Genomic DNA, 56,363 nt, shown 5'->3' on the forward strand with positions numbered 1-56,363 from the left:
TTGCCTACAATGCGTTTTTCGTGCCGACAAAGGCGCGGTGGGGCTACATTATGGAAAACGCCAAACAAAGCAATATTGGCAGCCTTTTAGATAATGCAATGCAAACCATAGAGCAAGAAAACCCAAGCCTTAAAGGCGTTTTGCCCAAAGTCTATGCCAAAGAAAATCTAGATTCTATTTGTTTAGGTGGGTTGATTGATTTACTCTCTAATCTCTCTTTGCAAGGAGATTCCACCCAAAGTAGCGATATTTTAGGGCATATTTTTGAATATTTCTTAGGTGAGTTTGCCTAAGTGAGGGCAAAAAGGGCGGGCAGTTTTACACACCAAAAAGCGTTGTAGAGCTTCTTATTGCGATGCTAGAGCCTTACAAAGGACGCGTATTTGACCCTTGTTGTGGCAGTGGGGGAATGTTTGTGCAAAGCGAACTTTTCGTGCAAAGCCATCAAGGCAGCATTGATGATATTTCTATTTATGGACAAGAGAGCAACCAAACGACTTGGCGACTAGCGAAGATGAATCTTGCCATAAGACAAATTGACTCCTCACAAGTTAAATGGAATAGCGAGGGTAGCTTCTTAAATGACGCGCATAAGGACTTAAAAGCGGATTTTGTCATCGCCAACCCGCCTTTTAACGATTCGGATTATAGTGGCGAACTCTTAAAGCTTGATGGACGTTGGAAGTTTGGCACTCCCCCTACTACAAACGCAAACTATGCGTGGATTCAACACTTCCTCTATCATCTTGCCCCTAAAGGCGTGGCGGGATTTGTCCTTGCCAAAGGCAGCCTCACAAGCAACACCGGCGGTGAGGGCGAGATACGCAAAAACTTGATAGAATCTAATCTCATTGATTGTATTGTCAATCTCCCCGCTAAGCTTTTCTTAAACACGCAAATCCCCGCTTGTCTGTGGTTTATGCGCCGCTCCAAAACAAATAAAGAAATCCTTTTTATAGACGCAAGAAATTGTGGCGAGTTGATTAATCGCAAAAATCGTATTCTCACGCAAGAGGATATTCAAAGGATAAGCCAAACTTACCACGCGTGGCAAAAAGCACAGAATCCACAAGGCACAGATTTTGCAGATTCTAAAGAATCCACCCCGCCTTATGCCGACATCAAGGGCTTTTGCAAATCCGCTTCCCTACAAGAAGTCGCCGCACTCGGCTACACTTTGACACCGGGCAGATTTGTAGGCTTAGAAGAAAGTGAGGAAGATTTTGACTTTGAGACAGAATTTACACGCTTAAAAGAGGAGTTGCAATCCCAAATGCAAGAGGAAGAGGCGTTAAATAAAAGGATTCTAGCCAACCTTGCGTTGATAGAAAAATGAAAGAGTAGAAGATTATAGAGTGATAAGAATCGCAAAAAGCATAAAAATACAAAATTCAGAGTAACCTCTCATCAGCTAAGCCAACAAGCACCCACGATTCATCGCGGTAAGCTCTCTGAATTGCAAGGATTATAGTATAATTATCCTAAACACAAGTTTAACAAAGGGGATAAATGGGACATTTTAACCTAGAGATTGAGAATTTAAACAAAATAAAAGGCTTATTTACGCAATATCCCCATTTACTGACATCTGATTTTGACAAACGCATTACGCAAAGCATAAGAGTTTTACATTTTCGCTATTTATGGGGAGCGTGCAGGGAAGCACAGATTGTTTTACCTAAATTTCATACAGATAATCTTTTTGATTTTATTATGAGTTTCTACAACAAAAGGCGCAAAACTCATCAAGCCCATTTTTTACTTTTGCATTGTTTTGAAAATGCCTTGCGTAGCACATTAGCAGTTGAAATCGCAAACTTATATAACCAAGATAAAGATGATTGGTTTTTAAAACCCCAAAGTCAAAACGCCAAAGAAAATAAGCTTTTAAGGCAAATCGCAAACATTACAGATAAAAGACATTTACAAATCTCTAGCTTTAAAAACACCTTTGAAGTTTTTGATATTTTTTCTCTAGGGGATTTGCAACAAATTTTAGACAATCATTGGAGCGAACTTGCCCCATTGTTTAAAAATCCAAAGGAATATAAAAACCAAATGCTCCCAACCTATGGCACAAAAGAATCCTTGCTGACTAAAATTAACAAAATCCGCAATGCGAGAAATGAGATTTTTCATAATAAACCCACAAAAATAAAATTCCAAAAAGATTTGGAAATCTTGCTTTTACATTTGGGTTATAATCTCAAAGATGCTATCGCTGTGGGAGAGATTCAAAGTGTAATCAAACTCCAATATCAATACGAGACTCCAAAGGCAAGCAATGAATAAAACCACTTGGAAAAGGGTAAAGTTGGGGGATTTAATATTAACACGCAAGCCGTGATGATTTATGTAAAAGTTTCATCGTAATCTGCTATAATGCCTAGAAAATAAATAAAGGAAGCAAAGGAAAAATAATGAATATCGCCTTATCCAAAGAAGCACAAAACTTGCTTCATCTCGCACAAGAGAATACGAAACAGCCAATAGAAGCGATTATCACAAAGGCATTGGCAAATTATTTAGAGGATTTGGAGGATTATAAAAGTGCGCAAGAAGCAGAGGCGACTACTTAGCGGCACTCTTTGATTGGCATTGAGGATTTAGCAAAAAAGGCAAAACTTAATGCAAGTGAAATAAAATAAAGATTATAAAATTTGCTATAATTAAAAAACTTCAAGCCAAAGGATACACAATGACACTTATCATTGAAAATGTCAAAGAAGAGTTTTTGCCAGCTTTTAAGGGGTTGGCTAAGGGAATTAAGGCAAAGATAAGAACACAAAAATCAAGAGCAGAAGCTATTGCCCAAATGGAAAAAGAGAGTGAGGAAATGGATAAACTCTACAAACAAGGCAAATTAAAAACCTATTCAAATGCTAAAAAAATGCACAAAGATATTTTGAATGAAATATAAAATCGCTTATTCAAAACAATATAAAAACGCAGTAAAAAAACTTAACAAAGAAGATTTAAGCCTTGTTGAAAATCTCTTAAACCGCCTTGCAAATGATGAAACTTTAGAGCCAAAATACAAAGACCACAAATTAAAAGGTAGTTTAAAAGGCTTAAGGGAATGTCATATTAAACCAAATTTAGTTTTGATATATGACAAAATAGAAGATTTACTCATTCTAAAGGCAATTAATGTTGGCTCTCATAGTGAAGTGTTTTAAGTCAATCTCTCAAAGTATAAGCAAAGCATAGAATCTCACAAAGGCAAGCAATGAATAAAACCACTTGGAAAAGGGTAAAGTTGGGGGAGGTAGCGGAGATAAATCCGCTAGAATCTATCAAGAAAAATACACTTGCCAAAAAAGTTTCTATGGACAATTTAGAACCATTTAATAAAAAAATTTATTCTTTTAGTATGGAATCTTTTAAAGGTGGAAGCAAATTTAAAAATGGTGATACACTATTAGCAAGGATTACACCTTGTTTAGAAAATGGCAAAACTGCTTTTGTTGATTTTTTAGAAAACAATGAAATTGCTTTTGGCTCTACCGAATTTATTATTTTAAGAGAAAAAGAAAATATAAGCGACAAGCACTTTTTGTATTATTTGGCAAGAAGTGAAAATTTTAGAGAAACTGCTATCAAATCAATGACAGGAAGTTCGGGCAGAGAAAGAGTGCAAATAGAGGTTATAAGGGATTATGAATTTTCTTTACCGCCACTTGAGACACAGCATAAAATCGCGGAGATTCTAAGTAGTTTGGACGATAAGATAGACTTACTCCACCGCCAAAACAAAACTTTAGAATCCTTAACCCTAACTCTCTTCCGCCATACCTTTATAGACAATCCTAAACGCAATGAGTGGGAAATGGGAAAATTGGGGGATTATGTAATACCAAAAAAGGGTAAGAATATTACACAAAAGAATGCAATCAGTGGCGTTTATCCTGTAATTGCAGGAGGGCTTGAACCTGCATATTATCATAATCAAAGCAACACAGAATCTCCTGTGATTACAATCAGTGCCTCTGGGGCGAATGCTGGATTTATCAATATTCATTATTGCCCTGTTTGGTCATCAGATTCATCTTATATTGATAGCACAATTACACCCTATGTATATTTTTCTTATTTGTTTTTAAAGCATAATCAAAATATCCTCTATGACAAACAAGAGGGAAGTGCCCAACCACACATTTATCCAAGTCATATAATGGAATTAGAAATGCCACATTATCCTAAAGACTTGATAGAAACTCTTGAATCTCAAACCAAATCTATGTTCGACAAAATATCGCATAATATGAGAGAGATTTTGAATCTGCAATCAATGCGGGATATGCTCTTAGCAAAAATCTTAAATGAAGATTCACAATTGAGGAGGAAAGAACAATGATTACGCTAGAAAGAGTGGAAATACACAAATACAAAAGCATTGAGAATACTCAAGCCTTTGAGGTTGATAAGGGGATAACTATCCTTGTAGGAATGAACGAATCGGGCAAAACGAATGTTTTAGAAGCTTTGGCAAAAGTCAATTACTTCAATAATGATGAAAAGTTTAAATTTAATATAACGCACGATTACCCAAGAAAAGAATTGAAATCTCTACAAAAAAATAATGCTGAGGATATAACACCTAAAGCAATTACCTGTTATTATAGAATTTCAGAGAAATTAAAAGAAAAAATTAATGATGATTTGGGCAGTAAGATTTTTAAAGTAACAAATTTTTCTTATACAAAAAATTATACAAATGCAGGTTCTTTTGGCGGTTTAGAAGTTAGTAGTAAAGATTTTTTAAGCAATTATTTTAAAGATTTAAAAGATATAGAGCAAACTCTCAAAGATAAATTAATGGGAATTGATAATATTGAAGCCATAGATAATATTATCAAAGAATTACAACAAGAAAAAGAAAAACACAATGAGCTAATAGAAAAATTAGAAACTTTAAAAGAATTTTATCATAATGAATGTGATTGGCGTAATCCTATTAGTGAGTATATTATGAGAGTGTGGATAAAACCAAATTTACCAAAATTTCTTTACTATGATGAGTATTATAGTTTGCCCTCAAGAGTAAGTATTCAAAAATTGCAACAAGAAAGATTGGAAGCTGAAGAATTAAAAACAGCACAAGCTTTATTTGAATTAGCGAATATTGATATTGAAACCTTGATAAAATCTAATGATTTTGAAGACTTTCAGGCAGAACTCGAAGCGACAGAATCTGCAATCACTGATGAACTATTTAAATTTTGGGATACAAACAAGAATTTGCAAATTGAATTTAAAATAGATAAAGTGTCCGATTCGGCTAACAGGCAAATTCTTGAACATATATTAGATATAAGGGTTAAAAATACTGATAAAAGAGTTTCTTTACCGCTAAACAAGAGAAGCAAAGGGTTTAATTGGTTTTTCTCATTCTTGGTTTGGTTTAAAAAAATACAAGAGGATAAAAATGCACAATACATTCTACTTTTAGATGAACCGGGACTAAACTTGCACGCAATGGCTCAAGAAAATTTATTGAATTTTTTGGAAGAGCTTTCTAAGCAATACCAAATTATCTACACGACACATTCTCCCTTTATGATAGATTCAAGCCATTTAGAGAGAGTGCGCACAATTTTTGAGACTAAAGAAGGCTCAAAGATTTCTGATTCATTACAAGAAAAAGACCCGAATACTTTATTCCCCTTACAGGCTGCATTGGGTTATAACATAGCCCAAAATTTGTTTATATCTAAAAATAATCTAATAGTAGAAGGAATCTCTGATTTAACATACCTAACTTATATGTCATCACTATTACAAGAAAATGGCAAAGAAGGATTAAGTGATGATATAACAATTATTCCTGTGGGTGGAGCAGATAAAGTTTCTGCTTTTATTTCATTGATGAGGGGCAATAAGCTAAAAATAGTTTGTCTATTGGATACATTCACGGAACAAAAACCTAAAGCACATATAGATAAGCTTATAAATGAGGAAAAAATTTTAAAATTAAGTCAAGTAATTTTTTATGATAAATTTACTGAAATAGATGTGGCAAATATAGAAGATATTTTCACAACGGAAGAATATCTGAAATTATTTAATGAGGCATTTAGTGAATATGATAATATTAATGTTGAAGATATTGATAAATCTAAAACTATACTTGATGAAATTAGTAAAATTATCGGTAAGCCAAGATTTAATCATTATATACCAGCAAAATTGCTTGTTTCAAAAGCTTTAAAAATCAAAGATTTCGGAGATACTACAATTAATAGGTTTGAAAAAATATTTGCAGAAGTGAATAGATTTCTTCAAAAGTAAATGCATGAATAAGAAAGGAGCAAACAATGACGCTTATCATCAAAAATGCCAATAAGGACTTTGCAGAGGCGGTCAGGACTATGGCAAAGGCTTGTGATTCTATGATAGAAATCACCGAGCAAAAAGAGCCCAGCGATGAGCTTTTGGAAGCTATTAGAGAAGTGCGAAATGGGGAAGTAGAGCGATATGAAAGCTTTGAGGATTTCAAAAAGGCAATGCTAGATGAAGTATCGCATTGAACATTCCAAACGATTCAAAAAGGCACTCAAAAAACTTTGTCTTGATGATGTGAAACTTGTTTTGCATATTGTTGGCAAGCTTGCCAATGATGAGCCTTTGGATTCCAAATATAAAGACCATAAGCTTAAGGGGAATCTTGAGGATTTTCGCGAATGCCATATTAAGCCAGACTTGCTGCTAATCTACCAAAAGCAAGAGGATATTTTGATTCTTACTTGTATCTCTGTGGGTAGCCATAGCACACTTTTTAAATCCTAAGGAAAAACAATGCAAGAACCTCAAAAGCTTGATGAAAACGCCATAGAATCCTTGCTCCTGCAACATTTAGAAAACGCAGGATATGACTACAAAAGCGGCAAGGAATTAGAGCGCAAAAGCGAGGAGTGGATACTTGAGGGCGCATTTAAAGAGGCGGTGTGGAGGATTAACTTTGCGGATTCCAAACCTTGCAATCTTAACCTAAGTTATAAAATCCAAGAGCAGCTTATAAGCGAGGCATTGGCTAGACTTAAAGCCCTTGAAAATGAGGAGCTTTTAGAAGCAAATGCGAAATGCCACGCTTATCTTACGCAGGGTATCCCGCTTGAAGTGCTACTTGATGGTGAAATGCGAGGCATTCTCTTGCAAGTGCTAGATTTTGAAAACCCGCAAAACAATCACTTTTTGTGTGCTAATCAACTCCATTTTGAATCTAAAATGCCCAAACGCCCTGATGTTGTGCTCTTTATCAATGGCTTACCCTTAGTGGTGTGTGAGCTTAAAAATCCCCTAAATCCAAATGCTACCTTGCAAAACGCCTATCATCAGATTCAAACTTACAAGGCGCAGATTCCTATGCTTTTTATCTCCAATGCGCTATGTATGGTAAGCGATGGGCTAAATAGCAAGGTGGGGAGCTTGAGTGCGGACTTCACACGCTTTATGGTGTGGAAAGACGAGGATAAAACCGATACGCAAATGCCCCAAATACCTGATGTATTAAAGCCTCACAATCTTTTGGAATTTACGCGCTTTTTTATCCTCTTTGAAAAAGAGACTTTTTATGATAAAGCAGGCTTATCCACGACACAAATCAACAAAAAAATCGCTGCTTATCATCAATACTATGCGGTGCAAAAGGCAATAGAATCTGCTAGAAGCGCAATGAATGGAGACAAAAGAGGCGGGGTGCTCTGGCACACGCAAGGGAGTGGCAAAAGTCTCACAATGGTATTTTTCAGCGCAAAGGCGATTGCGAGCTTTGCCAACCCCACGCTTTTACTCATCACCGATAGAAACGACCTGGACGAGCAGCTTTTTGGCACTTTTGCTAGAGCAAAGGAGCTTTTACGCACAGAGCCGATACTTGCAACTAGCACACAGGACTTAAAAGCAAAGCTTAAAAGGGCAAGTGGGGGCATTGTCTTTAGCACGATTCAAAAGTTTAGAAGCGAGGGAGAAAGCTTTGAATGCTTAAGCAAAAGAGAAAATATCCTCGTGCTATGTGATGAAGCTCACAGAAGCCAATATGGCTTTGAAGCGCGACTTGATGAGGAGGCGCAACTCCGCTATGGCTATGCAAAATATTTGCGAGACGCGCTACCAAATGCCACTTATCTAGGCTTTAGTGGCACGCCGATAGAAAAGGCAGACGCGGACACAAGGCGCGTTTTTGGAGAATACATTGATATTTATGATATTGCAAGAGCGGTAGAGGATAAGGCGACTTTACCAATTTATTATGAAAGCAGGTTAGCTAAAATTGCTTTAAGCGCAGAGGGACAAGAGATTTTAAGCGCGCTAGATTCTAAACTAAGCAAAAGTGAGGAGCAAGAGAAAATCAACGCCAAAGCCACAAGATTATGCGAGATTGTCGGGGCAAAGGATAGACTACAAACTATCGCAAAGGATATTTTAGAGCATTTTACACAGCGACAGAAGATTTTGCAAGGCAAGGCGATGATTGTTTGTATGAGCCGAGAAATCGCAGTGTCTTTGTATGAGCAAATCGTGCATTTAAATCCCTCGTGGCATAATGAGGATTCCACAAAGGGCAAAATCAAAGTGATTATCACCGCAAAAAGTGGTGATGGAGAAAAGATAAGCAAACACCACACGAGCAAGGCGCAAAGAAGCAAAATCGCTAAAAGGCTTAAAAGCGTTGATGATGAGCTACAAATGGTTATCGTGTGTGATATGTGGCTCACAGGCTTTGATGTGCCACCCCTACATACGCTTTATATGGATAAATTCTTAAGCGGACATAACCTTATGCAAGCCATAGCGAGGGTAAATCGCGTGTATAAAGACAAACCGGCGGGGCTGGTGGTGGATTATTTAGGAATTGCCAATGAACTAAAAAATGCACTAGAATTTTACACTCAAAGCGGAGGCAAGGGCGCGTTTATACAAGAGAAAGCAAAAATCATAGAAAAAATGCAAGAAAACTATGAAATTACCGCGCAAATGCTGCAAGGAATCAACTATTTGCAGTATTTTACGCTTAACGCACAAGAAAAACTTCAGTTTATTGCCCAAGTTTTAGAATGTATCCTAGCCCAAGAAAATGGCAAAAAGCGATTTTTGGATAATGCAATAAGGCTTTTAAAATCCTATGCAATGGCTCTGCCTTGCGAGGAAGCGGAGAAAATCGCAAAAGATGTGGCGTTTTTTGACCTCATCAAAAGGACTTTGCAAAAATACGAAAGAGAGGAGGAGCAAAAATCTCTTGTGCCACAAAGCGCAATTAGGCAAATTATTAATGACGCGATTGTGAGTGAGGGGGTAGTGAAACTTTTGGATAGCGCAGGGATTGCAAAGCCAAACCTCCCTATCCTTTCAGAGGAATTTTTAAGCGAGCTTGCCTCCCATAAACACAAAAACCTTGCCTTGCAGACTTTGCAAAAGCTTTTAAATGATGAACTAAGTGCGCGTCTTAGCTCTGCACTTTCTGCAAAAAGCTTGATAGAGCGACTGCAAAAGACAATGCAAAAATATCAAAACAACCTCCTTAGTGTAGCAGAAGCCATAGAGGAGCTGATTGCCCTAGGCAAAGAACTCGTTGCGAGTGATATGCAGAGGCAGGAAATGGGATTAAAAGACTATGAATATGCCTTTTATGAAGCGATTGCCAAAAATGAAAGTGCAAAAGAAGTGATGAGTAAAAATGAGCTAAAAGAACTTGCCATAGCGATTTTTCAAACTCTCAAGCAAAATGTTAGCTTAGATTGGCAGCACAAAGAATCTGTGCGAGCAAAGCTTCGTGTGGCAGTTAAAAGGGTGCTGCAAAAATATGGCTATCCACCGGATATGCAAAAACTCGCAACAGATAGAATCATAGCTCAAGCCGAACTTGTGGCGAGTAATCTTGTGTGAAGTAAGGAGAATAAAATGTATAAAATGGGGACAAAGAAAAAAGTAGGCTTTGCATTATTGGCAATAATGGTCTTTAATTTATCTAGTAGTTACGCAGATTCTCAACACAAATATTTTCCAAAGACTAGAGAGGAATTAAAGGCTTTTGTCCAAGATGAAAGTATTAATCTAGGAGAAATTGATACTTCTGCCATTACTGATATGGCAAAACTTTTTGAAGGAAGCACAAGGCAAGATTTCAGCGGGATAGAATCATGGGATACTTGTAAGGTAAAATATATACTTGATACTCAAAAATTTCTACAAGAAAATTTTAAAAGCACGAATCATAATGAGCACTTTAGAGCTAAGAAACCTATTAATTTTACATCTTTTTCTACTTCTGTTCTGCAAAAATCTAGCTCTTGTTGTGATACTCAAATGGATAAGAATATGTCTTGTTGCACAAAATCTAAAAATAAAGATTCTATAAAAAATTTATTTTTTCAAAGTTTGAAGGACTATAAAAAACTTGTTCCATATATTGCCATAGGTATGGGTATAGGAGCTTTTATACATGGTTTTGTGCCACAGGATTTTTTACAAAATTATCTGGTGGATTTGGGATTTTAAATGTGATTTTTGCTGCATTTATTGGCATTTTGCTTTATGTTAGGGTGGAGGCAATTATACCTATTGGTGTCGCATTGCTTGGAGTTGGCATCAATGAGGGTGTAATAATGAGTTTTTTAATCGCTGGCGCTGGTTGCTCTTTGCCTGAACTCATATTATTAAAGAGCATATTTAAGTTAAATTTTTTAGCATTGTTTGTTGGGTTGGTTTTATGTATTGCCATAGGATTTGGTATGATTATTTATTTTTTATAGTGAGGCATAAGATGAATAAGGTTGATAGTTTTTTAAACATTGTGGGTGCGCTCAATGATGAGACGAGAATATTAATTTTGAATTTTTTATCTGCAAATGGTGAGACTTGCGTATGTGATTTGCAAAATATGTTAGATATGAAGCAATCACGCTTATCAAGGCATTTGAAAATATTAAAAGATTCAGGCTTTTTATATGTAAATCGCAAGGGTGCTTGGGCGTATTATGGGATAAATAATCATTTAACCCCCTTTCATCAACAGGCTGTGCAAGCCATAGAAGAGCTTGATTTAAGAAGTTTGCCACCTTTTTAGTGTCGGGAATAATTTTGTGCAGTGCGCATTGAATTGCTCATTGCTCATTCCCGCTTGTGCGCCATATAGCGAACACATTTCTATATACTCTTGCATTGAGACTTTATGGATAAATTCACCTCTTTCATAACAATACTTGCAATAATCAACACTCGCGCTTCCGTCCTTTTCTAAGCCCATTTGTTCTTTGGAAGTAAGGGGCATACCGCAGCTTTGGCAGATTGTATTTTGCATTAAGAATCCTTCTTTTTCCTTTAGAATCTATTCTTTATACCATTTTGGCGGATTGTTTTGCAATGGAGAACTTCCAAATATATCACGCATATCCAAAACGTTCTTGACGTTCCAACTATCCAAAGACTGATTGAATGATTTTGCCCTATAAAACATCTCTTTCATATATTTCACGCTGCTTGTATTCCACTTATCCAAAGGTTGATTGAAAGATTCTGCTACAGCAAACATACTATGCATATCTTTTACTTTGGATACGTCCCAAGCATTTATATTTTGATTAAAGCTCTTTGCCTTAGAGAACATATATTCCATATGTATCATAGTGGATAAAATAAAAATAGCAACAAACAAAAAAGCTACATAAATCAATGTGATTTTCAGTCCAAAAGCCACAAACAACATTCCCACAATTATAGGATTAACAAGCGGAGAGGTAAGCAAATAGGCGATACATACACCAAAAACTACATTTGCTTTAAGCAATGCACGAAGTAAGGGAATAGTAGAACAAGAACAAAAGGGCGTAAGAGAGCCCAAAAGAATAGCTTTTATATAACTAAGATAAGAATCTTTGCCTAAATGCTTTTCAAAGGTGCTCTTGTATCTATTGTTTAAAAAAGCAATCAAAACAGATACGATGACAAAAAGGAATGATAACTCAACGAAATAAATGGCAAAAAATTTGAAAAATTCTAGTAATTGACTTTCCATAAAAAATACTACCTTATTATAATATTGATATATGTTGATATTATAATATATAAATCTTAATAAACACTGAACAGATTATTATTAAGTATTTCTAGTGCGAAATGGGGTAAGAAACTTCAAAGCAGCTTGCACCTTTAAATCATCAAATTATTAGGGTAAAATGCAAAGCAAAATTTAAGCCTTTAAAAAGGAGAATCCACAATGCGCACGCAAAAAGAAATTTTCGCCCTTATTTTAGACTTTGCCAAACGCACAGATTCTATCCGCGCGGTTACATTAGAAGGCTCAAGGGCAAATCCCAACATCAAGCAAGATAAATTTTGCGATTATGATATTTCTTTTTTCTTAAACGCTAAAAACTTAGAATCCTTTAAAAACGATGAGGAATGGCTTAAAATCTTTGGCAATATTTTAATGCTCCAAAAGCCCGAAGCTATGGAGCTTTACCTGCCTGATTTAAGGGAGGGTTGGTTTAGCTTTTTAGTGCTTTTTGATGATGGGGTGCGCATAGATTTGAGCCTTATTCCCCTTGAGGACATAGAATGGTATAAGGACAATGAGCGGCTAATGCGCGTTTTGCTTGATAAGGATAATCAATTGCCTATCAATGAGCCAAGCGATAGTGCGTTTTTTATCAAGCCTCTAACCAAACAGAGCTTTTTGGACTGCTGCAATGAATTTTATTGGCGCTATGTTTGCATACACAAGGACATTTTAAGAGGCGAATTGCTCCTTGCAAACGCGCATTTAGCGATGATGAGAGAGGGGCTTTTGATTTTGCTCTCTTGGCGTGTGGCATTAAGACAAAATAATTTTGCTTTTTCTCTAGGCAAGGAATATAAGTTTTTACCCCATTTTTTAGAACCTAAAGAGCGCAAAACTCTCTATAAGTGCTATAAACTAGGGGATTTAAAACAAGCGCGAAAAACGCTTAAAACAATGGAGAAATTCTTTGCCAAAAATGCGCGGGAGCTTATAAAAGTGCATTTTAAAGATTTGCACACTCTGCCTTATGCAAAAGTAGCAAAGCAATATGTGAGGATTCTAAAACATAAAATAGTATAAATCAAACCAAAAGATGAGTTTGAAAAAGATTTTGATACGCACGATAAAATAAAGAAAAAGTTAAATAAATCTCAATTAAAATATAATACAAAATAATATGCCATATAAGGAATCCAAAATGACACAAGAATATAAAACAAAAGGTTATTTTAGCTATCTGCCCATAAGCTTTTTTGGTGCGTGTATGGGGCTTAGTGCAATCAGCGTGGCGTGGGATAAAATGATGCGCTTAATCCAAAACCTCACCATAAATACAGAAAATTTCCTTGCCCCAACCCATAACACAAACTTCTTGCCTTCAACTCTCCTTGCTAATTTTAGCTTTGCTCTTTCTGTCTCTTTTGCACTCCTTGCCCTCATTGCGTTTATAGGGCTAGTAAGTGCCTATGCTTTGAAGATTCTAAGCAGCTTTGAGAGTGTCAAGCTTGAGTTTGTCTCGCCTCTGACGCGTCCATTTTTTGGCACATTTTTTATCTCTTTACTGCTTTTGCCCTTTGCACTCCATAGACTTGGACTTCCTGAATCCTTAAGCCTTGCGGTATGGATTGTAGGAGCAATTTTAATGTTTATCTTTAGTGTGCATATCGTGCAATTTTGGATTTGCAACAAGCTTGAGCTTTCCCATATTACCCCTGCGTGGATTATCCCTGTCGTAGGTTTGCTAGACTTGCCCTTAGCCTTGCCTTTGTTTGTGGATAAAGTATGGGTGCAGGATTTTAGCTTTATCATTGCTGGATTTTGTGTGGGTGTTGGATTCTTTTGGAGTATCGTGCTATGTGTGCTTATTTTTGCACGCATCGTGTTTTTTGAAAAACTCCCTGAAAAGCTAATGCCCACCCTTGTGATACTTCTAGCTCCATTTGGTGCAGGAGTAAGTGCCTATGCAGTATTCATTCGAATTCCTATTCTTAGTAGCATAGATAATTCAAGCTATGTACAAGCTCTTATTAGTCTCCTTAATAGTACAAATAACTTAGACTACGCGCTGTTTTCCATTGGATTATTTTTGCTTTTTGCTCTATTGCCTCAAGTCTTTCAAATCGGCAAATGTTGCCCATTTAGAATCTCGTGGTGGGCGATTAGTTTCCCTTTGGCTGCAATGTGTATTGCAAGCTTTAATATTGCAGAATCTATCGCTTCAAAATCCTCTGCTCTAAGTGGTGGAGCAATATTCTTTTCTGCACTCTCTAGTATGCTCTTAATTGCTGTAACACTTACTTTTATATGGCTACTTATGCGCACATTGAGAGGAATTATCAAAGGTGAGTTAAAAAATCTTGCCTAAACTTTAAAGCTTAGAATTTATCATTGAAGTTTTCAGAAAATTCTGCTGAGAGTGAGAAATTGTGCTTTGCATTGTTGCTCCTTGCAATCTAATATAAAATCAATTTTGGCATTATAAATCCTTACATTTTGTCAAAAAAAGGGGGGGGGGGGGAGGGGGCTAGAATTGAACCCGTATTATTTATAATACAAAATCAATTTTATGAAAGGTGGTTTAATGAAAACTACAAAATTACTTGTAAGTTCAGTAGTGGCTTTAGCATTATCAAGTTCTGCACTTGTAGCTGAAGAAAATGGCATTTTTGTGGGTGTAGGGCTAGGATATGGTGGAAGCACAATGAAAGTTACAAGTCCTGGTGACGGTGGTGGGAAACAAAGTCTAGATGGTTTAAGCTATGAAGTGATTGCTGGTTATAAGCAATTCTTTACTCCAAATTTTGGTTTGCGCTTATTATGCAAACTTTGCATCTACTACAGGAGAAAAGAAAATTGAGGGTATAAAGCGTAAAGCAAATGTGATGAATTTTGGTGTAAATGTTGATGCACTTTATAATTTTATCGCTGATGATTCTCTAAGCTTTGGTGCATTTTTGGGGCTTGGCTTAGGTCTTAATAGCTGGAGTGGCAGCCTTATTACAGGTCTTAAAGATGACATGGCAGGACTTGGCGCAAAAGTAACAACAAGTGGCTTTGGTGCTGCTCTTAATGTTGGTTTGCGCACAGAGATTGCTAAAGCTCACGGCATAGAATTAGCTGCTCGTGTACCTTTTGTCGCTACAACTCTTGTTAATAAAGATGGTTTAAAAGTAACAGCAACACACAACTACAATGTAGGCTTACGCTATATCTTTAGCTTCTAAGAATTTTAGAATCTAAATTTAAGCTTTCTTATATTTATCTCCTCATTTTGTCCCCAAAGGCTTTACGCCCTTGGGGGTTTAAAACTCAAAACTTCCTAAAATCTTTTAAATTTTCTAAAGACTTTTGATACTTTTTTGTTTGGAAACTAACTTTTGAAATTGGTGCAAAATATGGTAAGCAAATATGCTTTTTGTATAGCGACAAAATTTTATTGCAAATTATTCTATGGCAAGACTTGGCGATTTGTTAAAATAAAACTAGGCAAAGCCAAATAGGGCTAACCCCTATCAAGCTTATAAACAATAGGTAGGCGGATTTTAGTCGTTTGTGTGAAAATAGGAAAATCATTTTGTGCTTGTTTAATTGCGTTGAGCGCGGTAAGATTGAGTGATTTGTGAGGGCAAGATTCAACAAGTTGGATATGTGAGACGCCACCATTTTTATGTATCACAAATTCAACCACCACACGCCCTTCTAGCCCTTGCTTTCGTGCCATAGGTGGATATTTATTTTTGCGGTCAATGGCGCGTTTGAGTTTGGAGAAAAGCTCATCTTCGCTCCCATCATTAAAAGTGAGTGTTTGTATCACATCACCTTCCTCTAGATTTTCACTAGGCTGTGCCTTTGGAGGGTTTTGTGGTGGGGTAATGATTTCTTCTTGTTTTGCAAGTTTGCCATCGTGCTTTGTGATTTCTCTATGCTTTTGCTTTTTTACAATTGGCTTTGTCTCACTCACAGAATCTTCATTTGAGGTATCCATAAAAGTAGCAAGGGAGAGTGTCGTGATGCTCTCGCCATTTTGCCGCAAATCCATATTATAAAAAACACCATATAACGAGAAAAAAAGGGCAAGGTGGAGTGCAAGGCTGATTATGAATCCTGCATAATTTGATATATGTTCATTGCTATTGTGGGCATTGGTTTTGTTAAAAAGGTTATTTATTTTTTGTTGAAATACCAAAGTTTTCATGCCCTTTCTCCTTTAAAATATCTATGATTTGCACAAAGCTTTCAAATTTTGAATCTTTATCGCTTTTGAGCTGAATAAGCGTCTTGTTATTGACATTGGCAAGCTCTGTTTTGAGAGATTCTGCATCAATGGGTTTATCGTTAAAATAGATAATATTTTTATCATCAATTGCAATGAGAATTGGCTTTTCATCTTTGCTTTGCTGATTTTGACTCGCATATGGAAGCTCGACTTTTATTTGCCCTTGCGCAATAAAGGTCGATACGCTTAACACAATCGCTAAAAGCACGAGCATAACATCAATGAAAGGCACGATATTTAAACCATCTTTTTTTGGGATTCTCATCGCCTTGTCCTAGTCTTTTTGTTTGTTTAGACGCTTGTAGCGGCTGATTTCGATATCCATTTTACGCACAAAGCAGTTATACACGATAAGTGTGGGGATTGCCACCACTAACCCTAATGCTGTGGCTTTGAGTGCGGTAGATAGCCCTACCATAATGCTTTGAGCGTCCATTCCGCCACTCATACCCATATCATAGAATGTAATCATAATTCCAATAACGGTGCCAAGAAGTCCCACATAAGGTGCATTTGAGTAGATGATATAAAGTGCGGTAAGATTCTTACTTAATGATTCTTCAAGCGCATCTTCGTTTTGATAGTCTGTGAGTTTAAGTTTTGCAAAAAATATAAGCCTTTCACAGCTAAACCATACGCTTAGAAAGCTCATCAAGCCCAAAATAGCAAAAATGATATGGTCGATATATTCTTTTAGAAATTCCATTAATATGCTCCAAGACTTAAAAATGAACTCGCACATATTATAAAAATCATTCTTAAGATAAGTTTATATTTCCTTTTAATTTCACTTAAACTCCATACTTCGCTTTTATGCTTAGTTTTTTTAGGTTACAATTTGGCTTATATTCATAAGCTAAAGGAAGCACAATGAAGCCCAATATTATTCGATTTAGTGTGTCTTTACCAGAGAATTTGCTTGAAAGCCTTGATGAGCGTCTAACACATAAAGGCTACTCATCACGTTCAGAAATCGTGCGTGATATGATACGCGAAAAACTTAATGAGGAAGTATGGAGTAGTGGCACGGAAGACACACAGGGCGTGGCAGTTTTGACGATTATTTATGACCATCATCAACGGGATTTAAATCAAAGAATGATTGATATTCAGCACACAAACACACACAATGGTAGCGTGGAGATTCTATGCAATACACATATTCATTTAGACCATCATAATTGTTTAGAGACAATTATTTTACGCGGCAAGGGAAGCAATATTGAGAATCTTAGCATTGAAATCGGTGGCTTAAAGGGTGTAAAGTTTTCAAAGCTCACACGCGCAAGTCGCTTTGAGTAGCGTGAGTTGCTTTTAAGTAAGCTAAGATTCTATGAGTATTATATAAACATAAGGGCATTGGCAAATGCAGGGCTATGTAGCAATCTATGGTGGGAGCTTTGACCCGCCCCATAAGGGGCATAGCGAGATTATCCGCACATTGTGTGAGAATGTGCTTTACACTCATATTATCCTTATGCCAAACTTTAAAAATCCATTGAAAACCCCGCCGCTCTTTGCTCCGCTTCAACGATTGCAAATGTGTGAGAAAATAGCTAAAGAATATAATGCGCAGTATCCACCTCTTTCATCTTCGTCCCTAGCGTCTCTGCCGCGTGTGAGTGTAAATGACTATGAGATAAGGCAAAACCGCGCCGTGTATAGCGTGGAGAGTGTGAGGGAGATTCAAAATGAGCTAAAGGCAAAATATGCGGATATGTGTAGGGATATGAAATATGCCTTTGTGCTGGGTAGTGATAGTTTCAATCAATTAGCGCGGTGGCACAATCCGCAAGAATTATGCGAAATGGTTGATTTCGTGGTAGTTCATAGGGTGGATTTAGAATCTAGCCCTGAATCTACTTTAGAATCTAGCTCCTGCGTAGATTCTAAAAAAAGTGGAGATATGAAGAAAAGGGCGAGTGCTGTGCATAATGCAGATTCTGAATCTGCCGCGTATTCTAGCCTTGCTCTGCATTCTCATTTTGCCCCGCACGTGATTGAAAACCTCCATTTGCAAGATTTTAGTGCGTTGTCTTCAAGCGCAGTGCGCACCTTGCTGCATAGTGGAGACATCAATAGCGCACTTATGATGATGCCACCTTGCATTCATAGCATTATAAAGGCACATTTTAGGCTATAATGCGCGTTTAAATTTATTAAAGGAGCAGTTTTGGAAATATTGCAGGAGCAAAAAATTTTACGCAATCCACAGGAGCGCTTAGACTATATAAGCGCACTTTTAGCTGATAAAAAAGGCGAGGATATCGAAGTCTTTGATGTGAGAGATAGGGATTATATTGTTGATTATGTGATTATTGTAAGCGCGATGATTGGGAAGCACGCCTTTGCTTTGCTAGATCATCTAAAAAGTGAGCTAAAGCCCTTGAACGAGGTGTTTTACTCCACAGATGAGAAAAGCGAGGATTGGGTTATTGCAGATTTGGGGGATATTATGATTCATATCTTTACGCCTAATCATCGCAAAAAGTTTAATTTAGAGGAATTTTTGCGCTCCCTCGCTAAAAAATAATGCTTTTACGATATATCTTGCAAGGTTTGTTGTCTGTGTGCGCTTTTGGTGCGGACATTATCGTGCCTTTGCAAGATGAGGCATTTTCACCCGATAGTTTGAATCTGCCTTATACGCGTTCTGTGAAATCTACGAATAATGCTGTGGATAAATCTACGCTAGAGAAGCACTCAATCACGCAAAGTCTCTCGTTGCATTATCTTAATTCCTATATGCGTCATCATCAGTTTGGAATCTCTGTGAATGGCGTGGGGCTGGAATATCATAGAATCTTAGTCAATAACAATCAAAGTGATGTGCTTTTATCCGTGCAGACAAATTTTACTAAATCTTCTCTTCAGCCATTTCGCACAAACACACAGGATTTTACCCTTGAATATGATGCAAATTTTCAAATTGGCACATTAGCCCAGCTTGATATTTTATTCGCACAAAGCGATAGGGGTTATCATATGTTGGGGTTTGAGTTAGGTTTTGCCTTTGCCCTCCCTGCGCGACTTGCAGGAGGTGTTTCTGGCGTGGAGTTTGACGAGCAGAGTGTGCTATTTAATGTCGATTATGGATATGGTTTTAGCTTTGGTAAATATACCTTAATGCCCTTTGTGCGCTTAGAGAGCTACGCATTTTTTCCACTTCAAGAGAAGCTCAAAAATCGCCGTCCTGTTGATAGCGGATTTAATATGCTTATGGGGGTAAAAAATATTTGGGATATGCGCTATTTTGAAGGAGCATTGAGCGTTGGGGCATTGAGTGATTTAAATCTTTCAAGCTCGGGTGTGGGCGTGTTGGCAAATGGTGTAATCGTGTATGATAGGCTCGGTATGAGTAATGGAGTCTTTGGCGAAATAAGCATTGGCATTTTAGAAACTAAGCATTTCCACCTTCTTGTGAAGTCGAATTTTTCTTATATGCTGTCATACTATGAGTTGAATTGGCAGAATGGTTTGAGTGCGTTGCTAAGATTCTAAACTCTAGGCTAGATTTTTGAATCCAAGCAAGTATGTGTCATTGTATAGAATCTGCAAAATTCATCAAACTATTTATTTTTTTGTTAGAATCTCGTCAAAGAATTAAGAAAATATTTTAAGGGGGATAAATGAGGAGACTTATTTGTGGTATCTTGTGCCTACTATCTGTGGTGTTAGGGGAAGATGAGGTAGGGCAGAATATCGAGCATTATATGAAGCTTGCTAGGGAGAATTACCCACTCTATCAAAATACCAAGCTTTTAGATAGGGTATTAAGTCTCACGCTTGAAAGATATAATATGCACTTTATCCCACATTTGCGCTTTTCAAGCAAGGTTTCCTATCAAAGCGATGTTACAACCTTGCCTTTTGATAATAATCAAATGCAAGGTATTTTTCCAACTTTCAACTACAAGCCATTGAGTAAAGACCAGTATCAATTTGCCTTTGAGCTTGCCCAGCCCGTGCTTGATATGGGGCTTGTTGCACAAAAAGATATGAGTTGCGCACAATACGCCACGCGCAAGAGTGATAATGTGATTAGCCTCTATAAGATTCAGCAATCTGTGATTAATACTTTCTTTTCTCTGCTCCTTTTGGGTGAGCAAATCGAGTAAAATGAGCTACATATCAAGGAGCTTGATAAAAACTTGAAGAATCTTGAAATCCTCTATAAAAATGGCGTGATAGAAAAAGAAATCCTCGACAAAATGCGTATCGAGATTCTCAACACGCAAAAAAATGCACAGGCGTTGAAAAATGAAAAAGACATCGCAACACAAACGCTTTCAATGCTAAGTGCGACAAAAATAGGTGAGAATTTACTTATTCCAAGCCTAGAGGAACAAAGTGCGTTTTTGCAGAGTGTGCGACATCTCGCGTATGAGGAGAACACAAATGCTTTAGAATTTCGCCCAGAAACATTATATTTTAGCCTCAAAAGCATCGAGATTGAGAGTCAAAAAAAGCTAGAGAATGCTAAGAATTTACCCTATGTGGATTTATTTTTCAAGGTGGATATGCAAATCCGGGGTTAAATTTTTTAAAAGGCACATTCTCGCCTTATTACATTGTTGGTGTGCGGTTGAATTGGGACTTTAGCAATCTCTACACAAAGCACCAGCAAAATGGATTGATTAAAAATAGCCAACTCATCTTGCAATCACAGCAGAAAGAATTTACCCTTAATACAAAATCGCACTCAGATAGAACTAGTAACAATCTTAAATACCGACCTAAACCTAGAATCTTGTGGCATTAGATGTCCTTATAGCCTAAATCTTTTATCTTATCTTTTAATTCTGCATCACTGATTGTTATTCCTTGAAATTCTAAAGCTTCTTTGGTTTTTTGGCGAATGAAGTTGAGTAGTTTTTCTCGTTCTTGATTTGTCATATATTCATCGCATAAAAATACTTTATGATAATGCTTAGGCATAAAAATCAAATTAAAATACCTATAATTTTTACTCGGTGCTTGGTGATTCAAAAAATAATAAACAAAACAATTAGACCTTTCTAAAAATGGTCTTGGAGTATAGTATTTGACTAATCCCACTTCCCCAAATCTAAAGAATCCTTTTTGTATTCTAAACCAATTCCTTCTCTCAAAGCCTATGCCTTGATTGGTAATGTAGATTTTGTTTTTGCGATAGTAAAATACTTGGCGATACGCATCTATAACCGAATAGAAAATGGCAATATAGAGCAAAAATATCAACCAAGACTTTGGGCTATAAAATACAGCAATCAATACAAGAATAGGATTTTCGTCTGCGAATATTTTACTTATCATTATTGGGAATGCTATAAGAATGAATAGAGAAACTAAAAAAATTAATATATAAGAAATCCAATCCAATATAAACACATTATGCCTTATCTCATACAGAATCTCCTCTCCAAACTCATCATATCTTATATCTTGTTTTTCATTCATATTCTTGCCTTATCAACACTTCGTGCTTGAAATAATAGCTAAGATTCTGCCTTTAGTTCCAAGTCCTTTAGTTGATTCTTTGAGTGATTTATCTACCCCATATTTCTCTGCTAATGTTGCCATTGAAGCAAACATTGCACTTATTCCACTCATTAGTGTATCAGTGGTATTACCTTGATATTCTAGCAAATTTGTATTAGATTCTATGACCAAAGTTGAAGTATTATCCTTATTGATAATCTCTTTAGCTGTAATGTTAGAATCTTCATAGGTAAAGGGTTGGATACTATTGCTTTGTGAAGTAGTAATGCTTATTGGAGATTTTGTATTGTTATTTTCAAACATTATAGAATCTTGATTATTTATTATTTCAAAAGGACAATCTACAATACAAACAATAGCCACTCTTTTTGTATTATCTTTAGAATCATAAAGTTTAATATTATTATTTGGATTATAAGGAGCATTGGGGTTAGAATCTATCATACCAGTCTTAACATCAAATCCTTTATTACTAGAGTTAGGTAAGCCTATTTTAATACCTGCTGTGTTGGGTTGGTTACTATCGTGATTCATTGGTTATTTCCTTAGACTAATATATATCAAATTGTTTGTCCAAATCATAACATAAAGTATCTATATTTGCGCCCTGTGCTTTTAGAGCCTCTTTGGTTTTTTTGATAAGAAAATCGTGTAAATAACATTGTTCGGTTATTTCGTTGTAGAGTTTTGGAGATATATAAATATCCCAAGCAGTCAAAGAAATATTATAATAGGGTTTGAGTTGCCAAGAAGCAAAATATTTTTTCTTGAGATTACCTAGTGGAAAAATTATTATCAAGCTAGGCGAGGCAGCAGGAAGTGTCCCTGTGGAACCTAAAGTTCTTATCGCACCCGCTTCCCCAAACTTAAAGAATCCCTTTTGCATTCTAAACCAATTCCTTCTCTCAAAGCCTATACCATTATTTGTAACATAAAAGCGATTTTTGCGTGTGTAAAATAAACGATATGAACTGAGCAGTGTAAAGGGAATGCCAAGAATCAATGATGTGATAAGCAATGGTTTCTCTATTTCATTGAATAAAAAAGCTTCTATGCCACCATATACCATAGCAATGCCAAGAAAAAGTATCATAAAATACATCAAAGAATCCCACCAACTTAAATTATGCCTTATCTCATACAGAATCTCCTCTCCAAACTCATCATATCTTATATCTTGCTTTTTATTCATATTCTTGCTCCATTATCTCTTTTTAATCTCATTTCTCTGCTAATGTTGCCATTGAAGCAAACACTCCACTTATTCCACTCATTAAAGTATCTGCTGTGTTACCTTGATATTCTAGCAAATTTGTATTAGATTCTATGACTAAAGTTGAAGTATTATCCTTATTGATAATCTCTTTAGCTGTAATGTTAGAATCTTCATAGGTAAAGGGTTGGGTAGGATTAGAATCCATTGTAACTTGTGCGGAAAAAGTTTTATTGTTATTTGAAAAACCATTGAGATTATTACCTGTATTATTGTTTATAAAATTATCACAATTAACATAGCATACTATGGTATTTGTGTTGGGAGTGCGATTATATGTATCTTTAGAATCATAAAGTTTAATATTATTATTTGGAGCAAATAGAGTCCTATAATCTACTTCTCCCTTCTTATATGGCAATCCTTGCAGAAGCAATGGGTCAAAGCTGCTCTTAGCATCTTCCCTCACTCCGCCTTTATCTCTCCACCTTTAACGACTAATCCTTTAGAATCTATGACTACTTCTACTCCACCAGCTTTAATAATAACACAATCTCCCTTTATCATCACTCTTACTCTTTGCAACTACTCTTTTAAATCTTTCATTATAGATATAGATTTCTTTTTCTTTGAGTAATTCTGCTTTGCTTGTATCAATACATTTTTCTATATCCAATGTAAGAAGAATAGCGTCTTTTACAGGCTGTATTTTTCTTTCTTGCTTTCTTTGTTCTTTTTCTTCTTCCTCTTGTTTTCTATCAAGGTATTGTGGAAAGCTTAACATTAACAGGATAGTTTTGAAATAGCTTGATTGTAAATTGCTTGCTTCTTTACAAAGTGTCTCTGCTTCATTAGAATGAGCTAAAGGATTGCCAAATATATCTTTATCAAGTTCCCTTAATTCTACATAGTTATTTCTTATAAGATAGTCATTAATGCGATTGATTTTTAAAAGATAAGCTTTCTCTAATTGAGCTATTCTTTCATTCTCCGCTTGAGCAGATTCTAAGGCTTTGTCTTCATCAGAAAACCACCATTTCTCAACCTTGCCAGCTAACCAAGCTCCAGCTACTGCACCTATTATTGTCCCACCAACAGGTATCACAGAACCTACTGCACTACCTAAGATTCTACCTGCCATAGCAATACCGAGTCTAGTGGTTATAGCTTTTGTAGTCGCACCCCCAATTTCAATTGCCGCTGTTTCAAATATAACTTCTTGTATAGCCCTTTCATTATCCTTGCCCTCTACTTTCTTAAATAAATAAGAAAAAATACCAAAATTCCCTATAAGTTTGTATTTATAAAAAGCATTGACTTTATTTGAAACTCCTTGATTTTCCATATATTTACTTAGAATTTCACTTGAACCTGTCCCTGCTACAACCATAGAGTAATTTACTAAAGTGCCTGTATTTCCTAAATCTCTGCGAGTAATTGGATTCTGCGTAAAGTCTTGTTGGCAATAACAAAATTCTAAGGAAGTATAAGGAGATTCTGATTGTGAATGATTAGGCATTGCTTTGTTCCTCTCTTAGTTTGTCTATTTTATTAAAGTCAATTTGTGGGTTAATATTGCCTACTATATTTATTTGCGTTTTTAATTTTGCATAAGCATTATTGTCTAGTTCTAGTAGAGAATCTTCAATCTTGGGCAATAAAAGACTATAAAGTTCATCAAGATTATTTGTTCCAAATGGCTCAATAAATGATTGTATGATAAATGAGAGCTTATTATCGCATTCGATTTTATGAAGCAATATTGCTGAACTCATACCTGTTGTAAAACCCCATATTGTTGAAATTCTATATGTATAGAAAGTTCCTAAAGGCAAAACTATTGTTTTCCCTAGATATTTTTCAATAAATAATTTATCTTTTGTAATATATACATTTTTTTGATTTAATAATCTTAAAAGCCTATAAGGTGGATACAAACAAGCAAGGGAGGCAAACAAAAGTAGTAAAGTCATAAAAAAATCTGCGTCATCGTTATTTATAAATTTTTCTATTCCTTTGAATATTGCTAAACAACAGACAATAGATAAAAAGAGTAAAAGAAATACTGAAATTAAAAACCCCATATAACTTCTTTTATATTTCCAAAGAATCTCACTACTCATTGATTACCCTTTCCCTCTGCTTTTTAAAAAGATAGACTATTACTCCATAATTTACACCTAAAGTAATGGTAGGAATATTTGGAACATAAAAAGGGCGATTTTTAGGATAGATTGTATCACTCATAGCACTTCCAAAACCAGCATTTGCAGGCAGATAGATATTTAAGAAATTTTCAGTAGCATTACCTAAATCATTGAAAGTTTTTTGCTTTTGTGGGAGATTCTTATCAAATTCACATTGTTCGTTAATAGCTCCTGCTATAAGTGTTCCTGCTACTGCACCTATTATTGTGCCAACGATAGGAAAGGTAGAGCCAACAGCTGCTCCTGTTGCTGCACCTGTGGCAATACGAGTTAAAAGGGATACGCCTGTTTTGACTGCAAGTTTGGAAGTAGTAGCTAAACCAATTGAGGTTTCTACTCCCAATTCGGTTAATGCTCTTTGGTTTGACTTACCCTCTGTTTTTTTGTAAAGAAAGTTTAGGATTCCAAAATTCATCATTATGTTAATCTTTGGAATCTTTCTTATCTTTTCTTCTATGCCATTATTTTTAAGATGTTTATCAAGTGTTTCTATAGATAAATTTTCTGTAATTACTAATCCATTAGAAATAATAACTCCCGTTGTTCCAAAGTCTCGTCTGTGGATAGGAATCTTTTCAAACTCATTACAATTACACTCTAAACCTTTATAGATATTTTTATTTTCAACCATTGTTTTTTTCCTTGCGTAAAATATCAATTTCGCAAAAATTTATATAATTATTTGGCAGCCCATCTTTAGAATTATTTTTGAAGCAATTATAATCATTTTCATTCATTTGTATTAAACTATTCTTAATGCATGGCTTTATGATTTCATATATTTCTTGTATATTTGTATTACTAAAATCAATAAAAAAATATTTTGGCAAAATTGATTGGATTGTTAATGGTCGTATCGCAATAATGGTATCAAAACTAATCTTAATAATTTCATCTTCTTCACACATATAAAAAGTCCCCAATGGTAAAACCATATCAGACCCTATATATTTTTGAAGTATAAAATTATTTGTAGTGATTTGTATAGTTTTGATATTGATAGACAAGAAGATACCAAACAAATAATAAAGTATTATCAAAATAATGAGCAAAAATATAAAGAAATTCAATTTATCAAAATATGCAAAAATAATATAAACAAGGAAACACGATACGCAGAATCTAAAAAGAATACTCCATAAAAAATTGATACAAAAAAAGATATTTTTTATCCTTTTTAGCTCCCAGAGAGTTTTATCTTTAGCTTCGCTCACACTTTGCTCCTTATTGCTCCACAAGCCACATCTCCCGCTATTCCTAAATCCCTCCTATCAATAGGGATTATTTCAAATTCATTACAATGGCATTCTAAACCCTTATAGATATTTTTATTTTCAACCATTGTTTCTTTGTTCCTCTCGCAGTTTGTCTATTTCTTTATAGTCTATGCTGTATTGGTCTTTAATGCTTGCACCTCCATAAAACGTTTTAAATTTATTATATGCTTTCTCATCGCATTTAAGTAAATAATCAACAATAAAAGGCTTAAGCAATGTTTGAATTTTATCAACATTTGTATTATAACTTTCAAGAAAAAAATATATAGGAAACAATGAGTGCTTCCTTATTGATTCTATTGAATAATCACCTATAAACATAAAATTAAAATAAAATGGCATTCTGTGAAAAATAATGAAATCCCCTAAAGGTAAAACAATATTTTTTCCTAAATATTTTTCTATGAATAAATTATTATTTTCAATATACATCGTTTTTAGATTTAGCGAATAATAAAAATCCCTTGCTATATAGCAAACAAAAAAAGTTAAAGCTAGAAATGTAAGCAAACCTTTTAGATTCTCAGGTGTAGTAAAATATGTAAGTAAAATATACAAAAAAACACAAAATAGAGAAAAATATGCTGTATGACTATAAAGAGCCAAAATACTCTTTTTTCTCTCTAATTTCCAAGTTATCTCATCTTGTGTATCACTCATCATCTTTCCCCTCTGCTTTTTTAAATAGATAAGCAATTACGCCATAATTCACACCTAGAGTGATTGTAGGAATATTTGGTAGATAAAAAGGGCGATTCTTAGGATAGAGCATATCATTCATAGCACCTGCAAAAGCAGCATTTGCAGGTAAATAAATATTTAAGAAATTACTTGTAGAGTTACCCAAATTATTCAGGATTTCTTGTTTTTGAGGTAAATTTTTATCAAATTCATATTGACAGACATTTAAAGAAGCATAGATGGTATTATTTTTATTCATTTCTTACCCTTTACATAGGATTCCATTTCTTGCATATAGGGAGAAAAATCTATTGTAAAATAATTCAAATTCCTCTTTATGTCCCAATAAGCAAAACCCAATGATACCGCACCTCACAAAGTAGCTCCAAAAAATATTTAAACATATTAAAAAGTTTTTCTTTCTTTCCAACTCCCAAATAATCTCATCATTGTTAGAATCTAACTTTTTAGATTCTGTATTCACTCTTAGATTCTCGCTTATCACATTCTTTCTTTGAGATTCTATCTTATCACTTTCTCTACTCACTCTTTACCTCCCCACCTTTAACGACTAATCCTTTAGAATCTATCACTACTTCTACTCCACCAGCTTTAATAATAACACAATCTCCCTTAGCAGTAATTGAAGTGTCTCCTACTTGGTGAAGGATTTGGTTGCCAGCTTGTATAGCACAATCACTTTGGGCATCTATACCCACAGAATCTGATTCCATATTGGTAACATCTTTTGCTTGAAAAGATAAAGTTTGAGATTCTACATATAAACCTTTTTGGGTATAAATATTACCTTGAGATTGTGAAGTTATATTAAGATTTCCTTCTATATGTTCCTGTTTATCTCCCTCCACCACCTCTCTCTTATTCCCCCCTACATTCCTACTCTCATCTTGTTTGATACTTGTATTGAGATTCCCCCCTATCTCCACCTCCTTATCCTCTCCTACATATTCACTACTCTTCTTTGCAATCCTTACTTTGTTATCTACTCCTACATTTAAAGTATGGCTTAATCCTACAATAGTATCTTTAGATAAAGCTACATTGGTATTATATTCTCCTCCAATACTTACAATCTTTGCTAAGTCTATGGTTTGAGTATGAATCTTTTTAATCCTTTCATTATAAGTTCCCTCTACTTGAGATTCTTTATTGTTATGTATGGTTTGAGTGAAGTTATGCTTAATGAGTTCTTCATAATCTCTTTGTGCTTGAAGATAGATGTGTTCTTGTTCTTTAAGATTGGAGAATATAAGCTCATTACTGCCTTGCTCTATTGGTTGTATGGTATATCTGTGTTGGTAGTGCCTCCACTATGTAATGCTCCACTATTTAATGTCCTAACACTTAAGGAAGTGATATGGTCATCTTTGGTTAAGGTAGCTAAACTTGGGTTAGTTTGGTTATACAGACTTCCTGATATATAAGGTTTATTGATCTCTCTAGGGATAGGTATATTATCTAAACTATGCAGTCTTTGAGTCATTAGCTCACCCTTTGCATTGGATTTTTTGTCATCGTCTGTGTGATATGGTGTAAAATAGCTAAATGCAAACTACTAACAAGAGTATTTCTATAATTTGCATCATTAAGCTTTGCCCTATCGCTATCATTACTTATAAATCCTAACGTTATTAGCACTGAAGGCATAGCAGCAAATTTCGCAAGATACATATTGCTTTTATGTGCGAAATTAGCATTATTTTTATCGTGTTTGATGTTTTCTAGTCTAGCGATGAAATCCTCCTCTTCTCTTGCATATTCTCTAGCATTATAAAAACATCGCATTCCACTAGCTAGTCCGCTTTCCTCACTATCGATATGTAGAGATAATAACAATATCCTGTCATTTTGGATATTATGCTTTATGGCATTTACTATTTTTACTCTTTGTTCTAAACTCTCGTTATTTTGCCCTAGTATGATAGGATATGCCCTGATTTGCTCCAATCTCTTTTTGAGTTTATCCACAACATCAAGGATAATATCCCGCCTTTTCATACTCCCTTGCTCATATCGTGGATGTAATGCCCCACTATCGCCTATATCTAAAATCACAATAGGCTGCATACAAGACATTTTTACATAAGGCGTGTGTATCTGACTATCACAATACCCAAAGAAAGCCACAATCTTATTATGCCACTCCTTTTTTATAGGATAGCTTTCTTTTAGTCCTGTGCCTAGCCTGTTTAATCCAGAGCTTTGGCGGTTTTGTATGCTTATATTAGCGATATACTCATCTATACTAAAATCCATGACATCAAATGTCATATAGGCAAACTGCGTGTATTGCTTATATCTCATATCGCTTGTATTTATCTGTGGTGTGAATGTGATAGCATTGCTTCCTTTTTGTGCGTGCAGTCTTATTACTTCATAATCAGCCTTTAGCTTACTTTGCACATCATTAAATCCTAGATATATCTTATTGGCTGTATATTCTTTAGCTTGTTTATGCTTTACTTGGATATTAGTTATCGTGGCATATTGTGTTTTGCTTAGCTCAAAGTTACTCTCACTCAAATTATCTCTATCTACTATAAAGCTTATTTTATCTATGCCTATTTCTTGTCCCACACTGATAGTATCTATTTGTAGAGAACCTTTAGAATCTGTCCTGCCTTTTGCTACTACTCTTTGGAATCTGTGGTTATAGATATAGATTGTGGTATTCTTTAGTAATGCTCCTTTGCTAGAATCATAGCATTCTTGTATTGCTAATCTCAAAGAGATTGCGTTAGCTATGGGTTGGATTAGGATTTCCTTTTTAGATTCTTCTTTTTGTGTATCTTGAGATTGCAAAGATTTATAAAATTCTGTGTCTCTGTCTAAATAGTTAGGGAAGCTTAACATTAAGAGGATTGTTTTGAAGTAGCTACTATAAATATTGCTAGATTCTTTACAAAGCATTTCAGATTCTACTTCTGTGAGGTCTCGTAATTCTACATAGTGATTTCTTATAAGATAGTCATTGATGCGATTGATTTTGTTTTGGTATTGAATCTCTCTTTGCTTTATGCGTTCATTTTCTGCTTTGTCTTTTTGGGTTTGCTTGTCCTCCTCTGCAAAGATTATATCATTGACAACCCCTGCTATTAATGCCCCAGCTACTGCCCCAATGATAGTTCCAACAATGGGGGCAGCAGACCCAGCCGCTGCACCAGCTGCCGCCCCTGTGGCAATGCGAGTGAGGAGGGATATGCCTGTTTTAACAGCGAGTTGAGCTACTTTGGTCTCCATAGCATAGCCAACACCTATTCCAACACCAACCTCTGTCAATGCTCTTTCGTTAGATTTTCCCTCTATTTTTGCTTGTAGAAAACTCAATATGCCAAAATTCATTTTAATTTTAAGTTTAGCAACTTCTGTTGTGGTGGAGTTAATATTCATATTATTTAAATATTTTTCTGCTCCATATATAGCAAATCCTTCAGTAATTGCCACCCCATAAGTCGCCACATCTCCAGCTATTCCTAATTCCCTCCTATGAATCGGAATCTTTTCAAACTCATTACAATGACATTCCAAACCTTTGTAAATATTTTTATTTTCCATTTTCTTTTTCCTTTCGCATTTTGTCTATTTCATCAAAATATAGAATTTCATTTTTAATAAAAATATCATTGAAAATTTGTGAATATTTCTCTTCACTTAAGCTTAGTAGATATTGTGTGATATGCGGCTTAAAAAGCACATTTAATTTATCAATTAACTCGTGTATATTCTGTGTATTATCAGTATAACATAAATTTGATTCATCAATTACAAATTCCTTATTCTCTAAAAAGGTGGTGAAACACAAATTGTTTGTTAATTTTGGGCTTGTAGGGTTGCTAAATCTCATAGAATGTGCGTAAAAACTTCCTAATTGAAGTATTATTTTTTTACCAATATATTTTTCAATAACAAAATAACTATCAGTCATATATAGCCTTTTAAAATTGAATAATTTTAAAATTCCTGATAGAAAAATATAGAATATAACTAACCAAAACAAAACAAGAAATAGACCACGAAATCCACTAAGTGGTGGTGCTATCCAAAACACTGCATAAGTTACAATAGAACACACTGAAATGCTTATGATAATAAAATAGATGCGATACATTTTGCTCTTTGCTGAAAAATTTCTTTGTAGCTCATAAATAACTTTATCAGCAGATTTACTCATAGCTCTCTCCTATTGCCACCCCATAAGTCGCCACATCTCCAGCTATTCCTAATTCCCTCCTATGAATCGGAATCTTTTCAAACTCATTACAATGACATTCTAAACCTTTATAGATATTTTTCTTTTCACTCATTGTCTTACCTCCCGCAAAGTATCAATTTCGTCAAAATCAATATAATCACTTGGCAATCCTTCTTTGAAAAAAGAATTATTTTTGAAGCAATTATAATCATTTTGATTCATTTGTATTAAGCTATTTTTAATGTATGGTTTTATGGTTTCGTATATCTCTTGTATGTTGGTATTGCTAAAATCAATAAAAAAGTATTTTGGCAAAATAGCTTTGGTTGCTAGTTTTCGTATCGTGATAATGGTATCAAAGCTAATTTTAAGAATCTCATCTTCTTCGCATATGTAAAAACTTCCTAATGGCAAAATTATATCAGACCCTATATATTTTTTAAGAATAAAATTATTATGGGTAATTTGAATGGCTTTGAGATTAAGAGACAGGACAACACCAAATAAGTAATAAAGTATTATTAAAGCAATAAATACAAATATCAAGAAATGTAATTTATCAAAATATACAAAAACAATATAGATAAGAAAACACGATACACAGAATCTAAAAAGAATACTCCATAAAAAGTTTATACAAAAAAAGAGATTTTTTGTTCTTTTTAACTCCCAAATAATTTCATCGTTAGTTTCCATACTCATACTTTACTCCCAATCGCCCCATAAGTCGCCACATTCCCAGCCATTCCTAGCTCTCGCCTATGAATTGGAATCTTTTCAAATTCACTGCAATGGCATTCTAAACCTTTATAGATGTGTTTATTTTCCATTTTCTTTTTCCTTACGTAATCTCTCTATTTTATCAAAATCTATTCTAGAATCCATTTTACCATCAATATTAAGAGATATTTTGCATTCTATATACTCTTTCTCTTGTAGCCCTATCAAATAAGTCTCAATCTTTGGCAATAAATATGAATAAAGTTCCTCTAAATTACCACTTCCAAAAGCTAAAATAAATGATATTTTCTTATGATTTTTAGAGTCAATCCTATTAAAAGTTAGCACACTACTCATACCAAGTATGATAGCTCCCCACATCGATGAGTAAGTACTGATATATGAGACTTCTAAAGGTGCTATTATGGTTTTCCCTATGTATTTTTCAAAAACAATATCTTTTTTTGTGAGATAAAGTGCCTTTTGATTTAATAGCTTAATAAGTCTATATGACGGATAGAGACAGGCAGTAGCAGCCAAAAGAAGTAATAGGGTCATAAAAAAACTTGTATCGTTTTTACTTAAATAGAGGCTAGAACTCCTTATTTTTAATAGCATAAATACTATAACAAACAAGTGTTATACTAGAAATAAAAGTAAATAATGCTAATGACAACATTCACAATTCCACCTTAAAATATGTTTGTGTAGCCTTATCTTCAGGCACTTTTAACACATAGAATCCTTTATGAATTTTATCATTTGTTTTATCCTTAGAGAAGACTCTAAAGTTTAAGCCTTTGTTAAATCTCTTTTTATAGTTTTGGTAGTCTTGGTTGATGATGTAGTATAAATTATATTTTTTACTATATTCAATGGTTCTATTCATATCTTGCTCCATTCTTTGTGTGTCCATACTAGCAAGTTTGGTAGTGATAAAATGTGGCAAGTCTTTGTATGCTTTATACATAAGATTATCTCGCTAATATTCCATTATTCATAATACTTTCTTTAAGCATTGCTCCAAGTATTACAAATGGAGAGCAAGCCATTATATCCACTAGCAATAATCCAATCAACAATGAAGTCATAACAAATATAATAATATTTTGTGTCAATCCAAAATGAATACCTAATGCGTTATTGCATAAATGAAATTTTAATAGCATTCCATAGATTTGTATTCCCCCACCACTTATAAATGTCAGCAAAATCAAAAAAAATGCCCTTATGCCTTCTTTGGTATATATAATGATTGCGTAATACAAACACACAGCTACTATTCCGAATATACAGCCAAATAAAAAACTTTTACAAGCAAAGATTCTATAAAAAAAAGCTATTTGATTGATGTATTTTACTACAAAGAATGCCATAAAGAAATAAAATATCCAGCCCATTAGTAAGATGAAATAATTTTGATAGATATGAAAATAAATAAAACTCATAATCTACCTAACTTCAAAGATAATTTTTAAATCTTCGTTTTTTATTATTTCTATTACCTTAGCATTCTTACTAAAGATTCTATAATCTAGTCCAAATTTAAAATGAGTTTGATAGTCTTGGTAGTTTTGATTGATGATGTAATATTTGTTTTGTTGTGCTGATTGTTTGATGATAGCTTCTGTAACATAGTGCATTGATTGCTCATATCTAGGAATATCATTTAAAGTTTGTGGAGCACTTAAAAAAACAGAAGCAATCGGCACTGCTGGTTTGCCATAACTCAACAAATGCTCCATTGAACGATACTGATTGAAAGCCACTTCATTATAGTCCCACATACCCACAGGCTGATAAGGTTCATCACTAAAATCAAAGCTATCATAGATATAGCAAAGTAATTCATCAATAAAGCATTCTAAATAATTAACTTGTTGCTTATTTCTTTTAATAGTAATTTTATAAGGCAGATAAAAGATACTAAATTTCCCTGTAATTGCATAAAGGGCTATGGTGCTTTTAGAATAGGGAAAATTATTAGTAAGATTTGCAAATTGCTCTTCTGAAGTAATTTTCATAAAATAAATCATTAACTCATACAAACTAGCATTCCTCATATCCACTCCCATATACTTAGCAAAAGTTTCATTTTGAATAGGATAGCTTTGTAGATGTAGTCTAGCAAATTCGTGTGGTTTGCAGTCTGTGAGGAGCTTAAGGCGTTGATTATTATATATAAATTCTTTTTTACTATCTTTTATAATATTTGTATCTATTGGAATAAGAGCAGTGCAATCACGAGCTTCAAGTTTATTTTGATGCAGATTTTCTCTCTCTTGCATCTTATCCAAGATAAGAGCAACGAGAAACTCTTTTTCTGCTAGGTTATCATTATGAAATACATTGGCTATTTCTTGTTTTTGTATGGTGTTTTGGAGAAAATATTTTATTTCGTTTTTAAAGTTTTCTGTAATAATATGCGCAGCATTCTCTTGAATATAAGTTGTGCTATTTTGTCTCTTGCCTAGAATCTTAGATTCTAAATCCTTTATCATAGGAAACTTAAGATAAAGATTATCCCAATCTAGTTCAGCATAATATTCTATTGAATCTCCAATATGTTGTTTGTAGGTAAGCTTTTTTAGGTTTATCTCATCAAAATTACTTAAAATCCCATACAAACTACTATCATCAATGATTATATCTTTGCTGCTTGCATAACGCAAACCTTTATTTGCGGCATACTTATCTTTTGTTTTAAAATTGTTTGGTATTTGGGGATTATCGTGCCATAGCCTTTGTAAAAGGTAACTTGTTCCCCAGCCCAAAACCTTAGCTTGGGCATTTAAGGCTTGCATTTCTTGAGAAAACTTTTGCTCTCCTTGAGTAAGAGTAGTATTTTTATTTGCTCTTAGCACTTCTGCGTGTGTGCCATCAATGACGATTTGAGGATAATCATTTACTTTTATAATTTGGCATACTTTCCAATGAGGATTGTGTTTGTAAGCAAAAATCGCGACACTTTCATTTAGCCACTTCTGCGGTATGTTAAGACTTATACTATCAGTTTTTGGAAGTTGCAGTGTATCGTTTAAAGGTTTATCAAGTTTTTGAGTTGTAGGTATATCTGTTGGCATATAAGAATCCAAATCACTAAATAAAATGTAATCTACATCTGTTGCTTTGCCTTGTTTGTCATAATCATTCATAGTTTGTTTTTTATATCCCCATTTTATTTCGTTGGGTTTTATTTTGTTTGTATCATATTCCGCTTTAAACATTATCTTATCATTTGGTTTATAAAAGTTTTTTGTAATGGTAAGTCCAATGTCTTTTAATAGAAACTTATTATCTATAATGACTTTTTGCACAGCAAAGTCTGATATTTTAGACTCAAATGTAGCGCGACATAAACGCCCATACTCATAACTTCTACATATTCTCCTATAATTATCTTTTGGTTTTATCTGATAGTCTGGATGATTTATTCTAATTTCAAAACTTTGTGTATTTTCTCGTAGTTTTTCTGTTTTGTCAAATACGATTTCTCCATTTATATTTGTTTTTTCATTAAGTGCAACATCATATTTTTCTGTATTTTTTATGCCAATAAGTCTTATTTCCGCATCTTTAATGGGATTGTTTTTAGAATCTATAATTTGTATTCTTAATGTATCTTTGCTATACTCTTGAGTGTTTTCTTTATTTAACATTTGTTATTTCCCGCCAATTCCTCATCAAGCAATATTAAAGGCCTATTTTAAGATTTTTTAAACCTTTCTTCACTCCTCACTCCGCCTTTACCTCCCCACCTTTAACGACTAATCCTTTAGAATCTATGACTACTTCTACTCCACCAGCTTTAAAAATGATTGTATCGCTTGTGGCATAAATAACAGTTTCATTAATCTTTAGATTAATGGCATTACCAGCATTAATAGCGTAATCACTCGTTGCTTCTGATAAAATATTATCAGCTATAAAAGTAGCATTTTCATCTGTTTCAAGTCCCATAGAGGCATTAGATGTAAGTAAGAGATTCCCTTTAGTCCTAAGTGTAGTTTCATTAGTGGATTCTATGTTAATGGAATCTTGAACTTGTAAATGATATTCCCCCTCCACCACCTCTCTCTTATTCCCCCCTACATTCCTACTCTCATCTTGTTTGATACTTGTATTGAGATTTGCTTGTATCTCCACCTCCTTATCCTCTCCTACATATTCACTACTATCCTTTGCTACTCTTAGTTTATTGCTTGCTCCTATGTTAAGAGTATGGCTTAATCCTACAATGGTATCTTTAGATAAAGCTACATTGGTATTATATTCTCCTCCAATACTTACAATCTTTGCTAAATCTATGGTTTGAGTATGAATCTTTTTAATCCTTTCATTATAAGTTCCCTCTACTTGAGATTCTTTATTGTTTTGTATGGTTTGGAGAAAGTTATGCTTAATGAGTTCTTCATAATCTTTTTGTGCTTGAAGATAGATGTGTTCTTGTTCTTTGAGATTAGAGAGCGTGATTTCATTGAATCCAGATTCTATGAGATTGTGATGAGAGTTTGTATTCTCTGCTTGCAATGCACTGCTATTATTAAGAGTTCTTGCACTTAAACTTGTTTGATGAGCATTTAAAGGGAGGGGAGGTAAGGCAGGATTACTTTGGTTATAAAGACTACCGCTGATATAAGGCTTATCTATATCCTCATCAAAGAAACTCACAATCACTTCATCTCCCACTCTTGGAGTATGATAAAAACCTGAACTTGCACTTGCAATAGGAGAGCTTACTCTAAGATAAGGAGAGTAATGATAGGGGAGAGGAGAAATGCTCATTGAGAATCTACCTTGACTATGAGTTTGCCTGAGGGGATTAATAATAACATAGTTGTTTGTTCCTTAAATGTTTTTTACAGCCCATTTGCTCTTTCCAAAATCTTTTGTATTTTTGGCTGATTATAATCTGTGCCAAAGTCAAAAATTTTACTTATAAGATGACAAATTTCTAATTTTTGTTATGATAACCTAATCAAGATTGTATTCCTTTAGTAACACATTAATTTCATCATCAAACCATTCATTGAAATTTGATTGTATTGCTCATTGGTTTTCACACCTATAATCTACTTGACTTTCATGGATTACACCATAGATTGCCTTGCTTGTGTCTTTTGCTTCTGGTGGGATATAAGCTACTTTTAGCCATTTAGGATTGGTAGAATCTTGTCCTAAATTTAGTATTAAACCTTTATTCTCTTTGTATTCACAAGGCTCTAGTATATCAGTTTTTTGAATCTGTGTTAGAATCTTGCCATTTGGAGATTGGCGTAGATTAATGTAGGAGTCTTTGGAGATAGGAAATAAAAGTAACTGTTCTTGAAAATAACTATATGCCATTCCTTTAGATAAAAACCACCTTTTTGAATTGCTTAAAAGCTTGAGAGATTGGGGTTTGATTTTTGCATATACACCATTATCAAAACTTGTATCACCTTCATTCACAGCATAATAGTCTTGTAGCGTTATCATAGCACGAATCGCGATGCCTCCTAAAATATCCTTATCATTTATGCTAATATTATCTCCAAAGATTTGTTTTGCTTCAATAAAATCATCATCTTTCATATCAGCTATTAAGCGGATACCTGTATAATATTCATAATCCTCATCACCATAATATGGTAGAGGACTAGATGCCTGTATATCTGGATAAAAGGTCAAACTTTGAAACAAGTTTCCTTCATTTTCTTGATGCAAATACATTTGTATAACACCACTTAGTGTTATTTCTCCATTATAGTTTATTCTTACTATCCCTCTTTTATCTCTGTCATCAATATTTTTTTGGGTTAAGGCTGAATGATATGCAGTGTTTTGATGTCTCAAGCTATTAATAACCGCTATCTCATCGTTAGCATAAATATAATTACACAGAAGCAAAATCAAGATATATCTGATTATAAAATAAGATATTGTTTTCACTTTATTTCTCCCACTTGGTGATTTTATTCTTAGGATAGATTTTAATGTTTTCTTCTTTGATTTTTACTATAAAATTTCTAATAGTACTCTGTGATTCGCCTTTGGCATAATTTCGGTATGCTTCTATATCGTGTTCAATCAAAAGTTTTATAACTTGCATAGTCTTTAGCAATGTTTCTTGATACAGCCCATTGTTATTTTTGTGTCCTTTAGGCTCAACTTCATTTTCAAGTTCTCCTGGTAATAAACATCCCTCGCTCCAAATTCCATTATCGCCATTGTGTATTAATATACCGCTTCTGCTACCCATATCAGTTCCATTAATGGCTTTAAGTTCGGGCATTATGTGAGAATGCGTATCCCAATCGTGTTGCTTTTTAAAATTATCCGTTTTGTCGTGTAAAAGTTCTTTTCTGTTGTTGTCATATGTTTGATTTTTGCCTTTATTAATGCTATGTGGATTTATTGAAAAATCTCTAACATCATTTTTTAAACAAATACCATTTAATTTTAATAAGTCGATAAACTCTAAATCTATTGCACTTCTTGCATAAACTTGCTTTGTTGAATACTTCCAAAATACCTTATACTCTCCAGCAGGTATCCTTGTATCACTTCCTTCAATTTTTTGTTGTTGCTCTGGAGCTAGATTATGTCCTTTACGATTAGGGTGCGGATTAGTTACCGCTGGTTCCACAATTCCCCCATTTAATAGTTCTACATTATTTTTTAATAGCTTAAATTCACTAATGGTAGCCCATTTGTTAGTATTGTTATCTCCCCTATACTCCCACTTCCTCACTACTTCTAATACCATTTCTCCTTTCCCCACCTCCACCTTTACACCTTGATATTCCTTTTCCTCTGTAAGTTCAAGTATTGTTTTTATTTCTTCTCCAAATTCTTGTGCAGAAACTTTCTTTGTAAAAGTATAATTCCCACCCTTTTTGTCGGCAGAGCTTAGAGATACTACCGCTACATTACCTTTAGTGTGAATTTCACTTGTGCTAAAATCATTACTTAGATTCTGTGTTGCTATAATGAGCTTGGTTGTTCTTTTAAAAAAGTTTGAGTCCTCATCTTGTATGAGGTCAAAGCTGAAATTTACACGATAAGTATCATCTGTGTTTTTTTGGATAGAAGTATTCTCATATATTATTCTATTTTCACAATTATGTAGATAGAGGGTATAATCCTCTGCTATATCAAGATTCTTTCCATTTTTATCTAAAAGTGTAAGGTTATTGATTGTTAGAGCAAAGTTACCATTGTGGGAAGTGGGTAGTTCTTTATTATCTTGCAATTTTAGCTGAATATCTAGCATTTGTGAGGGTGAATCTTTTAAGATTCTATACTCATTCTCTTTAGCAAAGTTATAGAGTTCTATTGCCTGCTCTCTTTTGTCTTTGAGGGATACTTTTAGCACTCCATCATTTTTAGAGATAGTATATAAGATATTATTATGTGAGGCTTTAGCTTTCATCGGTTGATTTGTCCTCATTATTTATTTGCTTATTGCTTTATCTATTTATCTGTCCTATCCACCTAATAACATTACCTTGAGAATCTATTTCTACTTCTAAGTCTTTGTATTTATTATAGAATCTAGGGGATAGGATTTCGTTGAAGTATTTTGTGCCTTTTTGTGTGCGGGTTACCCAAATATTATATTGACTCCAATGCTTTGGAGTATCCCAAGAAGTAGGGCTATACATTGTGCTATAACCACAAGGTATTTTCATTTTTTCTTTTTTATTATAATATCTGGGACAATCTTGCACACTATATTCTTTACCATTATAGATTAAAATGTCCTCATCATCAAACTTTTGAAAAGCATATTTATAAAAATAATTATCCCTAAAATACTTCCAAGCTTCATATTTATTTGCTTTATATTCTGACAAATAGACATCTTTGTATTCTTTTTCTTTAATTTCCTCCTCTGCCACAAAATCTACATATCCAGCAAGAAACAATTCCCCCAAAATACTGATATACTCACTCTCAAAGCTTGGGATAGGCTCATTAAAACAAACTCCATTTTTGCCATATCCTTTGCTATCCTTACTAAGTGGAAACCAAAGAATTTCATCACATTCTCTTAATCTATTTTCGGAGCATATCATACACATCAGCACATATTCCAATAACTCTAAAATATTTGTCTTTTTTGCCTGTGGATAGAGTTTTAAAAAAACATTAATTAAATTTTCCCAACCCTCCTCATAACTTACCTTAAATTCGTAACTATCTTTTTCCATAAAGACTTGATAGCCCAAACCATAAATTAACTTTACTTTCATTGTGATGCCTTGAATTTCAATAATGAATTCTCCAAATAGTTTTTTCTCCTTTTGAATTAAATTTAATATCTATAGTTTCATCACCACTCTTGCCTTGTGAACCACTTTTGGATTTTTGTCTAAAATTAATCTCTGTTTTATCTTTTAATTGTGTCCTATCAATACGCTCTCCATACTTTTTATCGTTTCTAGGCTCTATTTTTTTAGCATATTTTGTTAATCTTTTCCAAATTTGTTTTAAATGCTCAAAATCTCTAGCTTTCCACACTAATCTATAGCCTTGTTTTGGCAACTCCCTCACTATTCTCATTACATCTTTTTGGTTTTTTGCATATTCTGGGGTTTTGGGTGGATTTTTCTTATGCAGTCTTTTAGAGCCTTTAGGTCTATTAAATCTCGGCATAAATCGTGGTAAGGCTATATTATCTATATCGGTTTTTACTTCATTGCCCATTAAAGCTTGATAATGGGATATGGAATCGGACGCATCTGCTATGCTATCACTAGGATAGCCCAAAAACTCTTCAAGCTCTTGCCTTGTCTTATCTTCTTCCTCAATTTCCCTTTCTATTTCCTCTGCACTTTTGCCAAACTCTATCTCTATATACTCCCCACTATTATCCTCTGTTTCTATTCTAATAACATTATCAGGTATATCATCTTGATTGCCTTGCTCTTCTCTTTCCTCTCCCTCCCCAAACGCCACTTCATAAGCTAAACTATCATCATTACTTGCTAAATATTGATTTCTTGTATGTATTGCTTGAGATTCAAACTCTTGGGCTGATACCCTTTTGCCAAAAGTATAGCTTCCACCTTGTTTATCTGCTGAACTTAGAGAGATGATAGCGACATTACCTTTAGAGTGTATCTCGCCTGTGCTAAAGTCATTAGCAAGATTTTGTGTAGCTACAATAAGCTTGGTTGTTCTTTTAAAGAGATTTGATGTTTGCTCTAGGATAAGGTCAAAGTGAAAGGTTGTGCTATAAGTATCACTATTTGGGTTTTTAGTAATAGTGGTGCTTGTATAAACTTGTCTGTTTTCACAATTATGCAAATAGAGTGTAAAGTCTTGCTTAGTTGTTATATCAAGATTTTTGCCTTTAGAATCTAAAAGTGTGAGGTTATTGATTGTTAGGCTAAAGTTACCATTGTGGGAAGTGGGTAGTTCTTTATTATCTTGCAATTTTAGCTGAATATCTAGCATTTGTGAGGGTGAATCTTTTAAGATTCTATACTCATTCTCTTTAGCAAAGTTATAGAGTTCTATTGCCTGCTCTCTTTTGTCTTTGAGGGATACTTTTAGCACTCCATCATTTTTAGAGATGTAATATATAATACCATTATGTATAACTTCATAAAGATTTGAATCTTTAGTCGTTAGAGTTAATTCAGAATCTGTTTTTAATGCTGTGATTTTTGGATTCTCTGTGCTTTCTTCTTGATTTTCATCATATTGGAGGTAATGGATTTCACATTTATCTAAGAGAAGTTTAGAACAATCTAACTTTGCATTTTTACCAACCACTAGTGTAAGAAATGTATTTTCTGGTTGAATGATTTGGATAGGCAAAGGAGTAGCTTTAGGATAAAGGATTAAAATTTGTGTGGGATTTTCTTGTTGTGTTTGAGAATCTGGATTATTGGATTGACTAGAAGCATCATTGGTTTGATTGGTATTGTTGTGAGAGAATCTTTGATTGAGAATTTTATTAAGAATAGCGACATTGTCAAGTTTATGAGCTCCTAATACTCCATAAAAGCTTTGAATACAATAGATATTTTCTAGGTTAAAGGTTTTTTGAGTGAGGGTGTTTAGATAGTCTAAATGAGGCTTAAGGGTGGTAATGATGTCGTTTATGGGCTTCTTGGTGAGTTGTGAAATTGGTTTAAGCTTTTGAAATGTTTTTAAATCGGTAATATAATCTTGGTAGGGTATAAAATTTAAATCATTCTCATACCAAAGTGCTAAACTATATAGCGTATCTTGTTTGTAGCTCGTCCTATTTGTTTTAATTTTGTGTATTCTATATTCAATCATTTCCTTTTTGATATTTAAGTAAGAAAATATATCAAACATAAGATTTATTTTATTAATGTTTGGATTAGATAAATAGATGTCGGCTTCATCACAAGCCCTAATAAGAAATGGAATAAAGCTTCTTGGATTTGTTTTGTATCGTATTAAAAACCACGATAGGAATCTCGAATTTTTGATAATAGAATTTCGAACACTATCTTTGATGTTGTTAAATCTGCCATGATAATGTAAAGAAACCAAAGAAGCTTTTTCTTGGCTACATTTTAATAAGCTATCATTAATATACTTTGATACATACTGCTTGTATGAATCAAAGGTTCTTTCTAAAACTTCTTGAGCCTGTTCCTGTGTAAGCGAAAAATTAAATACTTGATTTTGCAAATAACCTTTTACTGCTTTCGGGTCTGTAAAACCTGTCTCATTAGCTCTATATTTCTCTATGATTCCATAAAAAGTTAATTCCTTGTTTCCTATTTTTAGTTTTTTAGAATCATCTGGTAAATACCCTTTTAAAAGCAACTTTGGATTATTTCCTGTCTTTAAATCAAGTCCATAACCAATGGTTACATTGCCCGCAAGGTGTATGGTATTCTCTTGTTTATAATTCGGATTTTCAAAGGCAATAAGAAGTTTTGCGCATTCTTTCTTGTAATCATTTTCATTTAACTCTTTAATATCATACAACATTATTGCACCTCCTTTTTATACACATCTCCCCACTGAAATATTGTTTGATTCCCACACATTGTGCTACAAAAAGAATCAGGTGAATCAAAGGCTTTCTCATCTCTTGTAAATACGATGCCTTGCGGATTTTTCTTGATATAAATTTTACAATTTACAAAATCCTCGTCATCATAATAAGCTATGGCTTCTTGTTGTGATTTTATCTGCAACTTCAAACTTATATCACATTGGTGCATATCATTAAACTCGCTTTTATGTAACAAAGCAAAATATGAGGCTTCACAAGTATTATTTTTACATTTTTGTATCTCAAAGCTCCCCATATAAAGATTTTTTTGTAACTCATAAGTCCCAAGCCACGCATTGCTTATATACATTGTGTAGGTTTGTAGCTCTTTGATTCTACTTTGCAAAAGCTCTTTTAGGCATTCTTTAGATTCGCACCTCTCTCGTGTTTTAAGCCAAGATTTTTGAGAATCTAAGAATGCTTTTTTGCCATTCTTATCAAGCTTTGCCTTTGTCTCTTGATAACTTTTAAAGATTTGTCTATCCAAATTCTGTAATTCCCCACTAGAATCCTCACATATCATCTTTTCTACTTTTGTAGTAGCCTTAGCACAATCAAAGCTAGGTTTTGCTATTTCGCTTGATTGGGCATTAACTAAACTTATCAATACTGCGATAAAAAAGAGAATTTTAAATATATTTTTATATAGCATAATGGATTCCTTTCATTTCCCAATCACTCCGCCTTTACCTCCCCACCTTTAACGACTAATCCTTTAGAATCTATCACTACTTCTACTCCACCAGCTTTAATAATAACACAATCTCCCTTAGCAGTAATAGAAGTGTCTCCTACTTGGTGGATTTATGGTGCTATCAGTATTGACTAGTCTTTGCCTTTAGATTCTAGTTTTTCTATCGCTTTTATGTCCGCCATGAACGCCACCACTTATTGATAGCTACATAGCACGCTAACAAGATGAGTAGTGCAAAGTGTAGGATTATTGTACAAATCTCTTTAGCTTATCCATTGTGCTTCCTTTCTTTTTAGATGTAAAAGTATGCTTCACAACCTTTTGCAAACAAAACATTTTAGAGTTCAAAAACATTGAGGAATTTCTGTGCCCTTTGGCTTTTGGGTGCAGTGAAAAATTCTTGTGGGGTGGATTCTTCTATGAGTTTGCCCTCATCAAAAAAGCAGATTCTATCTGCGACTTTTTGAGCAAAGCGCATTTCGTGCGTTACAATAAGCATTGTCATACCCTCTCTTGCGAGTTCTAAAATCACTTCTAGCACTTCTTTTACCATTTCGGGATCAAGCGAGGCGGTTACTTCATCAAAAAGCATAATCTCCGGATTCATACACAACGCGCGCACGATTGCCACCCTTTGTTTTTGCCCCCCGCTTAACTCTTTGGGGGAAGATTCTATTTTATGTTCTAGCCCCACGCGTTTAAGCAATGTATGCGCTTGGGCGAGCACCTCTTTTTTATCGCGTTTTTGGACTTTAATAGGAGCGAGTAAAATATTATCAATCACGCTCATATGTGGAAACAAATCATAGCTTTGAAACACCATACCTATGCGCTGCCGTATCTTGCTCCACTGCGCATTGGGGTGATTGATAATCTCACCATTAAAGACAATTTCGCCGCCTTGCGTGGATTCTAATCCATTAATACAGCGTAAAAATGTGCTTTTGCCACAGCCACTCGCACCCAAAATTACCACAACTTCACCTTTTTGCACCTGCATAGAGACATCATCAAGCACAAAATGTGTCCCGTCATAGGTTTTTTTGAGATGAGAAATGCGAAGGAGTGCAGAATCTGTTTTCATTGGTATGTTTTCTCCAATCTTTTACTAAGGTATGAAAGCGGATAGCAGAGGATAAAATAAGTGCAGAAAATCCCGCCATACACCCAAAAACTTGCATTTGGATTTGATTTATTAAGCTCTATGATTTGCTGTCCTACTTTGAGTAAATCCACCGCGCCAAGTAAGGCTACAAGCGAGGTTGTCTTAATCATACGCGTGGAAAGTGATATGAGAGAGGGTAGCAGTCTTTGCAGGGCTTGAGGTAGGATAATGTAGAGCATAATTTGCCACTGCTTTAAGCCAAGAGCCCTACCACTTTCGCTTTGATGTTTAGGCAAAGAAGTGATAGCCCCACGCACCAAGTCGCCCACTTCAGCCACACCCCAGAGGCTAAAGACGATGATTGCGCTCGTTACCGCGTTTAAATTAATATCAAAAAGTTGTGAAATACCAAAAAAGACGATGAAAAGCCACGCAAGGATAGGGATAATCCGCACACATTCAAGATAGAATCTACACACCCCGCGCACAAAGATGTTTTTTGCACTCATCACAAAGCCCAAGAGTAGCCCACCCAAAGTAGCAAGGACAATAGAGACAAGCGCGATTTGTAGCGTGAGGAGCACACCTTGAGCTAATCGTGCGAAGTTTGAGCCAACAAAAAATATTTCCATTATATCACCCGCCTCTTGTAGTATCGCTCAAGGAGTGAAAACATCACAGAGAGCGGGAGAAGCACGACAAGGTAGCTTAGGATTAGCATTACAAGAGCTTCGTTTGTCTTGTAATATTGCGTGATGATATCCTTTGCTACAAACATAATATCTGCAAGGGCAATCACGCTCACCACCGAAGTTTCTTTGAGGAGAAAAATCACATTTGCACACACAGAGGGCAGAGCGACACTAAGGGATTGAGGGAGTATCACATAAAACATCATTTGATGAGATTTTAGTCCTAAACTCTGTGCGCTTTCAATCTGTGAGTGCGCGATAGATTCTAATCCACTGCGGAAGCTCTCGCACATATATCCACCACCCAAAAATGCTAAACCTGCGATAGCACACACATATTCATTGAGATTTGCACCTACTACACTATGAAGTCCATAGTAGAGAAAAAAGAGCTGAATAAGCAAGGGAGTGTTGCGCGCTAACTCCACGTAAGCACCCACAATCACGCGTAGAAAGCGCACCTTGAAAAAGAGAATCCACGCACTTATAAAGCCAATGATAAGAGAGAGTGCTATGCCAAAAAATGATATATAAAGCGTCAAAGACAGGGCTTTAGCAAAGAGTGGCACACAATCTCGCATAAACGCAATATCAAGCATATTTTCCCTTTATGTTTTTAGGCATTATATAGAGAATTGTTAAATTCACAGACAAATGAGATGTAAAGCATAAACGCGTTATGATTAGATTGTATTGCAATGAAGAGTGAGAAGAGCAGAGGTATTTATGGAATATAGCTATAAAGCAATAGATGAACACGGAATGGAGTTTAGCGATCCGGGAGGAACATTGGGTTGGGTAAAATATGATAGGAAAACGCAAGCATTCCAAGATGATGTGCAAGTAAAGGACTTGGTTGTAAATGCGAACCTAGCAAAGAAATTCAATGATTGCTTGCAATATTGCGATTTTTCGCAAAATTTAGCTTTGCAAGAGCAATATAAAGATAAAAATGTAGTATTTGTTATGCAAAATGAAATCATTGGCACACACGCAAAGGAGAGAGCGTATTTTTATTCTGCACCTAATGAAAGGTGTAAAATCAATAATTTATTTTTAATTCCAAAAGATAGATTCAATCTCTTGCAAAATAGAGGCGAATTTAGCTTTGTTGCCTATAAGCGCAAAAATGGCGAGATATTGAAGTTATGGATAAAAAGCGATAGGGTTAAGCGATGAGAAGAGGCATAGTATTTGTATGTATTGCTTTATTTTGGATAAGCTCTCTTGGAATCTTATTTGCTGCTGCAATAGATTCAAGCAAAGGATTTTTGTATTGGTTCTTAAAAGATTTTCTCTTTCAATTCTTATCACTTGTTGGTTTTTTAGGAGTGTTCAGTTTATTTTTAGCACGATTTTATAGAAATATCCATATTGAATATTTTATGTTTTGCTTTTTTGGACTTTCTTGTTGGTTCTTTCTTGGCATTACTTCCCAAATGCTGGGCTTTGATAAAGCACACCCCAAAGCTGAAGTTAGAACATTTGATTGGCTGGTTTTTCATTATTGTATCAATGCTATTTTTTGTTCTCTGTCAGTTTTAGGCATTTATGCTCTTTTTGCCAAATATAAAAAAATCGCTACTCTATGTTTTGCAAGTGCAATGTTGCATTTTTGTTTAATGTTTTTTTTGATGTATGGATTTATAAATTGGGGAGAGCCTATGGAGGAATATAAAGCAGGGAAAATATCAAAGAATGAAAAATACAAATGAAAATGCACAATACAAAAAAGTGCCTAAACCTCAAATACAAAAAATACACCTCACTCACCCATTTGCTCCTGTGTTTGATACCTATTCGCGTGTATTGATTTTGGGCTCATTTCCCTCTGTAATCTCACGCGATGAGCAATTTTATTATGCGTATTCGCGCAATCGTTTTTGGCGTATTCTTAGCGCACTTTTTGCCCCTGAAATTGACATAAGCATACAAATCTTTTTACTTCCTTCATCAAGTCCAGCAAATGCGCGTTATAGTTATAAAAAGCTTGTGGAATCGTGGCAGATTCTGCGAGAGTATGCACTTTTAGAGAATCTAGCCAAAACATAAAATCTAAAAATAAAGTCTTACACCCAGCATTGAAGTGAGATATATCATTTTTAAGCATCTGCACTTTTGCTAGAAGCACGAGATTTTGCTTGAGATTTATACTTTTGAAAACCCTAAGATTCTTTAGCGATATGATAGATAGCTTCCACAATGCGCTTCATCTGCTCTAAGTCATTGAATGCACCCACACTCAAGCGCACACTCCCGCCATTTGCAAAGCTCCCTATACTCTTATGTGTGAGCGGCGAGCAGTGCAGTCCCACACGCGTTAAAATACCAAAATCCCTATCAAGCTTCAATCCCACACTTGAGGGATATTTCCCCTCGATATTAAAGGCAAGATTCCCAATAACTTCTCCCTCGACCTCATACACTTTGACATTATGAATCTGTTTTAGCTCCTCATAGAGATAGTTTCGCAATGTCATTTGATAGGTATGCAAAGATTCTAATCCGCGCTCTTTAATCCAATCTAGTCCAACTCTAAGCCCGGCAATCGCGCACATATTTGGCGTGCCACTTTCATATTTATCGGGCAATATGTGTGGTTGGCTTATCTCCTCACTAAGTGAGCCACTGCCCCCTTGCATAAAACTATCGAGGTTATTTTCATCAAAGAAAGGATTTAGGCTCATAAAGCCAAGCGCACTAGGCGCATACAAGCCCTTGTGGCAGGATGCGCAAATAATATCCGCATCATCTGCGCTTAGGGGTAAATGCCCCACCGCTTGAGAAGCATCAAGGATAAAAATCACATTATGTGCCTTGCAGAGATGATAAATGTGTTTAATGGGTAAGACTGCCCCGCTAACATTATTCGCATACACACATATCAAAGCCTTAGCACCCTCGAGTTTAGATTCTAATTCCTGCATATCAAGCACACAGGTGGGAGAGGCTTTTACCAAATCAAAACACACATTATGTTTGCGTCTTAGAGCTTCAAGCGGGCGCACCACGCTATTATGCTCTAGGTTTGTGCTAAGCACTCTATCACCACTTTTTAGTAACCCATAAAGCGCACTATTAAGCATAGTCGTGGCATTCGCACCAAATATAATGCGCTCCTCCTGCGGCTGCCCTATGAATTCTGCTAATCCTGCACGCGCCTCATAAAGAATGCGCCCAGATTCTATGGATAACCTATGTGCGCTCCTTGCAGGACTTGCGCCCACTTCGCATAAAAATTGACTCACCGCATTTACCACGCATTCGGGTTTAGGAAAAGAGGTCGCGGCATTATCAACATAAATCATTGTTTCACTCACATTCATTCAAACACTCTTATTTTTTTATTAAGGTTTTAGCCACAGCCTTTGGGTAAAATAGAATCTTGTAAGCAAAGGGCTAACTTAGCCTTGAGTTAGAAGCTAAGTTTCATTTAAGATAAAACCTTATCTGCAAAAAAGATTCTAAAATGTATAAAACAGAATCTTATCATATATAAAAATTATATTTTTCTTTGTTGCTTCAAGGGGGAGGGGATAAAAATATGCAAGTGTGAGCTTATGAACCTGCCACTGCGTGAGAATCGCTCCACTTATTTTTGCTATCATTTATAGATACCACTCACCCCAACGCTTAAAACTGCTATGGCTACACTCGATTCTATTAGCTTTCAAGGATTTGCTTTGACTAGATTAGAATCTAACCAAGGAGCATAATCGCCACATCACTCCCCACTTGCATACCCTGCGTGGCATAAATTTCCTTTACTACACCATCAATAGGAGAAAGCACCTCATTCTCCATTTTCATAGCTTCTACAATGGCTAGAGTATCGCCTTGTTTAACTTTATCGCCTACTTTCACTTTAAGTTTTGTAAGTGTGCCGGGCATTGGAGACTTTGCGTGTCCTGGAGCGGTTGCTTGGGGGAGACTACCACTATTTTGTTTTTTTACTGCCTTCGTTTCTCCCGTGGAGCTTGTGCTTTCAACAAACACTTCTTTTAACTCACCATCAACGCGTATAAAGAATGGTCGCACCTCATCTGTTTTTTCGCCGCTACCCTCAATTTTAATCGCATAATGCTCTCCATTGACGACAATTTCAAATTCTTTAGGTAATTTATCATCGCATCTTTCTTCATAAGATTCTAATGGTTCGGGATTAAGCTTGTTCGCGTTGCGCTCTTTTAAAAAGGTTTCGGCGATAGCACCAAATATTGCGTAAGAAATCACATCTTGGGGGCTTTTTGCAAACCCCACACTTTCTTTTTTTGCTTTCTTTAATTCAGGTTCTAGTAAATCCGCTGGGCGCACACTTATCATCTCTTCGCCATCATTTAGCACTTTTTTCACTAGATTTTCGTTGAGTGGCGCAGGTGTGCGTCCATACAGCCCCCGCACGACATTGCGTGTCTCGGTGGTAATCGTCTTGTAGCGCTCACCCATAAGCACATTGAGCACTGCCTGTGTGCCGACAATCTGGCTAGAGGGTGTAACCAAGGGCACATAACCAAAATCTGCGCGAACCTTTGGAATCTCATTCATCACTTCGTCCATTCTATCAAGCGCGTTTTGCTCTTTGAGCTGATTTGCCATATTTGAAATCATACCGCCGGGAATCTGGCTGATAAGCACACGTGTATCAGTTTGATTGTATTGAGATTCAAACTTCTTGTATTTGCGGCGATTCTTGCGTAAAATCTCCGCTGCGGCTTCCATTTGCGCAATATCAAGCTTTGTATCCCATTTTGTGCCTTTAAGTGTGGCGACCATTGATTGTGTGCAAGGGTGGCTTGTGCCTTCACTTAAAGCTGAATTTGCTAAATCTAACACATCAACTCCAGCCTCTACTGCTTTCAAATGTGCTCCAAATGCAAATCCAGCGGTAGAATGCGTATGTAGGCTAAGGCTCACACCGACTTCGGCTTTCAATGCCTTGACAAGTTCATAAGCAGCAAAAGGTGTGAGTAGTCCCGCCATATCTTTAATAGCGATAGAATCACAACCCATTTTAACAAGCTCTTTTGCATAGCTTACAAAGTTTTGTATCGTATGCACCGGCGAAGTTGTATAACAAATCGCGCCCTGTGCGTGCTTGCCATATTTTTTTACGCTTTCAATGGAGGCTTTGAGATTTCTTGAATCATTAAAGGCGTCAAAGATTCTAAAAATATCCATACCTGCTTCACTTGAAAGCCTTACAAATTCCTCAACCACATCATCAGCATAATGCCGATAGCCGATAAGATTCTGCCCTCGTAAAAGCATTTGCAGTGGCGTTTTAACGCATACTTTTTTAAATTCATTTAATCGTTCAAAAGGGTCTTCTTTGCAGTAGCGCAGACAAGTATCATAGGTCGCCCCGCCCCATACTTCTAGGCTATAAAATCCAATAGAATCAAAAATCTTTGCCGCCTCAACGAGGTCTTCTGTGTGCATACGCGTAGCCAAAAGCGATTGATGTCCGTCTCGCAAACTATTTTCTGTGATTTTTATCATAAGCCAACCTTATTTTAGAATCTAAAATCAATTCTAGCGCATTTGGCATTACAAAAGGCAAATTTATCTTAAGAGATAATCTCATAGGTTAATATTGTAGCATTTTGTGTAATCACCACATCACTAAGATTGATAAAATCAAAGCGCAGATTCTCTAAATTTTCAAGGCTTTTAATGTTCTTTTGAGCGAGACTTCGTGCGTATAAGCCACGATAAAATTTCGCATAATGGCTCACTTTCTTGCCATTTTTTAAAAATACGATTTGGTAGTATTGCCTCGCACATTCACATTTATAAGCCTTTATATATGCTTCAGCGCGCAAATCTAGCACTTCCTCTCCACATAGAATCTTATCAATTTTAGCTTTTAAATCTTTATAGAGATTTTTTAAGCTAAAAGCTCCTACACCTTTGCCTTGATGAAGGTTGTAATATGGCAAAGGCTCATCTGCCCTCACTGCACCAAAAAGATTACTAAAAATATACAAATTTTCACGCACATAGCTTTGCGCTTTAGAATCTAGGCTTTCAAAATCAAGGGCTTTATACCCCACGCCACTATAAAGCCTAATCGCTTCTATTTTTGGGGAAGCAAAGAGATTTTGCGAAAGAGCCAAATCGTGCATATCAAGAATCTTACTCCCAAAAAGTGAAGCTATTTCACTCTCGCTTGCAGTTTGCAAAAATGTTATATACTCACGCACTGCTTTAGAATCTAGTATGTGAGATAATGCATTATGCGAAGTCTTTGTTGTATTTTGAGGCTTATTTTTGCCCTCACTTGGGCTAAAGAGGATTTTTATACTCATTTTTTATTATAATCCAAACAAATACGCATAAGGCGAAGAAGGATTGACAAAAGATTTTAAGTCCTTATATGGTATATGAAGTTCTATTTCTCCATAAACATAAGGAGCAATCTCATAAATATGCCATACAAATTTTATACCTTGAGATGTAACAAAAAAAGTCTGTGGCAATGCTTTCAGCGGCAAAGTCTCCTCAAAAAGTTTCTCCTTATATTCTGGCGTCTCTAGTTTTTGAGTAAGCATTTGCAAAAGTGTATTTTTATTTTTCTCATCTAAAAGAAACAAATCCTCTAATTTGCTTGATAATCTTTCGCCATTTTGCAAAGAATAGCTTTCCATTGTTGTGCTATGAACCCCGTGTGCTCCTCCCTCATACACATAAGAAAATTTCTGTAATGATACAATATGTGAATCTATAAATTCTACACTATACATTTTTGCATATTCTGCATCAAATTGCTCTTTTTCTTGGTTATATGCCTTAAAATCCTGCTTTGCTAGATATTGAAGCTGCTTTTGTAGCTCCGACACATCTTTTGCCCCATCTGCAAGTTGCGCATTAAGCTTTTCTACGATGTGAGATTCAAGTTTGGGATTATATGAGGGCAAAATAATAGGTTTTCTGTAAGTAGATTCAAATGAAATAACTTGCCCATCTAGCTTTTTGGTAGAATGTGTATAGTATTCTTGTGTGAAAGTTACCACATTTAAGGGCAAAGAGTCGTCTTGAATAAAGCTAAATTTCTCTCCTTTAAAATAACTTTTTTGATGCCAAAATAGCCTATCGCCGCGAGGATTATCATCTTCCCATACACCACTTACCTTTAAAAATCCTTTTTCATCTTTACTAAAAGTAATCTTTTGAGCATCAAGTGATGATATAAAATGTTCATTGTCTCCCATTGCTTCATTCCACACATTTGGCAAAGTAATAGCAATCATTAAAGGAAAATCTTTGCTATTTTGCTTTAAATAAACTACTCTTCCTTTTTCAGGGTCATTTTCTATATTCTCTATGCTAGATTCTATATCTATATCACGCTTTTTATCCTCCCATATAGATAAATACCCTACTTGCTCCTTATCGCCTACCTTGCCTTTAAGCACATAAAAAGCCGTGCTATTTTCTTGTAATCCTAGCAGCTCTCGCGCAGAGGCAGAATCTTGTGCAATATCTTGCCCTTGAGCCTTGCTCTCTTGCGTTTGTTCTTGAGTAGATTGCTTCTTTTGAGAATCTTTAGAATCTCCACAGCCTAACATTATCGCACACAATACCAATAATGCACATTTCCTCATCTTTGCCATTTTTTGCTCCTTTTTGTGAAAATTTTAAGGGAAGATTTTGCAAATAAGAATCTACCAACTTATCGCGTGACAGCTCACACAGGCAGTTAAGATTCTCCCATATACATCAGCACTTTTTAACATATCATTTTGTTTGATGAATTTCTCCATAAGATCAATATTTTCGCTCGTCCTACTTACGATGATATTTGCTACATTCATATCGCGCCTTTGATTCAAATACACATTTGAATCTATACGCACCAGCTGCTTGTTGAGTTCTTTTAGCTCATTTAGTCCTGCATCAATCCATTCTTTTTTATTATACAAAAACCCTCTTTGCATTTGTTCCATTGCATATTCCATATTTTGCATTAGTTGCGTCATTTGATTGCTCTTAGCAAATACACCAACATAGCACAAAGCCAATATTAAAAATATTTTCATTTTTTCCTCCTTTGCTTGGGATTATTCAAATAGCTTTGAACCAATCCGCACGAGATTTGCTCCATAAGCAATAGCTATTTCAAAATCCCCGCTCATACCCATAGAGAGAATCTTTGCCCCTCTCTCTTGCACCTTATCAAACACATCACGAGTAAGCTTAAAACTCTTTTCAATATCAGCCCTTTTATCGCTATGTGCGCCAATACTCATTATGCCCTCAAGCTTGATGTTTGGGCAAGTGGCACATATTTGCTCATATATTTCTTTAGCAGATTCTATGCTCACACCACTTTTAGTTGTCTCATTTGCAGCATTAACTTGAAGCAATGCCCTTATTTTTTGCTCCCCTAATCGTTTCTGCAAAGCAAGGGCGAGTTTTATAGAATCTAAGCTATGCAAAAGCGCAGGCTTCAAAGAAAGAAGTGTATTGATTTTGTTTTCCTGCAAATTCCCAATAAAATGCCACTCCAAAGGCAAATCATCTAAAGATTCAATTTTTGCGCGTAAATCCTGCACTTTATTCTCACCAAACGCCCTTTGTCCGCATTCATAAAGAGCGCGTATTTGCTCCGTGCTTTGATACTTGCTTACGGCAACAAGTGAGATGATTTGATGAGGACTATAAGCGAGTCTAGCCCTTTCGATTCTACGCAAAATGCGTTCAAGATTTAAAGCTAACATATTCTTTCCTTATGACAATAAACGGAAAATATCATTATACAATCCTAAAAACATTAAAGCCAAAAGTATTGCCCACCCACACAATGTAAGATAATACGCAACATTTTCACTCGGTGGCTTCCTCATAATAATTTCATAACAATTAAATATAATATGTCCTCCATCTAGTGCGGGGATTGGCAGGAGATTAAGAATCCCTAGATTCACTGAAATAAGAGCAGTAAGCCAAAAAAGTATTACCCAACCCTCTTGGGAAGCTGAACCTATTACAGACACTATACTCACAACACCACCCACTTCACTACTTGGCACGACACCACTTATAAGCTTTACAATTCCTTGAGCAATAAGCGTACTTGCCTTAAGCGTTTCCTCAAAACCATACCTTATGCTCTCCCAGCCACGATAGCTCACTTTACCTACAGCATTAGCACTTGCTATACCAATTACACGCCGAGTAATGTCTTCACCAAAAATATTTTTTGCTTCTTTTTCTATCGGAGTGAGATGAAGGTTAAAAATTTGTGAAGGAGCTCGCTCAATGCTTATAAGTAATTCTCCACTTGAAGAAAGAATTATAGAATCTAACTCCTCCCAAGTTTTAATCTCTTCATCATTTATACTTAAGATTCTATCCCCTGCTTTGATACCAGCTAAGTAGGCAGGGTAGTTTTCCTTAACTTCTCCTATCACAGGCAAAAGGCTTAATTTTCCACCTAAACCTACCGCCATATAGAGAAAAAAGGCAAGGAGTAGGTTAAATAATGGTCCTGCCAACAAAATTGCAATGCGTTGATATGGATTCTTGCTTAAATATGAATCTGCCTCATAATTATGTGCTTTTGGATTAGCGTCATCTTGTCCTTTTAATTTCACATAGCCGCCAAGAGGGATAAGTGAGAGAGCATATTGTGTATTGCCTTTGTAAAAACTCGCTATTTTCTTACCAAAGCCTATGCTAAAGACTTCCACACTTACACCGCACATACGCGCTACAATAAAATGTCCTAGCTCGTGAAAGAAAACAAGAAAAGATAAGATAAATAATGCGATAAGGACATTCATCTTTTATAGACTCTTCATATATTTAATTGTGTAATCAGCCCCAGAATATAAAGTCAATACTACTGCAATCCATAATAATATCTCGCCACCGGGGAAAAAATCTGCCAATAAAAATGCGATTGCGGTAATTTGTGCACCTGTTTTATATTTGCCACTTCTACTTGCTGCCACACTTGCGCCACTTCCTGCCACCATTACGCGCAATCCAGTAATAAAAAATTCTCGTGATAAAATCAAAAATACTGCCCAAGGAGATGTCCTATCTAAAATTAAAAGAGCAATAAAAGCAGAAAGAATAAGCATTTTGTCTGCTAATGGGTCAAAAACTTCCCCAAAGCGCGAGTGAAAATTGTATCTACGCGCAATATAACCATCAAAAAAGTCGGTAAAACTCGCTATGCAAAAAATAAGGCAAGTAAGGTAATTTACCCAGCTTTTATCCACATAATCTGGTAAAATCATATCATAGTGCAAAGCCACAAAAAGCAATAAAACCGCCAAAAAAATGCGTGATAGGCTTAGAAAATTAGGGATATGCTTCACTTTTTACCTTTTAAAGACTTTCTATGTAGTATTAGGGCGAGATTCTACAACGGATTATTTAACTTACTTACAAAACTTGCCTAACTTATGCAAACTTGAGCGAGTTTTTGATACAATCACATATTAGTAAGTGTGAGTTTAAGGAGGCAGGAATGATTAATATTTTCATTAGACGCAATGGGCTGATTATGCGCGAAAGTCTGCATTTGAGCGATGAAAAAGTGAGGATGCTCCACGAGCACGATAAGATTCTATGGATAGATTTGTTTCACCCTTCACCTGATGAGGTGCATTATATCTCAAATACTTACAACATAGAAGTCCCCAGCAAAGAGGAGCGAGAAGAAATCGAGCAGTCAGCGAGATATTGGGAGGATAGCAGGACGATAACAATTAATACCTATTTCCTTGTCCGCTCTATTGAATCTGAGTTACTCAATGAAACC

General features: G+C 35.2%; 70 protein-coding genes and 2 pseudogenes (2 of these 72 only partly in view). 27 read left to right on the forward strand and 45 right to left on the reverse strand.

Annotated features, from left to right (window positions below):
* The 13 genes and pseudogenes from BN2458_RS10655 to BN2458_RS03190 all read left to right on the forward strand — a co-directional run.
* A pseudogene (locus tag BN2458_RS10655) lies at window positions 1-1,336 on the forward strand (N-6 DNA methylase) (it extends 196 nt beyond the left edge of the window).
* A gap of 173 nt (window positions 1,337-1,509) precedes the next feature.
* Complete coding sequence (locus tag BN2458_RS03140; RefSeq protein WP_058122036.1) at window positions 1,510-2,292, forward strand: Abi family protein; 783 nt, start codon at window positions 1,510-1,512, stop codon at window positions 2,290-2,292.
* 128 nt (window positions 2,293-2,420) lie between these two features.
* Window positions 2,421-2,579: a hypothetical protein gene (locus tag BN2458_RS09865; protein WP_156407277.1), complete on the forward strand. Its 159-nt coding sequence runs from the start codon at window positions 2,421-2,423 to the stop codon at window positions 2,577-2,579.
* Between the two features lie 119 nt (window positions 2,580-2,698).
* On the forward strand, window positions 2,699-2,920 hold the full coding sequence (locus BN2458_RS03145) for a hypothetical protein (protein ID WP_034327661.1): 222 nt from the start codon (window positions 2,699-2,701) through the stop codon (window positions 2,918-2,920).
* Window positions 2,910-3,179 (forward strand): type II toxin-antitoxin system RelE/ParE family toxin, encoded by a 270-nt coding sequence (locus tag BN2458_RS03150; RefSeq protein WP_034327659.1) that lies wholly within the window; start codon window positions 2,910-2,912, stop codon window positions 3,177-3,179. The genes BN2458_RS03145 and BN2458_RS03150 overlap by 11 nt, the downstream gene beginning before the upstream one ends.
* Before the next feature lie 50 nt (window positions 3,180-3,229).
* Window positions 3,230-4,357 (forward strand): restriction endonuclease subunit S, encoded by a 1,128-nt coding sequence (locus BN2458_RS09565; protein ID WP_064504553.1) that lies wholly within the window; start codon window positions 3,230-3,232, stop codon window positions 4,355-4,357.
* Window positions 4,354-6,291, forward strand: coding sequence for an AAA family ATPase (locus tag BN2458_RS03160; RefSeq protein WP_034342755.1), 1,938 nt, complete (start codon window positions 4,354-4,356; stop codon window positions 6,289-6,291). Before BN2458_RS09565 ends, BN2458_RS03160 begins: the two co-directional genes overlap by 4 nt.
* A gap of 26 nt (window positions 6,292-6,317) precedes the next feature.
* Window positions 6,318-6,530, forward strand: a complete 213-nt coding sequence (locus tag BN2458_RS03165; protein ID WP_034342753.1) for a hypothetical protein — start codon at window positions 6,318-6,320, stop codon at window positions 6,528-6,530.
* On the forward strand, window positions 6,514-6,789 hold the full coding sequence (locus BN2458_RS03170; protein ID WP_034327651.1) for a type II toxin-antitoxin system YafQ family toxin: 276 nt from the start codon (window positions 6,514-6,516) through the stop codon (window positions 6,787-6,789). Before BN2458_RS03165 ends, BN2458_RS03170 begins: the two co-directional genes overlap by 17 nt.
* Window positions 6,790-6,798: 9 nt before the next feature.
* A complete protein-coding gene (locus BN2458_RS03175; RefSeq protein WP_058122037.1) occupies window positions 6,799-9,885 on the forward strand; it encodes a type I restriction endonuclease subunit R in 3,087 nt (1,028 codons plus the stop codon).
* Window positions 9,886-9,900: 15 nt separating this feature from the next.
* Entirely contained in the window at window positions 9,901-10,497 is a 597-nt protein-coding gene (locus tag BN2458_RS10715) for a hypothetical protein (protein ID WP_052082074.1), read from the forward strand.
* A 2-nt stretch (window positions 10,498-10,499) separates the two neighbouring features.
* A complete protein-coding gene (locus BN2458_RS10720; RefSeq protein WP_052082073.1) occupies window positions 10,500-10,751 on the forward strand; it encodes a permease in 252 nt (83 codons plus the stop codon).
* An 11-nt stretch (window positions 10,752-10,762) separates the two neighbouring features.
* Window positions 10,763-11,065: an ArsR/SmtB family transcription factor gene (locus tag BN2458_RS03190; RefSeq protein WP_034342442.1), complete on the forward strand. Its 303-nt coding sequence runs from the start codon at window positions 10,763-10,765 to the stop codon at window positions 11,063-11,065.
* On the opposite strand, the gene BN2458_RS03195 is transcribed toward BN2458_RS03190, so the two are convergent.
* Together BN2458_RS03195 and BN2458_RS03200 are read right to left on the reverse strand one after the other, a co-directional pair.
* Window positions 11,042-11,299 carry a zinc ribbon domain-containing protein gene (locus BN2458_RS03195; RefSeq protein ID WP_034342439.1) on the reverse strand — a complete coding sequence of 86 codons (258 nt, stop codon included), beginning with the start codon at window positions 11,297-11,299 and terminating at the stop codon, window positions 11,042-11,044. The two genes, BN2458_RS03190 and BN2458_RS03195, sit on opposite strands and share 24 nt — an antisense overlap.
* A gap of 27 nt (window positions 11,300-11,326) precedes the next feature.
* Entirely contained in the window at window positions 11,327-12,013 is a 687-nt protein-coding gene (locus BN2458_RS03200) for a BspA family leucine-rich repeat surface protein (RefSeq protein ID WP_052082072.1), read from the reverse strand.
* 201 nt (window positions 12,014-12,214) lie between these two features.
* Here BN2458_RS03200 and BN2458_RS03205 point away from each other — a divergent pair, with 201 nt between their 5' ends.
* The 4 genes from BN2458_RS03205 to BN2458_RS10345 all read left to right on the forward strand — a co-directional run bounded on the left by BN2458_RS03205 (window position 12,215) and on the right by BN2458_RS10345 (window position 15,222).
* Window positions 12,215-13,078, forward strand: a complete 864-nt coding sequence (locus BN2458_RS03205) for an aminoglycoside 6-adenylyltransferase (protein WP_052082071.1) — start codon at window positions 12,215-12,217, stop codon at window positions 13,076-13,078.
* A gap of 118 nt (window positions 13,079-13,196) precedes the next feature.
* The gene (locus BN2458_RS03210; RefSeq protein WP_034342436.1) at window positions 13,197-14,363 is read left to right on the forward strand and encodes an SLAC1 anion channel family protein; all 1,167 of its coding nucleotides are present in this window, start codon (window positions 13,197-13,199) and stop codon (window positions 14,361-14,363) included.
* Between the two features lie 216 nt (window positions 14,364-14,579).
* Window positions 14,580-14,855, forward strand: a complete 276-nt coding sequence (locus BN2458_RS10340; RefSeq protein ID WP_231944738.1) for a hypothetical protein — start codon at window positions 14,580-14,582, stop codon at window positions 14,853-14,855.
* Complete coding sequence (locus tag BN2458_RS10345) at window positions 14,800-15,222, forward strand: outer membrane beta-barrel protein (RefSeq protein ID WP_334081334.1); 423 nt, start codon at window positions 14,800-14,802, stop codon at window positions 15,220-15,222. The genes BN2458_RS10340 and BN2458_RS10345 overlap by 56 nt, the downstream gene beginning before the upstream one ends.
* A 278-nt stretch (window positions 15,223-15,500) precedes the next feature.
* On the opposite strand, the gene BN2458_RS03220 is transcribed toward BN2458_RS10345, so the two are convergent.
* Genes BN2458_RS03220 through exbB form a run of 3 tightly spaced genes read right to left on the reverse strand, consistent with a single transcriptional unit; the run spans window position 15,501 to window position 16,980 of the window.
* Complete coding sequence (locus BN2458_RS03220) at window positions 15,501-16,193, reverse strand: energy transducer TonB (RefSeq protein ID WP_034342359.1); 693 nt, start codon at window positions 16,191-16,193, stop codon at window positions 15,501-15,503.
* Window positions 16,159-16,539 (reverse strand): TonB system transport protein ExbD, encoded by a 381-nt coding sequence (exbD, locus tag BN2458_RS03225; protein ID WP_034327102.1) that lies wholly within the window; start codon window positions 16,537-16,539, stop codon window positions 16,159-16,161. The genes BN2458_RS03220 and exbD overlap by 35 nt, the downstream gene beginning before the upstream one ends.
* 9 nt (window positions 16,540-16,548) lie before the next feature.
* Entirely contained in the window at window positions 16,549-16,980 is a 432-nt protein-coding gene (exbB, locus tag BN2458_RS03230; protein WP_034327100.1) for a TonB-system energizer ExbB, read from the reverse strand.
* A 164-nt stretch (window positions 16,981-17,144) separates the two neighbouring features.
* On the opposite strand from exbB, the gene nikR reads away from it, so the two are divergent.
* The 6 genes from nikR (at window position 17,145) to BN2458_RS03260 (ending at window position 20,812) form a co-directional block, all read left to right on the forward strand.
* Window positions 17,145-17,576 (forward strand): nickel-responsive transcriptional regulator NikR, encoded by a 432-nt coding sequence (nikR, locus tag BN2458_RS03235; RefSeq protein WP_034327098.1) that lies wholly within the window; start codon window positions 17,145-17,147, stop codon window positions 17,574-17,576.
* Between the two features lie 64 nt (window positions 17,577-17,640).
* Window positions 17,641-18,417, forward strand: a complete 777-nt coding sequence (locus BN2458_RS03240) for a nicotinate-nicotinamide nucleotide adenylyltransferase (protein WP_034342361.1) — start codon at window positions 17,641-17,643, stop codon at window positions 18,415-18,417.
* A 36-nt stretch (window positions 18,418-18,453) separates the two neighbouring features.
* A complete protein-coding gene (gene rsfS / locus BN2458_RS03245; protein WP_081951407.1) occupies window positions 18,454-18,807 on the forward strand; it encodes a ribosome silencing factor in 354 nt (117 codons plus the stop codon).
* Between the two features lie 35 nt (window positions 18,808-18,842).
* Complete coding sequence (locus BN2458_RS03250) at window positions 18,843-19,775, forward strand: hypothetical protein (RefSeq protein WP_138109587.1); 933 nt, start codon at window positions 18,843-18,845, stop codon at window positions 19,773-19,775.
* 128 nt (window positions 19,776-19,903) lie between these two features.
* Complete coding sequence (locus BN2458_RS03255) at window positions 19,904-20,392, forward strand: TolC family protein (RefSeq protein ID WP_034327093.1); 489 nt, start codon at window positions 19,904-19,906, stop codon at window positions 20,390-20,392.
* Window positions 20,393-20,425: 33 nt separating this feature from the next.
* Window positions 20,426-20,812: a hypothetical protein gene (locus tag BN2458_RS03260; protein WP_034327090.1), complete on the forward strand. Its 387-nt coding sequence runs from the start codon at window positions 20,426-20,428 to the stop codon at window positions 20,810-20,812.
* A gap of 220 nt (window positions 20,813-21,032) precedes the next feature.
* On the opposite strand, the gene BN2458_RS03265 is transcribed toward BN2458_RS03260, so the two are convergent.
* From BN2458_RS03265 to BN2458_RS03410, 31 genes and pseudogenes are all read right to left on the reverse strand, one after another.
* Complete coding sequence (locus BN2458_RS03265) at window positions 21,033-21,713, reverse strand: hypothetical protein (RefSeq protein ID WP_034342364.1); 681 nt, start codon at window positions 21,711-21,713, stop codon at window positions 21,033-21,035.
* A gap of 12 nt (window positions 21,714-21,725) precedes the next feature.
* Window positions 21,726-22,289 (reverse strand): hypothetical protein, encoded by a 564-nt coding sequence (locus BN2458_RS03270; protein WP_034342367.1) that lies wholly within the window; start codon window positions 22,287-22,289, stop codon window positions 21,726-21,728.
* 16 nt (window positions 22,290-22,305) lie between these two features.
* Window positions 22,306-22,947 carry a hypothetical protein gene (locus BN2458_RS03275; protein WP_052082066.1) on the reverse strand — a complete coding sequence of 214 codons (642 nt, stop codon included), beginning with the start codon at window positions 22,945-22,947 and terminating at the stop codon, window positions 22,306-22,308.
* A 28-nt stretch (window positions 22,948-22,975) separates the two neighbouring features.
* Window positions 22,976-23,437 carry a hypothetical protein gene (locus BN2458_RS03280; RefSeq protein WP_034342644.1) on the reverse strand — a complete coding sequence of 154 codons (462 nt, stop codon included), beginning with the start codon at window positions 23,435-23,437 and terminating at the stop codon, window positions 22,976-22,978.
* Between the two features lie 69 nt (window positions 23,438-23,506).
* Window positions 23,507-24,487: a hypothetical protein gene (locus BN2458_RS03290; RefSeq protein WP_034342370.1), complete on the reverse strand. Its 981-nt coding sequence runs from the start codon at window positions 24,485-24,487 to the stop codon at window positions 23,507-23,509.
* Window positions 24,480-25,091 (reverse strand): hypothetical protein, encoded by a 612-nt coding sequence (locus BN2458_RS03295; RefSeq protein ID WP_034342372.1) that lies wholly within the window; start codon window positions 25,089-25,091, stop codon window positions 24,480-24,482. The genes BN2458_RS03290 and BN2458_RS03295 overlap by 8 nt, the downstream gene beginning before the upstream one ends.
* A complete protein-coding gene (locus BN2458_RS03300; RefSeq protein ID WP_034342375.1) occupies window positions 25,084-25,806 on the reverse strand; it encodes a hypothetical protein in 723 nt (240 codons plus the stop codon). Before BN2458_RS03300 ends, BN2458_RS03295 begins: the two co-directional genes overlap by 8 nt.
* On the reverse strand, window positions 25,799-26,110 hold the full coding sequence (locus tag BN2458_RS09870; RefSeq protein WP_138117662.1) for a hypothetical protein: 312 nt from the start codon (window positions 26,108-26,110) through the stop codon (window positions 25,799-25,801). Before BN2458_RS09870 ends, BN2458_RS03300 begins: the two co-directional genes overlap by 8 nt.
* Before the next feature lie 275 nt (window positions 26,111-26,385).
* Complete coding sequence (locus tag BN2458_RS10560) at window positions 26,386-26,517, reverse strand: hypothetical protein (protein ID WP_268902971.1); 132 nt, start codon at window positions 26,515-26,517, stop codon at window positions 26,386-26,388.
* Window positions 26,510-27,112, reverse strand: coding sequence for a hypothetical protein (locus BN2458_RS03310; protein ID WP_138092124.1), 603 nt, complete (start codon window positions 27,110-27,112; stop codon window positions 26,510-26,512). Before BN2458_RS03310 ends, BN2458_RS10560 begins: the two co-directional genes overlap by 8 nt.
* Entirely contained in the window at window positions 27,105-27,392 is a 288-nt protein-coding gene (locus tag BN2458_RS03315; protein WP_034342386.1) for a hypothetical protein, read from the reverse strand. Before BN2458_RS03315 ends, BN2458_RS03310 begins: the two co-directional genes overlap by 8 nt.
* Window positions 27,393-27,395: 3 nt before the next feature.
* Complete coding sequence (locus BN2458_RS03320) at window positions 27,396-27,680, reverse strand: hypothetical protein (protein WP_034342389.1); 285 nt, start codon at window positions 27,678-27,680, stop codon at window positions 27,396-27,398.
* Window positions 27,673-28,592, reverse strand: a pseudogene (locus BN2458_RS10725) (bacteriophage T4 gp5 trimerisation domain-containing protein); the annotation flags it as partial. The pseudogene BN2458_RS10725 and the gene BN2458_RS03320, both read right to left, overlap by 8 nt.
* A gap of 44 nt (window positions 28,593-28,636) precedes the next feature.
* On the reverse strand, window positions 28,637-30,709 hold the full coding sequence (locus BN2458_RS03335) for an N-acetylmuramoyl-L-alanine amidase (RefSeq protein WP_058122038.1): 2,073 nt from the start codon (window positions 30,707-30,709) through the stop codon (window positions 28,637-28,639).
* Entirely contained in the window at window positions 30,699-31,079 is a 381-nt protein-coding gene (locus BN2458_RS10065; RefSeq protein WP_138117663.1) for a hypothetical protein, read from the reverse strand. The genes BN2458_RS03335 and BN2458_RS10065 overlap by 11 nt, the downstream gene beginning before the upstream one ends.
* Window positions 31,080-31,317: 238 nt before the next feature.
* Window positions 31,318-31,458, reverse strand: a complete 141-nt coding sequence (locus tag BN2458_RS09880; RefSeq protein WP_156407278.1) for a hypothetical protein — start codon at window positions 31,456-31,458, stop codon at window positions 31,318-31,320.
* Window positions 31,455-32,048 carry a hypothetical protein gene (locus tag BN2458_RS03345; RefSeq protein ID WP_034343315.1) on the reverse strand — a complete coding sequence of 198 codons (594 nt, stop codon included), beginning with the start codon at window positions 32,046-32,048 and terminating at the stop codon, window positions 31,455-31,457. The genes BN2458_RS09880 and BN2458_RS03345 overlap by 4 nt, the downstream gene beginning before the upstream one ends.
* Entirely contained in the window at window positions 32,045-32,176 is a 132-nt protein-coding gene (locus BN2458_RS10565) for a hypothetical protein (protein ID WP_268902972.1), read from the reverse strand. Before BN2458_RS10565 ends, BN2458_RS03345 begins: the two co-directional genes overlap by 4 nt.
* Window positions 32,166-32,684 (reverse strand): hypothetical protein, encoded by a 519-nt coding sequence (locus BN2458_RS03350; RefSeq protein ID WP_034343312.1) that lies wholly within the window; start codon window positions 32,682-32,684, stop codon window positions 32,166-32,168. The genes BN2458_RS10565 and BN2458_RS03350 overlap by 11 nt, the downstream gene beginning before the upstream one ends.
* A 61-nt stretch (window positions 32,685-32,745) precedes the next feature.
* On the reverse strand, window positions 32,746-33,036 hold the full coding sequence (locus BN2458_RS03355; protein ID WP_231944842.1) for a hypothetical protein: 291 nt from the start codon (window positions 33,034-33,036) through the stop codon (window positions 32,746-32,748).
* Window positions 33,037-33,040: 4 nt separating this feature from the next.
* Window positions 33,041-33,514, reverse strand: coding sequence for a hypothetical protein (locus BN2458_RS10070; protein WP_034343309.1), 474 nt, complete (start codon window positions 33,512-33,514; stop codon window positions 33,041-33,043).
* A gap of 3 nt (window positions 33,515-33,517) precedes the next feature.
* Window positions 33,518-35,725, reverse strand: a complete 2,208-nt coding sequence (locus BN2458_RS10355; protein WP_052057416.1) for a DUF6402 family protein — start codon at window positions 35,723-35,725, stop codon at window positions 33,518-33,520.
* Window positions 35,726-35,801: 76 nt separating this feature from the next.
* Window positions 35,802-36,851, reverse strand: a complete 1,050-nt coding sequence (locus BN2458_RS03370) for a bacteriophage T4 gp5 trimerisation domain-containing protein (RefSeq protein ID WP_231944843.1) — start codon at window positions 36,849-36,851, stop codon at window positions 35,802-35,804.
* A 264-nt stretch (window positions 36,852-37,115) separates the two neighbouring features.
* The gene (locus tag BN2458_RS10360) at window positions 37,116-37,997 is read right to left on the reverse strand and encodes a hypothetical protein (protein ID WP_064504555.1); all 882 of its coding nucleotides are present in this window, start codon (window positions 37,995-37,997) and stop codon (window positions 37,116-37,118) included.
* 1 nt (window position 37,998) lies between these two features.
* On the reverse strand, window positions 37,999-39,498 hold the full coding sequence (locus BN2458_RS10365) for a hypothetical protein (protein ID WP_231944844.1): 1,500 nt from the start codon (window positions 39,496-39,498) through the stop codon (window positions 37,999-38,001).
* 19 nt (window positions 39,499-39,517) lie between these two features.
* A complete protein-coding gene (locus BN2458_RS03385; protein WP_052082161.1) occupies window positions 39,518-40,303 on the reverse strand; it encodes a hypothetical protein in 786 nt (261 codons plus the stop codon).
* 16 nt (window positions 40,304-40,319) lie between these two features.
* Window positions 40,320-43,031, reverse strand: coding sequence for a hypothetical protein (locus BN2458_RS10140; RefSeq protein ID WP_058122039.1), 2,712 nt, complete (start codon window positions 43,029-43,031; stop codon window positions 40,320-40,322).
* Window positions 43,031-43,750 carry a lysozyme inhibitor LprI family protein gene (locus BN2458_RS03395; protein WP_034343870.1) on the reverse strand — a complete coding sequence of 240 codons (720 nt, stop codon included), beginning with the start codon at window positions 43,748-43,750 and terminating at the stop codon, window positions 43,031-43,033. The genes BN2458_RS10140 and BN2458_RS03395 overlap by 1 nt, the downstream gene beginning before the upstream one ends.
* A 379-nt stretch (window positions 43,751-44,129) precedes the next feature.
* Window positions 44,130-44,876: an amino acid ABC transporter ATP-binding protein gene (locus BN2458_RS03400; protein ID WP_034327086.1), complete on the reverse strand. Its 747-nt coding sequence runs from the start codon at window positions 44,874-44,876 to the stop codon at window positions 44,130-44,132.
* On the reverse strand, window positions 44,873-45,529 hold the full coding sequence (locus BN2458_RS03405; protein WP_034327084.1) for an amino acid ABC transporter permease: 657 nt from the start codon (window positions 45,527-45,529) through the stop codon (window positions 44,873-44,875). The genes BN2458_RS03400 and BN2458_RS03405 overlap by 4 nt, the downstream gene beginning before the upstream one ends.
* A complete protein-coding gene (locus BN2458_RS03410) occupies window positions 45,529-46,188 on the reverse strand; it encodes an amino acid ABC transporter permease (protein ID WP_034327082.1) in 660 nt (219 codons plus the stop codon). Before BN2458_RS03410 ends, BN2458_RS03405 begins: the two co-directional genes overlap by 1 nt.
* Before the next feature lie 127 nt (window positions 46,189-46,315).
* Here BN2458_RS03410 and BN2458_RS03415 point away from each other — a divergent pair, with 127 nt between their 5' ends.
* From BN2458_RS03415 to BN2458_RS03425, 3 genes are read left to right on the forward strand one after another with little or no spacing between them, the layout of a single operon-like run.
* Window positions 46,316-46,768 (forward strand): hypothetical protein, encoded by a 453-nt coding sequence (locus BN2458_RS03415; RefSeq protein WP_052082224.1) that lies wholly within the window; start codon window positions 46,316-46,318, stop codon window positions 46,766-46,768.
* A complete protein-coding gene (locus BN2458_RS03420) occupies window positions 46,765-47,304 on the forward strand; it encodes a hypothetical protein (protein WP_034327080.1) in 540 nt (179 codons plus the stop codon). The genes BN2458_RS03415 and BN2458_RS03420 overlap by 4 nt, the downstream gene beginning before the upstream one ends.
* Entirely contained in the window at window positions 47,288-47,641 is a 354-nt protein-coding gene (locus BN2458_RS03425; protein ID WP_052082225.1) for a uracil-DNA glycosylase family protein, read from the forward strand. Before BN2458_RS03420 ends, BN2458_RS03425 begins: the two co-directional genes overlap by 17 nt.
* A gap of 113 nt (window positions 47,642-47,754) precedes the next feature.
* Here the strand turns inward: BN2458_RS03425 and BN2458_RS03430 are convergent, their stop codons facing one another.
* From BN2458_RS03430 to pgsA, 9 genes are all read right to left on the reverse strand, one after another.
* Window positions 47,755-48,915 (reverse strand): aminotransferase class V-fold PLP-dependent enzyme, encoded by a 1,161-nt coding sequence (locus tag BN2458_RS03430; protein ID WP_034343871.1) that lies wholly within the window; start codon window positions 48,913-48,915, stop codon window positions 47,755-47,757.
* Between the two features lie 138 nt (window positions 48,916-49,053).
* Window positions 49,054-49,197, reverse strand: coding sequence for a hypothetical protein (locus BN2458_RS09890; protein ID WP_156407279.1), 144 nt, complete (start codon window positions 49,195-49,197; stop codon window positions 49,054-49,056).
* Window positions 49,198-49,288: 91 nt separating this feature from the next.
* Entirely contained in the window at window positions 49,289-51,088 is a 1,800-nt protein-coding gene (gene oadA / locus BN2458_RS03435; RefSeq protein WP_034343874.1) for a sodium-extruding oxaloacetate decarboxylase subunit alpha, read from the reverse strand.
* A 68-nt stretch (window positions 51,089-51,156) separates the two neighbouring features.
* The gene (locus BN2458_RS03440) at window positions 51,157-51,897 is read right to left on the reverse strand and encodes a YaaA family protein (protein WP_138117642.1); all 741 of its coding nucleotides are present in this window, start codon (window positions 51,895-51,897) and stop codon (window positions 51,157-51,159) included.
* 6 nt (window positions 51,898-51,903) lie between these two features.
* The gene (locus BN2458_RS03445) at window positions 51,904-53,202 is read right to left on the reverse strand and encodes a DUF3298 and DUF4163 domain-containing protein (RefSeq protein WP_034343876.1); all 1,299 of its coding nucleotides are present in this window, start codon (window positions 53,200-53,202) and stop codon (window positions 51,904-51,906) included.
* Between the two features lie 51 nt (window positions 53,203-53,253).
* Entirely contained in the window at window positions 53,254-53,628 is a 375-nt protein-coding gene (locus tag BN2458_RS03450) for a hypothetical protein (RefSeq protein WP_034327074.1), read from the reverse strand.
* Window positions 53,629-53,649: 21 nt separating this feature from the next.
* A complete protein-coding gene (locus BN2458_RS03455) occupies window positions 53,650-54,309 on the reverse strand; it encodes a YggS family pyridoxal phosphate-dependent enzyme (protein WP_034343878.1) in 660 nt (219 codons plus the stop codon).
* 9 nt (window positions 54,310-54,318) lie between these two features.
* Window positions 54,319-55,374, reverse strand: coding sequence for an RIP metalloprotease RseP (gene rseP, locus BN2458_RS03460; RefSeq protein WP_034343879.1), 1,056 nt, complete (start codon window positions 55,372-55,374; stop codon window positions 54,319-54,321).
* A 3-nt stretch (window positions 55,375-55,377) separates the two neighbouring features.
* The gene (gene pgsA, locus BN2458_RS03465; RefSeq protein ID WP_034343881.1) at window positions 55,378-55,917 is read right to left on the reverse strand and encodes a CDP-diacylglycerol--glycerol-3-phosphate 3-phosphatidyltransferase; all 540 of its coding nucleotides are present in this window, start codon (window positions 55,915-55,917) and stop codon (window positions 55,378-55,380) included.
* A 152-nt stretch (window positions 55,918-56,069) separates the two neighbouring features.
* Here pgsA and corA point away from each other — a divergent pair, with 152 nt between their 5' ends.
* On the forward strand, window positions 56,070-56,363 hold the start of the coding sequence (gene corA, locus BN2458_RS03470) for a magnesium/cobalt transporter CorA (protein WP_034327068.1). Its footprint extends 675 nt past the window's final position; only the first 294 of its 969 coding nucleotides appear in the window; the start codon lies at window positions 56,070-56,072; its stop codon lies off the right edge, out of view.

This window comes from Helicobacter typhlonius (assembly GCF_001460635.1).
GTDB lineage: Bacteria > Campylobacterota > Campylobacteria > Campylobacterales > Helicobacteraceae > Helicobacter_C > Helicobacter_C typhlonius.

Coding starts and splice junctions, on each gene's coding strand:
- BN2458_RS03420 (WP_034327080.1), top strand. CDS start 46,765: ATGAGAAGAGGCATAGTATTTGTATGTATTGCTTTATTTTGGATAAGC.
- BN2458_RS03395 (WP_034343870.1), bottom strand. CDS start 43,750: ATGCTATATAAAAATATATTTAAAATTCTCTTTTTTATCGCAGTATTG.
- BN2458_RS03210 (WP_034342436.1), top strand. CDS start 13,197: ATGACACAAGAATATAAAACAAAAGGTTATTTTAGCTATCTGCCCATA.
- BN2458_RS03240 (WP_034342361.1), top strand. CDS start 17,641: ATGCAGGGCTATGTAGCAATCTATGGTGGGAGCTTTGACCCGCCCCAT.
- BN2458_RS03410 (WP_034327082.1), bottom strand. CDS start 46,188: ATGCTTGATATTGCGTTTATGCGAGATTGTGTGCCACTCTTTGCTAAA.
- BN2458_RS03255 (WP_034327093.1), top strand. CDS start 19,904: ATGAGGAGACTTATTTGTGGTATCTTGTGCCTACTATCTGTGGTGTTA.
- BN2458_RS03445 (WP_034343876.1), bottom strand. CDS start 53,202: ATGGCAAAGATGAGGAAATGTGCATTATTGGTATTGTGTGCGATAATG.
- BN2458_RS03425 (WP_052082225.1), top strand. CDS start 47,288: ATGAAAAATACAAATGAAAATGCACAATACAAAAAAGTGCCTAAACCT.
- BN2458_RS03195 (WP_034342439.1), bottom strand. CDS start 11,299: ATGCAAAATACAATCTGCCAAAGCTGCGGTATGCCCCTTACTTCCAAA.
- BN2458_RS03190 (WP_034342442.1), top strand. CDS start 10,763: ATGAATAAGGTTGATAGTTTTTTAAACATTGTGGGTGCGCTCAATGAT.
- BN2458_RS03290 (WP_034342370.1), bottom strand. CDS start 24,487: ATGCCTAATCATTCACAATCAGAATCTCCTTATACTTCCTTAGAATTT.
- nikR (WP_034327098.1), top strand. CDS start 17,145: ATGAAGCCCAATATTATTCGATTTAGTGTGTCTTTACCAGAGAATTTG.
- exbD (WP_034327102.1), bottom strand. CDS start 16,539: ATGAGAATCCCAAAAAAAGATGGTTTAAATATCGTGCCTTTCATTGAT.
- BN2458_RS03415 (WP_052082224.1), top strand. CDS start 46,316: ATGGAATATAGCTATAAAGCAATAGATGAACACGGAATGGAGTTTAGC.
- BN2458_RS03400 (WP_034327086.1), bottom strand. CDS start 44,876: ATGAAAACAGATTCTGCACTCCTTCGCATTTCTCATCTCAAAAAAACC.
- BN2458_RS03150 (WP_034327659.1), top strand. CDS start 2,910: ATGAAATATAAAATCGCTTATTCAAAACAATATAAAAACGCAGTAAAA.
- BN2458_RS03440 (WP_138117642.1), bottom strand. CDS start 51,897: ATGAGTATAAAAATCCTCTTTAGCCCAAGTGAGGGCAAAAATAAGCCT.
- BN2458_RS03140 (WP_058122036.1), top strand. CDS start 1,510: ATGGGACATTTTAACCTAGAGATTGAGAATTTAAACAAAATAAAAGGC.
- BN2458_RS03370 (WP_231944843.1), bottom strand. CDS start 36,851: ATGAGCATTTCTCCTCTCCCCTATCATTACTCTCCTTATCTTAGAGTA.
- BN2458_RS03270 (WP_034342367.1), bottom strand. CDS start 22,289: ATGAATCACGATAGTAACCAACCCAACACAGCAGGTATTAAAATAGGC.
- BN2458_RS03430 (WP_034343871.1), bottom strand. CDS start 48,915: ATGAATGTGAGTGAAACAATGATTTATGTTGATAATGCCGCGACCTCT.
- BN2458_RS03350 (WP_034343312.1), bottom strand. CDS start 32,684: ATGCTATTAAAAATAAGGAGTTCTAGCCTCTATTTAAGTAAAAACGAT.
- BN2458_RS09870 (WP_138117662.1), bottom strand. CDS start 26,110: ATGGTTTTACCATTGGGGACTTTTTATATGTGTGAAGAAGATGAAATT.
- BN2458_RS03165 (WP_034342753.1), top strand. CDS start 6,318: ATGACGCTTATCATCAAAAATGCCAATAAGGACTTTGCAGAGGCGGTC.
- BN2458_RS03275 (WP_052082066.1), bottom strand. CDS start 22,947: ATGAATAAAAAGCAAGATATAAGATATGATGAGTTTGGAGAGGAGATT.
- BN2458_RS10560 (WP_268902971.1), bottom strand. CDS start 26,517: ATGGTTGAAAATAAAAATATCTATAAGGGTTTAGAATGCCATTGTAAT.
- BN2458_RS09565 (WP_064504553.1), top strand. CDS start 3,230: ATGAATAAAACCACTTGGAAAAGGGTAAAGTTGGGGGAGGTAGCGGAG.
- oadA (WP_034343874.1), bottom strand. CDS start 51,088: ATGATAAAAATCACAGAAAATAGTTTGCGAGACGGACATCAATCGCTT.
- rseP (WP_034343879.1), bottom strand. CDS start 55,374: ATGAATGTCCTTATCGCATTATTTATCTTATCTTTTCTTGTTTTCTTT.
- BN2458_RS03345 (WP_034343315.1), bottom strand. CDS start 32,048: ATGAGTATGGAAACTAACGATGAAATTATTTGGGAGTTAAAAAGAACA.
- BN2458_RS09890 (WP_156407279.1), bottom strand. CDS start 49,197: ATGATAGCAAAAATAAGTGGAGCGATTCTCACGCAGTGGCAGGTTCAT.
- BN2458_RS10565 (WP_268902972.1), bottom strand. CDS start 32,176: ATGGAAAATAAACACATCTATAAAGGTTTAGAATGCCATTGCAGTGAA.
- exbB (WP_034327100.1), bottom strand. CDS start 16,980: ATGGAATTTCTAAAAGAATATATCGACCATATCATTTTTGCTATTTTG.
- BN2458_RS10065 (WP_138117663.1), bottom strand. CDS start 31,079: ATGACTGATAGTTATTTTGTTATTGAAAAATATATTGGTAAAAAAATA.
- BN2458_RS03170 (WP_034327651.1), top strand. CDS start 6,514: ATGAAGTATCGCATTGAACATTCCAAACGATTCAAAAAGGCACTCAAA.
- BN2458_RS09865 (WP_156407277.1), top strand. CDS start 2,421: ATGAATATCGCCTTATCCAAAGAAGCACAAAACTTGCTTCATCTCGCA.
- BN2458_RS10070 (WP_034343309.1), bottom strand. CDS start 33,514: ATGAGTTTTATTTATTTTCATATCTATCAAAATTATTTCATCTTACTA.
- BN2458_RS03205 (WP_052082071.1), top strand. CDS start 12,215: ATGCGCACGCAAAAAGAAATTTTCGCCCTTATTTTAGACTTTGCCAAA.
- BN2458_RS03450 (WP_034327074.1), bottom strand. CDS start 53,628: ATGAAAATATTTTTAATATTGGCTTTGTGCTATGTTGGTGTATTTGCT.
- BN2458_RS03335 (WP_058122038.1), bottom strand. CDS start 30,709: ATGGAAAATAAAAATATTTACAAAGGTTTGGAATGTCATTGTAATGAG.
- BN2458_RS10340 (WP_231944738.1), top strand. CDS start 14,580: ATGAAAACTACAAAATTACTTGTAAGTTCAGTAGTGGCTTTAGCATTA.
- BN2458_RS10365 (WP_231944844.1), bottom strand. CDS start 39,498: ATGAGGACAAATCAACCGATGAAAGCTAAAGCCTCACATAATAATATC.
- BN2458_RS03175 (WP_058122037.1), top strand. CDS start 6,799: ATGCAAGAACCTCAAAAGCTTGATGAAAACGCCATAGAATCCTTGCTC.
- BN2458_RS03160 (WP_034342755.1), top strand. CDS start 4,354: ATGATTACGCTAGAAAGAGTGGAAATACACAAATACAAAAGCATTGAG.
- BN2458_RS03455 (WP_034343878.1), bottom strand. CDS start 54,309: ATGTTAGCTTTAAATCTTGAACGCATTTTGCGTAGAATCGAAAGGGCT.
- BN2458_RS03405 (WP_034327084.1), bottom strand. CDS start 45,529: ATGGAAATATTTTTTGTTGGCTCAAACTTCGCACGATTAGCTCAAGGT.
- BN2458_RS03295 (WP_034342372.1), bottom strand. CDS start 25,091: ATGAGTAGTGAGATTCTTTGGAAATATAAAAGAAGTTATATGGGGTTT.
- BN2458_RS03145 (WP_034327661.1), top strand. CDS start 2,699: ATGACACTTATCATTGAAAATGTCAAAGAAGAGTTTTTGCCAGCTTTT.
- BN2458_RS03315 (WP_034342386.1), bottom strand. CDS start 27,392: ATGAATAAAAATAATACCATCTATGCTTCTTTAAATGTCTGTCAATAT.
- BN2458_RS10140 (WP_058122039.1), bottom strand. CDS start 43,031: ATGTTGTATGATATTAAAGAGTTAAATGAAAATGATTACAAGAAAGAA.
- BN2458_RS03265 (WP_034342364.1), bottom strand. CDS start 21,713: ATGAATGAAAAACAAGATATAAGATATGATGAGTTTGGAGAGGAGATT.
- BN2458_RS03310 (WP_138092124.1), bottom strand. CDS start 27,112: ATGAGTGATACACAAGATGAGATAACTTGGAAATTAGAGAGAAAAAAG.
- BN2458_RS03220 (WP_034342359.1), bottom strand. CDS start 16,193: ATGAAAACTTTGGTATTTCAACAAAAAATAAATAACCTTTTTAACAAA.
- BN2458_RS03200 (WP_052082072.1), bottom strand. CDS start 12,013: ATGGAAAGTCAATTACTAGAATTTTTCAAATTTTTTGCCATTTATTTC.
- BN2458_RS03385 (WP_052082161.1), bottom strand. CDS start 40,303: ATGAAAGTAAAGTTAATTTATGGTTTGGGCTATCAAGTCTTTATGGAA.
- BN2458_RS03300 (WP_034342375.1), bottom strand. CDS start 25,806: ATGGTTGAAAATAAAAATATCTATAAAGGTTTAGAGTGTAATTGTAAT.
- BN2458_RS10355 (WP_052057416.1), bottom strand. CDS start 35,725: ATGTTAAATAAAGAAAACACTCAAGAGTATAGCAAAGATACATTAAGA.
- BN2458_RS03355 (WP_231944842.1), bottom strand. CDS start 33,036: ATGTATAAAGCATACAAAGACTTGCCACATTTTATCACTACCAAACTT.
- BN2458_RS10715 (WP_052082074.1), top strand. CDS start 9,901: ATGTATAAAATGGGGACAAAGAAAAAAGTAGGCTTTGCATTATTGGCA.
- BN2458_RS09880 (WP_156407278.1), bottom strand. CDS start 31,458: ATGAGTGAAAAGAAAAATATCTATAAAGGTTTAGAATGTCATTGTAAT.